The 56,089-nt window shown below is 72.1% G+C and carries 51 protein-coding genes and 6 pseudogenes (1 of these 57 only partly in view); 21 read left to right on the forward strand and 36 right to left on the reverse strand.

The features are described from left to right. The 4 genes from adhE to ACFYZR_RS30430 form a co-directional block, all read right to left on the reverse strand. Nucleotides 1-582, reverse strand: the beginning of a protein-coding gene (gene adhE / locus ACFYZR_RS30415) for a bifunctional acetaldehyde-CoA/alcohol dehydrogenase (protein WP_391916174.1). Its footprint begins 2,079 nt before the window's first position; only the first 582 of its 2,661 coding nucleotides appear in the window; its start codon is at nucleotides 580-582; its stop codon lies beyond the left edge, outside the window. A 209-nt stretch (nucleotides 583-791) separates the two neighbouring features. Beyond that, nucleotides 792-1,574 (reverse strand): pyruvate formate-lyase-activating protein, encoded by a 783-nt coding sequence (gene pflA, locus ACFYZR_RS30420; RefSeq protein WP_391916177.1) that lies wholly within the window; start codon nucleotides 1,572-1,574, stop codon nucleotides 792-794. Then, a complete protein-coding gene (gene pflB, locus ACFYZR_RS30425) occupies nucleotides 1,571-3,832 on the reverse strand; it encodes a formate C-acetyltransferase (protein WP_391916179.1) in 2,262 nt (753 codons plus the stop codon). The genes pflA and pflB overlap by 4 nt, the downstream gene beginning before the upstream one ends. A gap of 207 nt (nucleotides 3,833-4,039) precedes the next feature. Beyond that, the gene (locus ACFYZR_RS30430) at nucleotides 4,040-4,642 is read right to left on the reverse strand and encodes a hypothetical protein (RefSeq protein WP_391916181.1); all 603 of its coding nucleotides are present in this window, start codon (nucleotides 4,640-4,642) and stop codon (nucleotides 4,040-4,042) included. A gap of 251 nt (nucleotides 4,643-4,893) precedes the next feature. Here ACFYZR_RS30430 and ACFYZR_RS30435 point away from each other — a divergent pair, with 251 nt between their 5' ends. The 9 genes from ACFYZR_RS30435 to ACFYZR_RS30475 all read left to right on the forward strand — a co-directional run bounded on the left by ACFYZR_RS30435 (nucleotide 4,894) and on the right by ACFYZR_RS30475 (nucleotide 13,121). Further along, nucleotides 4,894-5,664 (forward strand): DUF6544 family protein, encoded by a 771-nt coding sequence (locus ACFYZR_RS30435; protein WP_391916183.1) that lies wholly within the window; start codon nucleotides 4,894-4,896, stop codon nucleotides 5,662-5,664. Nucleotides 5,665-5,829: 165 nt separating this feature from the next. Continuing rightward, entirely contained in the window at nucleotides 5,830-6,411 is a 582-nt protein-coding gene (locus ACFYZR_RS30440) for a CBS domain-containing protein (RefSeq protein WP_391916186.1), read from the forward strand. 59 nt (nucleotides 6,412-6,470) lie between these two features. Continuing rightward, nucleotides 6,471-7,271: an HAD family hydrolase gene (locus ACFYZR_RS30445; RefSeq protein WP_391916188.1), complete on the forward strand. Its 801-nt coding sequence runs from the start codon at nucleotides 6,471-6,473 to the stop codon at nucleotides 7,269-7,271. Nucleotides 7,272-7,430: 159 nt separating this feature from the next. Then, nucleotides 7,431-8,354 (forward strand): universal stress protein, encoded by a 924-nt coding sequence (locus ACFYZR_RS30450; RefSeq protein ID WP_391916191.1) that lies wholly within the window; start codon nucleotides 7,431-7,433, stop codon nucleotides 8,352-8,354. A gap of 52 nt (nucleotides 8,355-8,406) precedes the next feature. Continuing rightward, nucleotides 8,407-9,291 carry a universal stress protein gene (locus ACFYZR_RS30455; protein ID WP_391916194.1) on the forward strand — a complete coding sequence of 295 codons (885 nt, stop codon included), beginning with the start codon at nucleotides 8,407-8,409 and terminating at the stop codon, nucleotides 9,289-9,291. A 291-nt stretch (nucleotides 9,292-9,582) separates the two neighbouring features. Further along, nucleotides 9,583-10,257 carry a CBS domain-containing protein gene (locus ACFYZR_RS30460; RefSeq protein ID WP_391916312.1) on the forward strand — a complete coding sequence of 225 codons (675 nt, stop codon included), beginning with the start codon at nucleotides 9,583-9,585 and terminating at the stop codon, nucleotides 10,255-10,257. 46 nt (nucleotides 10,258-10,303) lie between these two features. Beyond that, the gene (locus tag ACFYZR_RS30465; protein ID WP_391916197.1) at nucleotides 10,304-10,993 is read left to right on the forward strand and encodes a CBS domain-containing protein; all 690 of its coding nucleotides are present in this window, start codon (nucleotides 10,304-10,306) and stop codon (nucleotides 10,991-10,993) included. Nucleotides 10,994-11,143: 150 nt separating this feature from the next. Then, nucleotides 11,144-12,106 (forward strand): Acg family FMN-binding oxidoreductase, encoded by a 963-nt coding sequence (locus tag ACFYZR_RS30470; protein ID WP_391916314.1) that lies wholly within the window; start codon nucleotides 11,144-11,146, stop codon nucleotides 12,104-12,106. A 139-nt stretch (nucleotides 12,107-12,245) separates the two neighbouring features. After that, the gene (locus ACFYZR_RS30475) at nucleotides 12,246-13,121 is read left to right on the forward strand and encodes a universal stress protein (protein WP_391916199.1); all 876 of its coding nucleotides are present in this window, start codon (nucleotides 12,246-12,248) and stop codon (nucleotides 13,119-13,121) included. Between the two features lie 157 nt (nucleotides 13,122-13,278). Here ACFYZR_RS30475 and ACFYZR_RS30480 read toward each other — a convergent pair whose 3' ends face one another. The 4 genes and pseudogenes from ACFYZR_RS30480 to ACFYZR_RS30495 all read right to left on the reverse strand — a co-directional run. Then, nucleotides 13,279-13,902: a pyridoxamine 5'-phosphate oxidase family protein gene (locus ACFYZR_RS30480; protein ID WP_391916201.1), complete on the reverse strand. Its 624-nt coding sequence runs from the start codon at nucleotides 13,900-13,902 to the stop codon at nucleotides 13,279-13,281. A gap of 227 nt (nucleotides 13,903-14,129) precedes the next feature. Further along, nucleotides 14,130-14,780, reverse strand: a complete 651-nt coding sequence (locus tag ACFYZR_RS30485; protein WP_391916204.1) for a CBS domain-containing protein — start codon at nucleotides 14,778-14,780, stop codon at nucleotides 14,130-14,132. A gap of 32 nt (nucleotides 14,781-14,812) precedes the next feature. Continuing rightward, complete coding sequence (locus tag ACFYZR_RS30490; RefSeq protein WP_391916316.1) at nucleotides 14,813-15,487, reverse strand: CBS domain-containing protein; 675 nt, start codon at nucleotides 15,485-15,487, stop codon at nucleotides 14,813-14,815. A 277-nt stretch (nucleotides 15,488-15,764) separates the two neighbouring features. Further along, a pseudogene (locus ACFYZR_RS30495) lies at nucleotides 15,765-16,073 on the reverse strand (universal stress protein); the annotation flags it as partial. Between ACFYZR_RS30495 and ACFYZR_RS30500 the strand changes: the two are divergent. Next, a pseudogene (locus tag ACFYZR_RS30500) lies at nucleotides 16,039-16,768 on the forward strand (maleylpyruvate isomerase family mycothiol-dependent enzyme). The pseudogenes ACFYZR_RS30495 and ACFYZR_RS30500 overlap by 35 nt on opposite strands. A gap of 121 nt (nucleotides 16,769-16,889) precedes the next feature. Here ACFYZR_RS30500 and ACFYZR_RS30505 read toward each other — a convergent pair. The 12 genes from ACFYZR_RS30505 to ACFYZR_RS30560 form a co-directional block, all read right to left on the reverse strand. Continuing rightward, a complete protein-coding gene (locus ACFYZR_RS30505) occupies nucleotides 16,890-17,174 on the reverse strand; it encodes an SHOCT domain-containing protein (protein WP_391916207.1) in 285 nt (94 codons plus the stop codon). Nucleotides 17,175-17,266: 92 nt separating this feature from the next. Further along, complete coding sequence (hypE, locus tag ACFYZR_RS30510) at nucleotides 17,267-18,304, reverse strand: hydrogenase expression/formation protein HypE (protein ID WP_391916209.1); 1,038 nt, start codon at nucleotides 18,302-18,304, stop codon at nucleotides 17,267-17,269. After that, nucleotides 18,301-19,419, reverse strand: a complete 1,119-nt coding sequence (gene hypD, locus ACFYZR_RS30515; RefSeq protein ID WP_391916211.1) for a hydrogenase formation protein HypD — start codon at nucleotides 19,417-19,419, stop codon at nucleotides 18,301-18,303. The genes hypE and hypD overlap by 4 nt, the downstream gene beginning before the upstream one ends. Before the next feature lie 10 nt (nucleotides 19,420-19,429). Continuing rightward, complete coding sequence (locus tag ACFYZR_RS30520) at nucleotides 19,430-20,752, reverse strand: Ni/Fe hydrogenase subunit alpha (RefSeq protein WP_391916214.1); 1,323 nt, start codon at nucleotides 20,750-20,752, stop codon at nucleotides 19,430-19,432. Beyond that, nucleotides 20,749-21,534, reverse strand: a complete 786-nt coding sequence (locus ACFYZR_RS30525) for an oxidoreductase (protein WP_391916217.1) — start codon at nucleotides 21,532-21,534, stop codon at nucleotides 20,749-20,751. Before ACFYZR_RS30525 ends, ACFYZR_RS30520 begins: the two co-directional genes overlap by 4 nt. A gap of 1 nt (nucleotide 21,535) precedes the next feature. Next, complete coding sequence (locus ACFYZR_RS30530) at nucleotides 21,536-22,330, reverse strand: FAD/NAD(P)-binding protein (RefSeq protein ID WP_391916221.1); 795 nt, start codon at nucleotides 22,328-22,330, stop codon at nucleotides 21,536-21,538. Further along, the gene (locus tag ACFYZR_RS30535) at nucleotides 22,327-22,782 is read right to left on the reverse strand and encodes a cyclic nucleotide-binding domain-containing protein (RefSeq protein ID WP_391916224.1); all 456 of its coding nucleotides are present in this window, start codon (nucleotides 22,780-22,782) and stop codon (nucleotides 22,327-22,329) included. The genes ACFYZR_RS30530 and ACFYZR_RS30535 overlap by 4 nt, the downstream gene beginning before the upstream one ends. Continuing rightward, the gene (locus ACFYZR_RS30540; protein WP_391916227.1) at nucleotides 22,779-23,957 is read right to left on the reverse strand and encodes a 4Fe-4S dicluster domain-containing protein; all 1,179 of its coding nucleotides are present in this window, start codon (nucleotides 23,955-23,957) and stop codon (nucleotides 22,779-22,781) included. Before ACFYZR_RS30540 ends, ACFYZR_RS30535 begins: the two co-directional genes overlap by 4 nt. Nucleotides 23,958-24,064: 107 nt before the next feature. After that, nucleotides 24,065-26,779, reverse strand: a complete 2,715-nt coding sequence (locus ACFYZR_RS30545) for a GNAT family N-acetyltransferase (protein WP_391916229.1) — start codon at nucleotides 26,777-26,779, stop codon at nucleotides 24,065-24,067. Nucleotides 26,780-26,875: 96 nt separating this feature from the next. Beyond that, complete coding sequence (locus ACFYZR_RS30550) at nucleotides 26,876-27,142, reverse strand: HypC/HybG/HupF family hydrogenase formation chaperone (RefSeq protein WP_391916231.1); 267 nt, start codon at nucleotides 27,140-27,142, stop codon at nucleotides 26,876-26,878. 5 nt (nucleotides 27,143-27,147) lie between these two features. After that, entirely contained in the window at nucleotides 27,148-29,487 is a 2,340-nt protein-coding gene (hypF, locus tag ACFYZR_RS30555) for a carbamoyltransferase HypF (RefSeq protein ID WP_391916234.1), read from the reverse strand. Further along, nucleotides 29,484-30,008 (reverse strand): hydrogenase maturation protease, encoded by a 525-nt coding sequence (locus ACFYZR_RS30560; protein WP_391916237.1) that lies wholly within the window; start codon nucleotides 30,006-30,008, stop codon nucleotides 29,484-29,486. The genes hypF and ACFYZR_RS30560 overlap by 4 nt, the downstream gene beginning before the upstream one ends. Nucleotides 30,009-30,254: 246 nt before the next feature. Here ACFYZR_RS30560 and ACFYZR_RS30565 point away from each other — a divergent pair. Together ACFYZR_RS30565 and ACFYZR_RS30570 are read left to right on the forward strand one after the other, a co-directional pair. Then, nucleotides 30,255-30,443 (forward strand): annotated as a pseudogene (locus ACFYZR_RS30565) (DUF1918 domain-containing protein); the annotation flags it as partial. 44 nt (nucleotides 30,444-30,487) lie between these two features. Beyond that, a pseudogene (locus ACFYZR_RS30570) lies at nucleotides 30,488-31,483 on the forward strand (nicotinate phosphoribosyltransferase); the annotation flags it as partial. A 63-nt stretch (nucleotides 31,484-31,546) separates the two neighbouring features. Here the strand turns inward: ACFYZR_RS30570 and ACFYZR_RS30575 are convergent. The 3 genes and pseudogenes from ACFYZR_RS30575 to ACFYZR_RS30585 all read right to left on the reverse strand — a co-directional run. After that, nucleotides 31,547-32,098 (reverse strand): annotated as a pseudogene (locus ACFYZR_RS30575) (universal stress protein); the annotation flags it as partial. 514 nt (nucleotides 32,099-32,612) lie between these two features. Then, nucleotides 32,613-33,056, reverse strand: coding sequence for a DUF397 domain-containing protein (locus ACFYZR_RS30580; protein WP_391916239.1), 444 nt, complete (start codon nucleotides 33,054-33,056; stop codon nucleotides 32,613-32,615). Between the two features lie 11 nt (nucleotides 33,057-33,067). Continuing rightward, entirely contained in the window at nucleotides 33,068-33,322 is a 255-nt protein-coding gene (locus ACFYZR_RS30585) for a hypothetical protein (RefSeq protein WP_391916242.1), read from the reverse strand. Between the two features lie 41 nt (nucleotides 33,323-33,363). Here ACFYZR_RS30585 and ACFYZR_RS30590 point away from each other — a divergent pair, with 41 nt between their 5' ends. Next, on the forward strand, nucleotides 33,364-33,558 hold the full coding sequence (locus ACFYZR_RS30590; protein WP_391916244.1) for a hypothetical protein: 195 nt from the start codon (nucleotides 33,364-33,366) through the stop codon (nucleotides 33,556-33,558). 70 nt (nucleotides 33,559-33,628) lie between these two features. On the opposite strand, the gene ACFYZR_RS30595 is transcribed toward ACFYZR_RS30590, so the two are convergent. From ACFYZR_RS30595 to ACFYZR_RS30605, 3 genes are read right to left on the reverse strand one after another with little or no spacing between them, the layout of a single operon-like run. Next, the gene (locus ACFYZR_RS30595; protein ID WP_391916246.1) at nucleotides 33,629-34,813 is read right to left on the reverse strand and encodes a cytochrome P450; all 1,185 of its coding nucleotides are present in this window, start codon (nucleotides 34,811-34,813) and stop codon (nucleotides 33,629-33,631) included. 44 nt (nucleotides 34,814-34,857) lie between these two features. Further along, entirely contained in the window at nucleotides 34,858-36,219 is a 1,362-nt protein-coding gene (locus ACFYZR_RS30600; protein WP_391916248.1) for an NAD(P)/FAD-dependent oxidoreductase, read from the reverse strand. Next, complete coding sequence (locus tag ACFYZR_RS30605; protein WP_391916250.1) at nucleotides 36,209-36,418, reverse strand: ferredoxin; 210 nt, start codon at nucleotides 36,416-36,418, stop codon at nucleotides 36,209-36,211. The genes ACFYZR_RS30600 and ACFYZR_RS30605 overlap by 11 nt, the downstream gene beginning before the upstream one ends. Nucleotides 36,419-36,593: 175 nt before the next feature. Here ACFYZR_RS30605 and ACFYZR_RS30610 point away from each other — a divergent pair, with 175 nt between their 5' ends. The 5 genes from ACFYZR_RS30610 (at nucleotide 36,594) to ACFYZR_RS30630 (ending at nucleotide 43,086) form a co-directional block, all read left to right on the forward strand. Next, nucleotides 36,594-36,956: a DUF1304 domain-containing protein gene (locus ACFYZR_RS30610; RefSeq protein ID WP_391916252.1), complete on the forward strand. Its 363-nt coding sequence runs from the start codon at nucleotides 36,594-36,596 to the stop codon at nucleotides 36,954-36,956. Beyond that, nucleotides 36,953-37,495, forward strand: coding sequence for a TetR/AcrR family transcriptional regulator (locus tag ACFYZR_RS30615; protein WP_391916254.1), 543 nt, complete (start codon nucleotides 36,953-36,955; stop codon nucleotides 37,493-37,495). Before ACFYZR_RS30610 ends, ACFYZR_RS30615 begins: the two co-directional genes overlap by 4 nt. Before the next feature lie 691 nt (nucleotides 37,496-38,186). Continuing rightward, nucleotides 38,187-40,934, forward strand: a complete 2,748-nt coding sequence (locus tag ACFYZR_RS30620; RefSeq protein WP_391916257.1) for a BREX system ATP-binding domain-containing protein — start codon at nucleotides 38,187-38,189, stop codon at nucleotides 40,932-40,934. A 122-nt stretch (nucleotides 40,935-41,056) separates the two neighbouring features. Next, nucleotides 41,057-42,049, forward strand: a complete 993-nt coding sequence (locus tag ACFYZR_RS30625) for a helix-turn-helix domain-containing protein (RefSeq protein WP_391916260.1) — start codon at nucleotides 41,057-41,059, stop codon at nucleotides 42,047-42,049. Further along, on the forward strand, nucleotides 42,049-43,086 hold the full coding sequence (locus ACFYZR_RS30630; RefSeq protein ID WP_391916263.1) for a helix-turn-helix domain-containing protein: 1,038 nt from the start codon (nucleotides 42,049-42,051) through the stop codon (nucleotides 43,084-43,086). The genes ACFYZR_RS30625 and ACFYZR_RS30630 overlap by 1 nt, the downstream gene beginning before the upstream one ends. A gap of 71 nt (nucleotides 43,087-43,157) precedes the next feature. On the opposite strand, the gene ACFYZR_RS30635 is transcribed toward ACFYZR_RS30630, so the two are convergent. The 9 genes from ACFYZR_RS30635 to ACFYZR_RS30675 all read right to left on the reverse strand — a co-directional run bounded on the left by ACFYZR_RS30635 (nucleotide 43,158) and on the right by ACFYZR_RS30675 (nucleotide 51,713). After that, on the reverse strand, nucleotides 43,158-44,078 hold the full coding sequence (locus ACFYZR_RS30635) for a VOC family protein (RefSeq protein ID WP_391916265.1): 921 nt from the start codon (nucleotides 44,076-44,078) through the stop codon (nucleotides 43,158-43,160). A 145-nt stretch (nucleotides 44,079-44,223) separates the two neighbouring features. Then, the gene (locus ACFYZR_RS30640) at nucleotides 44,224-44,949 is read right to left on the reverse strand and encodes a YoaK family protein (protein ID WP_391916267.1); all 726 of its coding nucleotides are present in this window, start codon (nucleotides 44,947-44,949) and stop codon (nucleotides 44,224-44,226) included. Beyond that, nucleotides 44,930-45,454: a DoxX family protein gene (locus tag ACFYZR_RS30645; protein WP_391916269.1), complete on the reverse strand. Its 525-nt coding sequence runs from the start codon at nucleotides 45,452-45,454 to the stop codon at nucleotides 44,930-44,932. Before ACFYZR_RS30645 ends, ACFYZR_RS30640 begins: the two co-directional genes overlap by 20 nt. 86 nt (nucleotides 45,455-45,540) lie before the next feature. Then, nucleotides 45,541-46,203 carry a hydrolase gene (locus ACFYZR_RS30650; RefSeq protein WP_391916272.1) on the reverse strand — a complete coding sequence of 221 codons (663 nt, stop codon included), beginning with the start codon at nucleotides 46,201-46,203 and terminating at the stop codon, nucleotides 45,541-45,543. A gap of 53 nt (nucleotides 46,204-46,256) precedes the next feature. After that, nucleotides 46,257-48,152, reverse strand: a complete 1,896-nt coding sequence (locus ACFYZR_RS30655) for an amidohydrolase (protein WP_391916275.1) — start codon at nucleotides 48,150-48,152, stop codon at nucleotides 46,257-46,259. A 617-nt stretch (nucleotides 48,153-48,769) separates the two neighbouring features. Further along, nucleotides 48,770-50,092: an RICIN domain-containing protein gene (locus tag ACFYZR_RS30660; protein ID WP_391916278.1), complete on the reverse strand. Its 1,323-nt coding sequence runs from the start codon at nucleotides 50,090-50,092 to the stop codon at nucleotides 48,770-48,772. A gap of 390 nt (nucleotides 50,093-50,482) precedes the next feature. Next, entirely contained in the window at nucleotides 50,483-50,812 is a 330-nt protein-coding gene (locus ACFYZR_RS30665) for a histidine phosphatase family protein (protein WP_391916281.1), read from the reverse strand. Further along, a complete protein-coding gene (locus tag ACFYZR_RS30670) occupies nucleotides 50,740-51,072 on the reverse strand; it encodes a histidine phosphatase family protein (RefSeq protein WP_391916284.1) in 333 nt (110 codons plus the stop codon). Before ACFYZR_RS30670 ends, ACFYZR_RS30665 begins: the two co-directional genes overlap by 73 nt. A gap of 29 nt (nucleotides 51,073-51,101) precedes the next feature. Further along, nucleotides 51,102-51,713 (reverse strand): PEP-utilizing enzyme, encoded by a 612-nt coding sequence (locus ACFYZR_RS30675; protein WP_391916286.1) that lies wholly within the window; start codon nucleotides 51,711-51,713, stop codon nucleotides 51,102-51,104. A 996-nt stretch (nucleotides 51,714-52,709) separates the two neighbouring features. On the opposite strand from ACFYZR_RS30675, the gene ACFYZR_RS30680 reads away from it, so the two are divergent. Further along, nucleotides 52,710-53,177: a hypothetical protein gene (locus ACFYZR_RS30680; protein ID WP_391916288.1), complete on the forward strand. Its 468-nt coding sequence runs from the start codon at nucleotides 52,710-52,712 to the stop codon at nucleotides 53,175-53,177. 250 nt (nucleotides 53,178-53,427) lie between these two features. Beyond that, nucleotides 53,428-54,810 (forward strand): hypothetical protein, encoded by a 1,383-nt coding sequence (locus ACFYZR_RS30685; RefSeq protein WP_391916290.1) that lies wholly within the window; start codon nucleotides 53,428-53,430, stop codon nucleotides 54,808-54,810. 133 nt (nucleotides 54,811-54,943) lie between these two features. Here ACFYZR_RS30685 and ACFYZR_RS30690 read toward each other — a convergent pair. Next, a pseudogene (locus ACFYZR_RS30690) lies at nucleotides 54,944-55,288 on the reverse strand (transposase family protein); the annotation flags it as partial. Between the two features lie 115 nt (nucleotides 55,289-55,403). Here ACFYZR_RS30690 and ACFYZR_RS30695 point away from each other — a divergent pair. Next, nucleotides 55,404-56,000: a hypothetical protein gene (locus tag ACFYZR_RS30695; protein WP_391916293.1), complete on the forward strand. Its 597-nt coding sequence runs from the start codon at nucleotides 55,404-55,406 to the stop codon at nucleotides 55,998-56,000. Nucleotides 56,001-56,089 lie beyond the last annotated feature (89 nt).

A 56,089-nucleotide genomic window follows, 5' to 3' on the forward strand; every position in this document is an offset into this window, starting at 1 on the left:
CAGACGGGTGGCCTCCAGCGAGGGCGCCTCGATCCACTGGACGCAGTGTTCCGGGGCGCCCGCCGCGACGGCCGCGTCGCGGACGACGCGCGCCGCCTCCGCGCTGGAGCGCTGGGCGGACGGGTGGAAGGCGAAGACCACCGGGTTACGGGTCTTGAGCGCCAGCAGCGCCTTGAAGACGGTGGTGGACGTGGGGTTGGTGACCGGGGTGATCGCGCAGACGACCCCCACCGGCTCGGCGATCTCGACCATGCCGTCGGTGTCGTCCCGCGCGATCACGCCGACCGTCCGCATCCGGGACATGCTGTCCGTGACGTGCTCGCAGGCGAACATGTTCTTCGCCGCCTTGTCCTCGAAGACACCCCGGCCGGTCTCCTCCACGGCCAGCCGCGCCAGGTGGGTGTGCCGGTCCAGGGCGGCCACCGACGCCTTGGCCACGATGTGGTCGACCTGTTCCTGGGTCAGGAAGGCGTAGCCGTCGAGTGCCTTCAGCCCGTTCCTGACCAGCCGGTCGACCGCCACGGCGGTGTCGGAGGGCGCGTCGGTGGCGGCGGTTCGGGGTCCGGCGTCGTGTCGGTTCATCAGGGGGACTCCGTCATCGAAAAGGTGCGGCCGGGGATGCCGGCGGCCTTACCGGGGGCACCGAGCGGGGTGCCGCCCGCACTTCACAGCCTTGCCCACCGACCCCGCCGGACCGGTGGTCCGAAGGTCCCGGGAGAAAGCCCGATGGTCCGCGGTCCCGCCCGGCCGGCGGACCGATCGGCGGACCGGCCGGCGGACCGACCGGCCCGTCAGTCCGCGCGCAGCCCGTGCGCCCGGAACCGCTCCTTCACGCGCTCCACCGTCCGGGCGTCCGGGGCCGGGGTGTCCCGCAGCGGGAAGGGAATGCCCAGGGCCTCGTACTTGACGGTGCCCAGCTTGTGGAACGGCAGGACGTCCACGCGCTCCACGCACGCCAGTCCCGCGACGAAGGCCGCCGGCCCCGCGACGTCGTCCTCCCCGTCGGTCCAGCCCGGTACGAGGACGTAGCGCACCCACACCGGCACGCCCAGCGCGTCGAGCCGGCGGGCGAAGCGCAGGGTCGGGGCGAGCTCGCCGCCGGTCAGCGCCCGGTAGCGGTACGGGTCGAAGGACTTGATGTCCAGCAGCACCAGATCGGTGGCGCCCAGCAGCGCGTCCCCGGCGCGGGAGCCCAGGTTTCCCGAGGTGTCCAGCGCCGTGTGCAGGCCGAGTTCCCCGCACCGGCGCAGGACCTCGCCGGTGAAGGCCGGCTGGAGCAGGGGTTCGCCGCCGCTGAGCGTCACGCCGCCACCGGCGGCGGCCAGGAAGCCGGCGAACGTGCTGATCCGGGCCATGACCTCGTCCACCGTGACGGCCCGGCCGTCGCGCATGTGCCAGGTGTCGGGGTTCTGGCAGTACAGGCAGCGCAGCGGACAGCCGCTGGTGAACAGCGTGAACCTGGTCCCGGGGCCGTCGACACCCGTGGACAGGTCCCAGGAGTGGATCCGGCCCGTGATACGTCCCGTACGGCTCCCCGCCCGAGCGGGGAGCCCGTCCCGCGCACCGGTGCTCACACCGCTCCGTGGAAGGTACGGCTGATGACGTCACGCTGCTGTTCCTTCGTCAGCCGGACGAAGTTGACGGCGTAGCCGGAGACACGGATCGTCAGGTCCGGGTACTTCCCGGGGTGAGCCATGGCGTCCTCCAGGACGGCCCGGTCGAGGACGTTGACGTTCATGTGGAAGCCCCCCGAGGTCATGTACGCGTCCAGCAGCCCGACGAGGTGGGTGACCCGGTCCGTACGGCCGCGCCCCAGCCCGTCGGGGGTGACGGTGGACGTCAGCGAGATCCCGTCGAGCGCCTGGTCGTAGGGCAGCCTGGCGACCGAGAGGGCGGACGCGGCCATGCCGTGCCGGTCACGGCCGTTCATGGGGTTGGCGCCGGGGGCGAAGGGCGCGCCCGCGCGGCGTCCGTCGGGCGTGTTGCCGGTGTGTTTGCCGTACACCACGTTGGAGGTGATGGTCAGCACCGACTGGGTGTGCTCCGCACCGCGGTGGGTGGGGTGCTTGCGGAGCTTCGCCATGAACGAGGTGACCAGGCCGGCGGCGAGCGAGTCCGCCCGTTCGTCGTTGTTGCCGTAGGCCGGGTACTCCCCCTCCACCTCGTAGTCGACTGCCAGGCCCGTGGCGTCGCGGATCACTTTCACCCGGGCGTGCTTGACGGCCGAGAGGCTGTCGGCCGCCACCGACAGGCCGGCGACGCCGCAGGCCATCGTGCGTCGCACGGGATAGTCGTGCAGGGCCATCTCCAGCCGCTCGTAGGCGTACTTGTCGTGCATGTAGTGGATGACGTTGAGCGCGTTGACGTACGTGGCGGCCAGCCACTCGAGCGTCCGGTCGTAGGCGGCGCGCAGCTCCTCGTAGTCCAGGTACTCGCCCGTCAGCGGCGTCGTGGCGGGGGCGATCTGCTCGCCGGTCATCTCGTCCCGGCCTCCGTTGATCGCGTACAGCAGCGCCTTGGCGAGGTTGACGCGGGCGCCGAAGAACTGCATCTGCCGGCCCACCGCCATGGCCGATACACAGCAGGCGATGGCGGTGTCGTCGCCCGTGCGGGGCCGCGTGAGGTCGTCGGACTCGTACTGGATGGAGCTGGTGTCGAGGGAGACCTCGGCGCAGTACCGCTTGAACCCCTCGGGCAGCCTCGGCGACCACAGCACGGTGAGGTTCGGCTCCGGAGCCGGGCCGAGGTTGTAGAGGGTGCGCAGGAAACGGAAGGACGTACGGGTGACCAGCGGCCGGCCGTCGGAGGACATGCCGCCGAGGGACTCCGTCACCCACGTGGGATCGCCGGAGAACAGCTCGTCGTACTCCGGGGTGCGCAGGAAGCGCACGATCCGCAGCTTGATGACGAAGTCGTCGATCAGCTCCTGGGCGCGCGTCTCGTCGATCCGGCCCTCGGCCAGGTCACGCTCGAAGTAGACGTCGAGGAAGGTCGACGTCCGGCCCAGGGACATGGCGGCGCCGTTCTGCTCCTTGACCGCCGCCAGGTAGCCCAGGTAGAGCCACTGCACGGCCTCGTGGGCGGTGGCGGCGGGCCGGGAGACGTCACAGCCGTAGCCGGCCGCCATGCGCGTGAGCTCCTCCAGTGCCCGCACCTGCTCGGCCAGTTCCTCGCGGTCGCGGATCACGGTGTCGTCCGAGGGGACCCCGTCCAGCCGGGCGCGTTCGGCCCGCTTGGCCTCGATCAGCCGGTCCACGCCGTACAGCGCCACCCGCCGGTAGTCCCCGATGATCCGGCCGCGGCCGTACGCGTCGGGCAGCCCGGTGATGATCCCGGCCTTGCGGGCGCGGCGCATCTCGGGCGTGTAGGCGTCGAAGACCCCGTCGTTGTGGGTCTTGCGGTACGTGCCGAAGACCTCGGAGACGAACGGGTCGGGCTTGTAACCGTAGGCGCGCAGGCTGTTCTCCACCATGCGCAGACCGCCGTTGGGCATGATCGCGCGCCGGAGCGGGGCGTCGGTCTGGAGACCCACGATCAGCTCCCGGTCGCGGTCGATGTATCCGGGCCGGTGCGAGGTGATCGTCGAGGGCGTGGTGGCGTCGACGTCCAGGACGCCCTTGCGCCGCTCCTCCGGCAGCAGTGCCGTGATCCTGCCCCATACGGCGCGCGTCCGGTCGGTCGGGCCCGCGAGGAAGGCGGCGTCGCCCTCGTACGGGGTGACGTTGGCGAGGATGAAGTCGCGCACGTCGACCCGCTCGCGCCAGTCCTGTCCGGCGAAGCCCCGCCACGGGCGGGCGGTCGCCTCCGTGTCCGTCCCGGTCACCACGGTCATCACTGCCTCCGTTCGTTCGCGACACCACTCGCCGTCGGTCCGGTGGGGGCGTCCTGACCCGATGCTCGCCGCGACCGCCCCGGCCGGGCCAGGGACGGGGGGCGCGGGCCGCGCCGCCGTCCGGCCCCGATCCGCCCGCGCCCCCGGGGCCCGCGGTCCCGGACGGCGCGGGACCTTCGGCCCCTCCGGGGGCGTCAACCGGGGGCGTCAGGTGGGCAGCCTCTTCGACCACTGGGGTTCCACGACCTCCCACTCCGCCGCCCAGTGCGCGTACCGCCTGCGGTCGAACACGGTGGTGACGCCCGTCCGGGCCCCCAGGAAGCCCAGGATCAGCGTCACGGCCGTCATGGCCCCGGTGAACCCGGCGGTCTCCAGGGCGTCCTGGCGCCGCATGGGAGCCCGGGTCGGTTCCCCCTCGGCGTCGACCCAGATCCCCACCGGCTCGCCCCGGGCCGTGCCCGTGGGAACGTCGGCGAAGCCCGTGCGGGGGGTACCCCGGTCGCCGGTCCAGTGGACCGGAGACCACCGGGTGCCGGACCCGGACCCGGCCTCGGACACGTCCCCGGCAGACCACGCCGTGACCCGGTGCCTGGCCGCGGACTCCTCCCGCACGGTCCGCATCTCCGCCTCGTACACGGTCCGGGCGGCCAGGCACGGCACACAGACCAGTGCGGGGACGAGGAGCAGCAGCAGGACCACCCGGACCCGGCTCTCGTGGCGGTCGCAGGGGCGCCGCGGCGGAAGGACCGCTCTCCGGCGGGCTATGGGGAGGAACGCCCTTCGCGGGCTCGGAGTGCGGTCCGTGGTCATGATCTGCCTCCCGGACGAAGAGCCGCTCCGGCTCGACTCGAATGCCCCCACCATCGGCTTCCCGCCGGGCGGCGGTCACGGGGCCGAACGTCCCGCGGTGCGGGACCGGCCGGCGGCGGGGCGCGCCGCGGCGGCGGCCTCGGGACCACCGTCCGTCCCGCCCGTGCCGTTCGGTCCTGGCGCGGGCCGCCGTTCCCGCGCAGTGTCGGAGCCATCGGCTCCGTCCGGGGGCCCGGCGGCCGGAGGCGGCGGTGACAGGACTCCGACGAAACGATCACGACGGCGCGGCGCGGCGCGAGTGGGCGGACCTGACCGCTCCCACCGCGTCCCCGGGCCGGTTCTCCCCGGAGCTGACGGCCGGGCTCCCCGCGCCCGTACGACGCTGGCTCGGGCGCGCCGTCGCCCCGGGGGCCGCCCTGCTGGAATCGGCCGAGCTGACCATGCACGGCCGGATCCGGGTGGGCGCCTGGCGGCGCTTCTCCGCCCGCCAGGTCATCGCACCGCCGCGCGGGTTCGTCTGGTCGGCCCGGACGCGCATGGCGGGGTTTCCCGTCACCGGGTACGACCGTTACGGCGGTGGGACGGGCGAGTCGCGCTGGCGGCTGCTGGGCGTGGTTCCCGTCGTGTCGGGCTCCGGCCCGGACGTGACCCGCAGCGCGGCCGGGCGGCTGGCGTGCGAGATCCCCCTGGTGCCCGCGGCGGCCCTGGGCCCCTCGGTCACATGGGAACCCGGTGACGAGCGGCACGCGGTGGCGCGCGTCCGCGTCGACGGGGAGGTGTTTCCCGTGACGTTCACGGTCTCCCTTTCGGGGGTGCTGGAATCGGTGTGCCTGGCTCGGTGGGGCGACCCGGACCATCACGGCTACCGCGCGCACGCCTTCGGAGCGGCGTTCGAGGGGGAGGTGCGCTGTGGCGCGTTCACCCTGCCCCGTACGGTCCGCGCCGGCTGGTGGTACGGCTCCGGCCGGTGGCGGGAAGGGGAGTTCATCCATTTCATCGTCGAAGCGGCCGTACACCGGTGAGCCGTGGTGGCCGCCCGGAGAGGGCCGATCGGCCCCCGTGAAGAGGGGCCCGCCCGCGGGACCGTCGGCCCCTGCGCCCGCCCGTCCCGTGGGGGAGGGTGGAGGACACGAAGGCCGCGACGCCGGCCGCGTACACCCGCTCACAGTGGAGTAAGGAGTGCCGCCGTGCAGCCCCGCACCGTAGGTGAGGTCATGACGCGCGAGGTCGCGTACGCGCGCCCCGGCACGTCGGTCCGGGACCTGGCGCGGCTGCTGGACCGGCGCCGGATCAGCGGCGTGCCCGTCGTCGACCGGGACGACAAGGTCGTCGGGGTCGTGTCCCGGAAGGACCTGTCCGCGCGGGTGGCGGAACGGGCGTCCGGGCTGATGTCCACGCCCGCCGTCACCGTGCACCCCGAAAAGCGCGTGCCCGACGCGGCACGCGTGATGGAACGTCACCGCGTCAACCGGCTCCCCGTGGTGGACGAGGAGGACCGGCTGATCGGCATCGTCACCCGCAGCGATCTGCTGCGCGTCTTCATGCGGACTGACGAGGAGATCCACGCGGAGATCACCGACGAACTGCTCCCGCGCCTGATCGGCCCGGCGGCCGGCGCCGTGGCCGTCTCCGTCGGTGACGGGGTGGTCACGCTCACGGGCCGGGTGCCGGACGGCGATGTCGTCCCGGCCCTGATCCGGGAGGCATGGCAGGTGGACGGCGTCGTGGGCGTGGTGAACCGCCTGAGCCACGGCGGCCGGGCGGCCTGACCGCCGCCCGCGCCTTCCGTCCTGTGTTGAAACCCTGACGTCCACTCAGGAGGCAGAAGATGCGCCCGCTCACCCATGTGCCCGAACAAGCCCACGACAGCCGCCCGGCACTGCCTTCGCACATCCATGCGGTCGTCTTCGACATCGACTCGGTCATCACCGACCTGTCCCACGCACAAGCGGTGACCTGGACCCAGGTCCTTGACGACTACCTGGAGGCGTACGAGCCGGGAGCGGGGCTGCGGGGGCCCGAGCCGGAGACGGAGCTGCCCCGGTTCCTGGACGGCACCCCTGTCGTGGGCGCGCTGACGTCGTTCCTCGAAGCACGGGGGCTGGAGACCGGCGACTTCGGCCAGGCCATGAGGACCGCGCACGCGCTCGCCGTCCGTCAGCAGACCCTGCTCCAGCGGTACCTGCACCACTACGGCGTCGGCATCAGGCGGGGCACGGCCGCACTGCTGTCGGACCTCCGTCGCCAGGGCATCGCCCGCGCCGCCGTCTCCGGCACGGCCAGGGCACGCGGCCTGCTCGCCGCGCGCGGACTGCTGCCGCTGCTCGACGTGGTCCTCGACGGGGACGACCGCGTACACCCGCACGCGCCGGCCCGGCCGGACCCGGCACGGCTGTACCGCGCGACCGGGCTGCTGGGCGTCGGCCTGGGGGAGACGGCCGTGGTGGACGCCACCCCGGACGGCGTGGAGGCCGCCGCCCGTGGCGAGTTCGGCCTGGTCGTCGGGCTCACGCGGGCCGGGGACCTGCACGGTATGACCGAGATGTTCCACCGCGGTGCCGACGTGGTGGTGCACGACCTCGGCGAGCTGGCAGCCGCGCCCCGCACGACGACGGCCGCGGTGGCTTGACGCCCGGGCCATCCTGCGTGCGGGGGGCGTTATGCCGTCGTTGACGGTCGTGGGCACCCGGGGGCTCGGCGGGTTCGCCGGTCCCGGCGCGCCCGGCCCCATCGGCCCCCGGACCAGGGACCTTCAGCCCCTCGGCCGTGTACCGCCGCACGCCGGACAGTGGGTACGCACACGCACACGCCCGTCACCCCGGAGGTGCCCATGCTCACCACCCTCACCGTCGGACTCGAAGGCACTGACCACAGCCTCGCCGCTGCCGACTGGGCGGCGGCCGAGGCGGCGCGCCGCGGGGCGGCGCTGCGCCTGGTGCACGCCTGGGCGCCGCGGCCTCTGGACGTCCCGGTCGCCGCCGACGCGGAGGTTCAGCGGAAGTGGGCCGAGGACGTGCTGAAGGAAGGGGAGCGGCGGGTGACCGCCGCCCATCCGGGGCTGGAGGTCGGCACCCGGCTGTTGTCCGACGATCCGGTGTCCGCTCTGGTGGCCGAGTCGGCCCGGGCCGGCTTGCTCGTCCTGGGCTCACGCGGTCACGGCACGCTCGTCGGCCACCTGATCGGCTCCGTCGCCCTGCGCGTCCTGCGGCAGGCCACCGGCCCGGTCGTCCTCGTGCGCAGGCCGCGCGAGGACGACGCCGAACGGCCGGCCGCCACGGGTGAGGTTGTCGTGGGTGTGCCGGACGCGGACGAGGCGGTCGTCGCGCCCGCACTGGACCTCGCCTTCGAGGCCGCGGCGGTGCGCGGGGCACGACTGCGGGTCGTACGGGCCTGGACGATTCCACCGGTGTTCGCGTGGAGCGCCGGCTCCTCCTACCTCGCCGCCGAGGCGGGGGGCTTGGAGGAGCTGCAGGAGCAGCGTCTGGCCGACGTCGTGCGCCCTTGGCGGGAGCGGTACCCGCGGGTGGAGGTCGTCGAGGACGTCGAGCTGGGCAGCGCCGCGGAGGTGCTGCTGGCCCGGAGCGGGTCCGCCTGCCTGCTGGTGGTCGGCAGGCACGCCGCGGGCGAGCACGGCGTCCGCCGCATCGGCTCGGTGACGCACGCGGCCCTGCACCACGCGCCCTGCCCGGTGGCCGTGGCAGCCCGCCCCTGACCGCGCCACCGATCGCCCCGGCCGACGCGTGCCGACCCGGAAGGAGACGGTGATGGCCCGCATGCGCGTCCCCCGGCAGGGCCGGGTGCTCGCCGGTTTCAACGGATCGGCATCCGCGCTGCCGGTGCTGGACCGGGCGGCGGACGAGGCCGTGCGTCGCGGAACCGATCTGGAGATCCTGTGCGGCTGGCCCTGGGACCGCCAACGGGTGACCGAGCCGGTGCTGACCCGGGAGAGCCGGACCCGCTACGAGACGGCCCGGCGGCGCATGGACCGGGCCGTGGCCCGAGCGCACGCCCGCGCCGGGGACTTGCGGGTGATCCCGACGCTGACCACGGAGGTCGCCGCCGAGGCATTGGTGCGCTCCGGGCGCACCTCCGCGTTGACCGTTCTGGGCACCCGTGGCCACGGCGGACCGCCGGCGATGCCGACGGGGTCGTTGACAGCGCGGGTGGCGGCCCGCAGCACGAACCCGGTGCTCGTCGTGCGCGGTGAGCCGGAGCCCGAACGAGGGTGCGTGCTGGTCGGTTTCGCGTCGGACGCCGACCTCGACGCGCTGCGTTTCGGATTCCAGGAGGCGGCTCGCCGTGGAGCGAGACTGCGTGTGCTCCACGCCTGGAGCCATCCCTCACCCCCGGGCGCACGGCCTCCCGCGCGACAGCGCCGGGACGACCTGTGCCTGCTGGCGAAGGCCGCGGAAGCCGTCCCGGAATGCGCCGTCACCATGCTCCGGGCCGATCACCCGGAGATCGCCGTGGACACGGTGGCGGTCCGTCTGGGGGCAGGCCGGGCGCTTGTCGAGGAGAGCCGGTCGGCGGCCGTGGTGGTGATCGCCGCACACCGTGCCGGAAGGCGGTTCGGCCCATGGCTGGGAACGGTCGCACACGCCCTGCTGAACCACGCGCACTGCCCGTTCGTGCTCGTACCCGCCCTCTGACACGGACGCACCAGGCCCCGCTCAGCGGTCGTCCGGGGCTGCCGCCCCAGGGCGTCCTCGAGCGGGAACCCGCGATCGATCACGATGACGGCGGTGCCCGTCCCGTACCGGGTGACGGACCGTCGCCCGGAGACAGCCGGAACGTTCCTTCCATGGTCGCTCCGCCGTCCGGGCACGGCAGCGGCCGAGTGTCCCTGCTTCTCTGGGCCGACCGGCTCATTCCCGGCCGGCCCGGGCCTGGCAGGCTGGAATCGCGAGGCCCAGGACTTCGGGTGAAGGAGCGGGAAGATGCTGCAGCACCGAACGGTCGACGAGCTCATGACCCGGACCGTGATCAAGGTGCGCCCGGACACCCCGTTCAAGGAGATCGTCAGGGAGCTCGCGGAGAACGACGTCACGGCCGTACCGGTCGTGGACGGCGACGGACGCGTGATCGGCGTGGTGTCCGAGGCGGATCTGATGCGCAAATCGGCCGACCAGCCCGATCCCTTCGGACGCGTCCCCGTACCGAACCTCGAGGAGTGGGAACGCGCCAAGGCCGAGGGCGCCCGGGCGGAGGAGCTGATGTCCGCGCCCGCCGTCTGCGCCAGGCCCGAGTGGAACGTCGTCGAGACGGCCCGTCTCATGACGGTCCAGGGCGTGAAGCGACTGCCGGTGGTGGACGAGACCGACAAGCTCCTGGGCATCGTCAGCCGCGCCGACGTCTTGCGCGTCTTCCTCCGCGACGACGCCGCCATCCGCGCCGAGATCCACCACGACCTGCTGGAGCGGACCCTGGGCCTGGCCCCGTCGGCCGTGACCGCCGAGGTTTCCGAAGGACAGGTCACGCTCACCGGCCGGGTGGAGGCCAGGAGCCTGATCCCGGTTGTCGAGCGGCTCTGCCGCTCCGTCGACGGCGTGGTCTCGGTCCACCAGCGCATCACGTACGGGGGAGACGACACGGACGGTGGTTTCCCCACGCAATGACCCATCGGCCATGATCCGTCGGCCGGCATCGAGGAGGAGCCCGGAGATGAAGGACACGCGACGCGGCGTCAGCGACGTCATGACCCAGACGGTCGTGGCTGTCAGCCGCAGTGCTCCGTACAAGGAGATCGTGAAGACCCTCGCGGAGTGGGGGGTCAGCGCCGTGCCCGTCCTGGCGGGCGACGGCCGGGTCATCGGGGTCGTCTCGGAGGCGGACCTGCTGCCGAAGGAGGAGTTCAAGGGCCGGGACCCGTCGCGGTTCGAGCAGCTCCGCCACCTCGAGGACCGGGCGAAGGCCGGAGCGGGTACGGCCGGGGAGCTCATGAGCACACCGCCGATCACCGTGCACGGACACGCGACCCTCGCGGAGGCCGCGCGTGTGATGGCGCGCCAAGGAGTGAAACGCCTGCCGGTCGTGGATCCGGAAGGGAAGCTCGCCGGCATCGTGAGCCGCAGCGATCTGCTCAAGGTGTATCTCCGTGACGACGAGGACATCGCGCGGGAGGTCCGGGAGGAGGTGATCGTGCGGCTCTTCCCGAACCGGCGGCCGACCGTGGAAGTCCATGTGGCCGAGGGGGTCGTCACCCTTTCCGGCCGGCTGGCCGACGGGGAGCTGGTACCGCTGGTGACACGGCTCGTACGGGCGGTGGAGGGCGTCGTCAACGTCGACCTCCGGATCACCGCCCCCGGAACGTCCGGGCCCCCGGAACCACCGGTCGTCGGCCCGCTGTTCTGAAGAGTTTTCCGAAGTGGTTGTCGAGCGGGCAGCCCCTGTGCCACATCCGAGCCGAAGAGGGAAGATGGGAGTGAGCCGGTGTCGCCGCCGGCCCCTGCCGGAAGGGAGTGCCCGGTGTCAGCATCATCCGCCCTGGACGATGCCCACGTGATGGGGCTCGTAGGCGAGGCAGTGGCCGCCCCCTCGATGCACAACGCACAACCGTGGCGTTTCCGGTACTCGCGGGCAAGCGGGACGTTCCACTTGTATGCCGACCTTGAGCGGAGCATGCCGCACTCCGACCCGGACGGCCGGGCCCTGCGTCTCGGGTGCGGAGCCGCCTTGTTCAACCTTCGCGTGGCCCTCGCGAAGGCCGGTTTCCACGCGGACGTCGTGCTGCTGCCCGACTCCGACGACACCACCTTGCTGGCCCAGGTGCGCACGGCACCCTCCGACACCACTGAGGACACCGGGCTGACGCTGCTGGAGCCCGCGATCCGCCGTCGGCACACCAGCCGGTACCCATTCGCCGACAAGGCGATACCCGAGAACGTGCGCACTGCTCTGGTCGACGCGGCTCAACGGGAGGGGGCCGCTCTGTCCTTCCCCGAGTCCTGGCAAACACGCTGGGTGGCGGAACTGGCCGAGGAAGCCGAGGCCCGCAATCTCACCGACCGCGGCAGCGAGCAGGACCTCGCCCGGTGGACACGGATCGGCTCCGACGAAGCGGATACGGCGACCGACGGCGTTCCCGAGTACGCCTTCGGGCCGCGCAAGCACGGCGGCAGGGCCCCGATGAGGGACTTCTCGGGCGGTCGATCGGTCGCCGATCGTGGCACGACCCCCTTCGAGGACACCCCGCACCTCGCCGTCCTGAGCACGGACGGTGATCAGCCGGTGCACTGGCTGCGCGCCGGCCAGGCCATGCAGCGCGTTCTGCTCCTGGCCACCCTCAACGACCTGGCCACCTCGTTCTCCACCCAGGCCCTGGAGTGGCCCGACCTGCGCTGGCCCCTGCGAGATCCCCGCACCGGCAGCGGGCAGGTACAGATGATCCTGCGCCTCGGTTACGGTCCGCAAGGACCCGCCACGCCACGTCGCCCGGTCTCCGAGGTCCTCGTCATGGAGGACTGACCGGCACGGAGAACCGACCGGCCCGGGGCCAGGAGCGGTGTGCGGCCCCGGTGGCCGTTCCGTCCGGCCGCGTTCAGGCTGGAGGGGACGAGTCACACGGTGGGCCCGCGGATACGTCGATCGCACGGAGGTGACCGTCATGGAGCCTGCACCCATCACTGTCGGGCTGGACGGGTCCCCGGAGAGCATGGAGGCTGCCCTCTGGGCGGCGGACGAGGCGGACCGGCGCGGGCTGGGGCTGCGTCTGCTGCACGCGTGGGTCCTGCTGGCCGGTGAACCGGCCACCGGCCTTCCGGCCGACCGGGACCAGAACTATTGGGCGAAGCGCATCGTGCGGGCGGCTGCGACGGCCGTTCGCGAGCGCCACCTCGACCTCTCCGTCACCGAGGACCTGGTGGCGGAAGATCCCGAGACCGCGCTGCTGAAAGCTGCTGAGAGTTCAACGATGGTCGTCCTGGGTTCGCGGGGTCTGGACCGCGTGGAGAGCTTCTTCCTGGGCGACATCGGTCTCCAAGTCGCGGGCAGGGCCGAACGGCCGGTGGTACTCGTACGGGCCGCAGCCGGGGCCCGACGTCCCGCCGGTGCCGACGAAGGCGGTGTGGCCGCCGGCGTCAGTCTGCACGGTCCGTGCGACAGCGTGCTGGAGTTCGCCTTCGAGACGGCTGCGGCCCGCGATATGCCGCTGCGCGTCGTGCATGGCTGCCCGTTGCCGGTGCAGGCGTACGCGCCCTGGGGCGTCGACCCCGACGTGGCGCAAGAGATCGGCAAGGAAGCCGAGGAGAAGCTGTCCCGTGCCGTACAGCCGTGGCGCGAGCGCAACCCGGGCGTCACGGTGACCAGCACCGTCCGGCTGGGCAGCGCTGCCCGCGCCGCCCTCGAAGCTGCCGCCGGAGCCGGCCTCTTGGTGATCGGCAGGCGTAGGCACCACCCGGCAGTGGCGCCACGCCTGGGGAATGTCGCTCAGGCGTGCGTGCACCATGCCCGGTGCCCGGTCGCCGTGGTGCCTCACGACTGAGGCATGGAGTGGATCGGCTCCGGCTTCCGGACCGCGGACCGCTTCCGCGTCCGGTCCTCTGAACGCGGCGGTCATCGGACCGGCGCCGCTGTCGGCCGCACTGACCACGGCGGGGCATCCGGCCGTCCACCGTTTCGAGCTCGCGACGTCACCGGGTTCACCCGGTGCGAATGGTCCGTCCGGTTACTTGGCCGGGCCGGACACGAATCCACAGGTCGCGCTTCCCGCCGGCCCAAGGCTCCGCTCCCGGGCGGGTGGCGAGGGACTCGATCGCGCCGGGATCTCTGATGTGTTCGGCCGTTCCGGTGACGAGGACGCTCCAGCCGCGGCTGAGGTGTTCGTCGATATGGTCGGCTTCGAACGCGAGCTGGCCCCCGTCGGCCACCGTCGCCGTGCCTCCCGTGTCGGTGCGGTAGACGATGGTGCGGCCGTCGACCAGGAAGTTCACGGGCAGCACGACGGGCTCGGGCCCGGCGGTCAGGCCGATCCTGCCGATGCCGTGGGTGCCGAGCCTGCGCCAGCAGTCGTCCTCGGAGAGCTGCGCGAGCTGAGGGCTGGCGGCCGCGGGTCGCTGGCCGGGGGCCGCTTCGCGCGGGCCTTTGGTGAGTTCGTCGTAGGGCATCTCCAGGGCGGCGGCGAGGCGCATGAGGGCGGCGGGGTCGAAGTCGCCGCTGAAGGTCTCCAGCTGGCTCAGATAGGGGACCGACATGCCGGCCCGGCGCGCCACTTGCTCCCGGGTCAGTCCCAGCTGCTCGCGGCGTACGGCACAGCGGGTCGCCACCGTGTCCTTGCGCTGATTCCCGGAGTCCGTTTCGGGGCTACCGGATCGTGGCCCGTCGTCATGCATCGTCCTTGCCTCCGGGTGGCCGTCTTGAGCGGCGTGCCGTCGCCGTCGGTTCGCTGCTCGTGAGCTGCCCTTGTCCCAGGGGATCAGAGCATGGGAGGTCGTGCCAGCGTTGCGCCGCCGATCGGGAACCCGGAAAGCGGCATACCGGCCCGGGGGGGCAGTCAGCTCTCCGGGCCGTCCAGCCGGAGGTCGACGTTGACGACGCCTTCCACGGCCCTGACCATTCGTGCCACGAGCGGGCTCATCGTCGCGTCGGGCAGCCGGCCCGAGAGGGTGACCACACCCTCGTCCACCTGGACCTCGACGGTGGGTCGCCGGTGGGGGAAGAGTCGGGCGACGACCTCGTCGCGGACCTCTCGGGCGATGTCCTCGTCGCTGCGCAGGTAGACCTTGAGCAGATCGCTGCGGCTGACGATGCCGACGAGCTTGCCCTCGCTGTCGACGACGGGCAGTCGTTTGACGTGTTTGAGCGCCATCGCCCGTGCGGCTTCGGCGAGGGTGGCGTCCGCGTGCACGGTGATCGCCGGGGTGCTCATCAGGTCCTCCGCCGTCCCCGCGGTGGCCTTCGCCAGGTCGCCGAGCTGCTCGGGTCTGGCGAGATCGGCCGGTTCGCGGCCCTTGTACTCCTCCTTCGGCAGGAGGTCGGCCTCGGAGACGACCCCGATGACGCGGCCTTCGCCCGCCAGGACGGGCATGGCGCTGACCTTCCACCGGGAGAGTGTCCTGGCGATCTCCTTGTACGGTGCGGTCCGGCTGACCGCCACGACGGTCCGCGTCATCACGTCGCTGACGGTGCGCCGCGTGCCATGCATCCCCGGCTCCTCGTCAAGGTGCCCGCGCCCGGTCATGGGGCGGGGAAGCCGCCGCCGGTGTCGTCCGTCGTGTACGCCAGGCGCTGGTGGACGGAGACGACGCCGTCGACCGACCGGCACAGGCGTTCGATGAGCGGGATCGTGCTTCGGGCCTCGACGGAGCCCGTGAGAGTGACCTGTCCTTCGGACACCTCGGCCCGCACCGCCGAGGGCGCCAGGCCCAGGGTCTGTTCCAGCAGGTCGCGCTCGATCTCGGCGCGGATGGCGGCGTCCTCACGGAGGAAGACCCGCAGGATGTCGGCCCGGCTGATGATCCCTACGAGCTTGTCGGTCTCGTCGACCACCGGCAGGCGCTTGACGTTCTGCGCCGTCATCAGCCGGGCGGTCTCCACGACGTTCCACTCCGGCCGGGCGCAGACCGCGGGAGCGGACATGATCTCCTCGGCCCGCGCGCCTTCCGCCTTGGCCCGCTCCCACGATTCCAGACTCGGCACGGGTACGCGGCCGAAGGGGTCGGGCTGGTCGGCCGACTTGCGCATCAGGTCGGCCTCGGAGACCACGCCGATCACCCGGCCGCCGGTGTCGACGACCGGCACGGCCGTGACGTCGTTCTCCGCGAGCTCCCTGACGATCTCCTTGAACGGCGTGTCCGGGCCCACCCGCACCACGTTGCGGGTCATGAGCTCGTCGACCGTGCGGTGCTGCAACATGATGTTCGGGTCCCTTCCGGAAGATCCCAGATATTCCGTTTATGTCAGCTGTGCGGTACGACCGCCACCGGACAGCCCGGCTCTGCTTCGCCCCGTCTCCGGCGGCGGCTTCCCGCTGCCGGGCGTGGACGACCCGCGGCCCGGTCCGCCTGGCCGCCGCGGCCCGGAAGGCGAAGTCCGGCAACGGTCCGTACGAACCGTCCCGCCCGATCCCCACCACGACCGGGCCGTCCCCTCCGCGCACGGGCGGCTCCGCCCCGGCGCGGACCAGTACCACCGGTACGGTCGCGTGGGCGATGACGGCGGGACTCACCGAGCCCAGCGGCCACCCCTCGAAGCCGCCGAGCCCACGCGACCCCAGCGTGAGCAGCTGCGACTCCCGGGTCACGTCGAGAAGCGCCTTCGCCGGCAGTCCGGAGATCTCGTCCACGCCGACCCGCAGGCCAGGATGCCCCGCGATACGGTCGTCCCAGGCATCCGTTCGCAGGCGTCGCGGTAGGCGTCGGCGGTGGTGGCGAAGCCGTCGGGAACCCAGGAGTGCCCGCTCCCTGTTCGCCCCGGAGCAGGCCGCGCTGATGGCCACGCTGCGCGGCCTCTCACCCGCCGACTGGGGCGAGGAGGCGGTGCCGGGCTGGACCGTCCGTGATCTCGCCGCGCACGTCCTGGGCGACTTCTACGGGCGCCTCGCCCGGGACCGCGACGGTCACCAGGACGGGCCCGCCTTCGCGCCGGGTGAGCCCGGCCGCGCTCACCGACACCCTTGACCTGGTCGGCGGGCAGGTCGCCCGGTTCTTCGAGGCCACCGCCCCCGGCACGCCGTCGCTGGGCGTTTCCTGGGCCGGGGTCGATCCGGCGCCGATGTGGCTGGACAGCGCCCGCGACTTCACCGAGTTCTGGACCCACCGCCAGCAGATCCGCCACGCCATCGGCCAGGACACCGATCCCGATCCGCGATTCCTGTCCGTGGTCCTGGACACGTTCATGCGGGCCCTGCCCCATACCCTGCGCGAGGTCGTCGCGTCGGCCGGTACACAGGTCCAGGTGCGGATCGACGGCCCGGCCGGCGGCACCTGGACGGTGACGGCCACCGGGCCCCGCTGGTCGCTCGCCGAGCCGGATGCCGCACGCCCCGCCGCGGTCGTCGGCCTGGACGCGGAGACCGCCTGGCGCCTGTGCGCCCGCGGCATTCAGCCGGACACCGCCCTGGCCCGCGCCCGTATCGACGGCGACCGCCAACTGGCCGAAGCGGCTTGCCGGATCGTGTCAATCGTCCATTGACACCAACCAGTTCGGCGACAGGTGCACGCGGTGACATCGGCCGCTCCACCACCTTGTCCGGTTTCTCCCCCTCGTGCTGGTCAGTCGGAGTCCGACCTGCTGAGCCTGCACGCGCCGCGGGTCACCGTCCAGCAGGGCCGGGCGGTGAGCCTCTGAGGGTGGCCAGGCGTCGCGCGTACTCCTCCTCGTCGATCTCGCCACGGGCGTACCGCTCGGCGAGGATCTGCTCGGCGTGGCCGGGTGCCGGGCCCTTCTGCCAGCCGGTGTACTGACCACCGTACGGCGGGCGGGCGAGCGCGCGGAAAAGCAGGATGGCCACGGTGATGATCAATGCCCAGAACAGGACCATGCTCACCGTCATCGCGAACAGACCCCAGCCGCCACCATGGTCGTACCAGAACATCATCGATTCACTTCCCCAGGTCATCCGGGGTTCGGGGCGTGTTCGCCCTGGTGTCCCACCTCCATGGTCCCTCGGTGCGGCGGATCAGCGGCGGGTCAGCAGATGCGGGGCAGTTGCTCGCCGAGCGGCATGTCCACCACGTGGCGGGCGCCCACGACTGTGCGCATGACGACACGGCCGGGGTGCCCGTCGGCGGGCAGGACCTCCCCGATGCGCACCGCGCCACTGCCCTCCGGTAGGGAGCGCAGCGCCGCCAGGGCCGCATCGGCGGCGTCCGGTGCGACGAAGGCGACCATGCAGCCTTCGTTGGCCACGTGGAGGGGGTCGAGCCCGAGGATGTCGCAGGCCGCGGCCACCGGTTCCGGCACCGGTACGGTGCCTTCGTCGATGTCGACGGCCACGGCCGAATCGCGTGCGACCTCGTTGAGCGCGGCGGCCAGCCCGCCCCGGGTGGGGTCGCGCAGGACGTGCAGCCGGTCGCCGAGCGGGGCGAGGGCCGCCACCAGGCGGTGGAGGGGACGGGTGTCGGAGGCGATGTCGGCCTCGAAGCCCAGACCCTCCCGGGTGCTCAGCACGGCCGTGCCGTGCAGGCCGATGGGGCCCGACAGCAGCACGGCGTCGCCCGGGCGGGCGTCGGCGGCGGAAGGGGAGAGGCCGGGGAGGCGCCTGCCGATGCCGGTCGTGGTGATGAACACCTGGTCGGCCGCGCCGCGGCCCACCACTTTGGTGTCTCCGGTGATCACGGGGACGCCCGCCTCCTGTGCCGCCTTGCCGAGGGAGCGCAGTACGGTTTCCAGCCGCTCCAGTTCGAGTCCTTCCTCGATGATCAGGGCCACTGACAGGGCGATGGGCTCGGCGCCGCGCATCGCCAGGTCGTTGACGGTGCCGTGGACGGCGAGGGAGCCGATGTCGCCGCCGGGGAAGAACAGCGGGCTGACGACGAAGCCGTCCGTGGTCATCACGAGTTCGCCGGGCCCGGGCAGGACCGAGGCGTCCTCCAGCGGGCCGTCCTGCCCGCCGAAGGCGGGAAGGACCGTGCGTTCCAGAAGTTCCGCGGTGAGTCGGCCGCCGGCGCCGTGACCGAGGAGGACGCGCTCGTTCTCCGGGTGGGGCACAGGACATTCTGCGATCACGAGGACGCCCCTTCCGCGGTGGCGATGGTGGCGACGCGCCCCGCCGCGTGGAACGCCGCGCAGGTGCCCTCGGCCGACACCATGGGCGCGCCGAGCGGGTGGCGGGGTGTGCAGCGGGTCCCGTAGGCGGTGCAGTCGGTGGGCAGCCGCGCGCCGGTGAGGATGCCGCCGGCGATGCACTCGGGGTGCTCCGCCGAGTGCAGGCCGTCGACGTCGTACCGCCGCGCGGCGTCGAACGCGGCGAACTCCGGGCGGAGTTCCAGGCCGCTTCGGGGGAGGTCACCGATGCCGCGCCAGGCACGGTCGGTGACCTGGAAGACGCGGGCGACGGCGGACTGCGCCTCGCCGTTGCCCTGGCGGCGTACGGCCCGGACGTACTGGTTCTCGATCTCGGCCCTGCCGTCCTCGAGCTGCCGTGTGGCCATCAGGATGCCTTCGAGCAGGTCGAGGGGTTCGAAGCCGGTGACGACGACGGGGACCCGGTAGCGGGCGACGATGGGTTCGTACTCGGTCCAGCCCATGACCGCGCACACGTGCCCGGCGGCCAGGAACGCCTGGACCTCGCACTCGGGCGAGTCCAGCAGCGCCGTCATGGCGGGCGGTACGAGGACGTGGCTGACCAGCATGCTGAAGTTGCGCAGCCCCAGGCGGGAGGCGTGCAGTACGGCCATGGCGTTGGCGGGCGCCGTGGTCTCGAAGCCGACGGCGAGGAAGACGACCTCCCGGCCGGGATGCTCCTGGGCGAGCTTGACGGCGTCCATAGGCGTGTAGACGACGCGTACGTCCGCTCCCCGTGCCCGCAGGGCGAGCAGGTCGGTGTGCGAACCGGGGACGCGGAGCATGTCGCCGAAGCTGGTGAGGACCACGCCCGGCCGGGCCGCGATGGCCATGGCCCGGTCGAGGGTCTCCAGCGGGGTGACACAGACCGGGCAGCCGGGGCCGTGGATCATGCGCATGCCCGCGGGCAGGAGTTCGTCGATGCCCTGGCGGACGAGGGTGTGGGTCTGACCGCCGCAGACCTCCATGATCTGCCAGGAGCGGGTGGCGGTGCGGTGGAGCTCGTCCAGCAGCCGGCGGGCGAGCGCCGGGTCGCGGTATTCGTCGAGATATTTCACACGGCTTTCCTCACGCTCGCTCGACGGTCAGATCGAGGAAATGGGCCGAGCAGGAGATACAGGGGTCGTGATTGCGGATGGCCCGTTCGCACAGCCGGGTCAGCTCGGCGTCGGTGGCGTCGCCGCGTCGCAGCCGGTCCTGGACGATGCGGCGCAGGTCCTCCTCGATGGCGCCCTGGTTCTGGGACGTGGGCGGGACGAGGCGGGCGTCGGTGACGAGTCCTTCGGCGTCGAGGGCGTAGCGGTGGTAGAGGGTGCCGCGCGGGGCCTCGGTGGCGCCGTGGCCGGTGCCGGCTCGCGGGGGCACGTCCACTGCGGGGCGCGGTGGCGGCTCGTAGGTGTCGATCAGTCGCAGGGCTTCCTCGACCGCGTACAGGACTTCGACGGCCCGGACGACGATGCTGCGGAAGGGATTGCGGCACACGCCGTCGAGACCGGCGGCGCGGGCGGCCTCCTGGACGGAGGGCGGGAGCAGGTGGCCGCTGATGGCGTACCGGGCGAGCGAGCCGGTCAGGTGCCGACGCCCGTCGAGCCGGGCCTGGAGCGCGGTGGAGTACGGCACCTGCTCCTCCACCACATGGGCCGTGAAGTCCCGTACCGGAAAGGCGCGCGGCTTCCGCCCGTCCCCGTACGGGAGGGCGGTGGGGGTGCCGCCGTCGATGGCGTACGTGCCGGGTTCGGCGAGCGCGAGCAGGTCGGCGTCGCATTCGGCGTCGGGGAAGTCGAAGCCCGCCACCCAGCGGACGGTTTCCTCGGCGTCGTCACGGGCCCGTCGCAGCCGCTCGGCCAGCGGGCGCAGTTCAGCACGGGTGGGAGTGCGGTGGAAGCCGCCGACGCGGACGTTGACGGGGTGGATGGAGCGGCCGCCGAGGAGCTCCAGGATGGCGTTTCCCGCCTGTTTGAGCCGCAGGCCCCGTTCGACGTCCGCTCGTCGGTCGCGGGCGAGGTGGATGGCGCTGTCGTAGCCGAGGAAGTCGGGGGCGTGGAGGAGATAAATGTGCAGGGTCTGACTTTCGATCCATTCACCGCAGTACAACAGGCGGCGTAGCGCGGCCAGCTGACCGTCGACAGTGACGCCGCAGACGTCCTCGATCGCGCGGCAAGCGCTCGTCTGGTAGGCGACCGGGCAGATCCCGCAGACCCGGGAGGTGATGTCGGGCGGTTCGGTGTGCCGGCGCCCGCGCAGGAATGCCTCGAAGAACCGGGGCGGTTCGTAGATCTTCAACTGGGCGGCGGCGACCGTGCCGTCGTCGATGCGCAGGTGCAGTGCCCCTTCGCCCTCGACGCGGGCGAGGGAGCCGACGTGCAGGACGCGCGAGCCGCGGTGCGTCATGGTTCCTCCCTCTCCGGCTCGATCGCCGCGAACTTCGCGACGTTGAAGGTGTGCAGGAAGCGGAGGATGTCCTCGTCGCTCATGCCGTCACCGCGCAGCAGCGGGATCATCGCGGGCATGTTGGTCGAACCGGAGGGTCCGAAGCAGCCGTAGCAGCCCCGCCCGTAGGCCGGGCACAGGGCCCCGCATCCCGCGTGCGTCACCGGTCCCAGGCAGGGGATGCCGTGTGCGACGGGGAGGCAGGTGGTGCCGCGCCGTTTGCAGGCGAAGCAGACGCTGTGGTTGGGGATGTCGGGGCGGCGGTCGGCGAGGAAGGCGGTGATGACTTCGATGAGCTGTCCGCGGTCGATGGGGCAGCCGCGCAGTTCGAAGTCGACGGGGACGTGGGCGGAGATGGGGGTGGAGGTGGCGAGGGTCTCGATGTAGTCGGGTTTCGCGTAGACGGTCGCGCGGAATTCGGCGACGTCGGCGAAGTTGCGCAGGGCCTGGACGCCACCCGCTGTGGCGCAGGCGCCGATGGTCACCAGGTGGCGGGATTCGGCGCGGATGCGGCGGACGCGTTCGAGGTGTTCGGGGGTGGAGACCGAGCCCTCGACGAGGGAGAGGTCGTACGGGCCCGGCCGGATGTCGCTCGACGCCTCGACGAAGTGGGCGATCTCGATCTCGGCGGCCAGCGGCAGCAGCTCGTCCTCGCAGTCCAGCAGCGTCAGCTGGCAGCCGTCGCAGGAGGCGAATTTGAACACGCCGAGCCGTGGGCGGGGGCGTTCGGGCGGCTCGGTCATCTCAGAGCTCCCGGATGGCGAGCAGGGGCTCGGCGCGTTCGTAGTCGACTACGGGCCCGTCCCGGCACAGGAGCAGGGGACCGAGCTGGCAGTGGCCGCAGTGGCCGGTGGCGCAGTGCATGTTGCGTTCGAGGGAGATGCGGATGTGCTGGGCCGGGACGCCTCGGTGCAGCAGTTCGCGGGCGGTGGCGCGGATCATGACCTCGGGGCCGCAGATGAAGGCCGTGGTCTCGTGCGGGGTGAAGGCCGCCTGGTCCAGCAGGGTGGTCACCACGCCGATGTGGCCGGTCCAGCCTGGACCTGCGCGGTCCACCGTCACTCCGCAGTACGGTCGCCCCCAGCCGTCCAGTTCGTCCCGGTACAGCAGGTCTTCGGGTGTGCGGGCGCCGATGAGGACGTTCAGTCTGTTGTGGGCCGATGCCGCGGCCTGGATGAGGGGCCGCAGCGGAGCCAGGCCGATGCCGCCCGCCACCACGACCAGGTCGCGTCCGGCGGTGGCCGGCAGGTCCCAGCCGGTGCCGAAGGGGCCCCGCACACCGACCTGCGCGCCCGGGCGGACGGCGCACAGGGCGCGCGAGACCGCGCCCACCCCGCGGATGGTGTGGGTCAGGGTGCCGTTCCGAAGACCGGCGACGGAGACGGGGATCTCGCCGACCCCGAAGGCGTAGAGCATGGCGAACCGGCCCGGTGCGAACGCGGGAAGAGCCTCGTCCACCGGTCGCAGTTCGATTGTGCGGGTGTCGGTGCTCTCGGGCCGATTGCTCACCACCCGGTAGGGGAGGGGGACGGCGGTCACCGCTCCGGTCCGCTCCCGTACGGGCCGTACAGGTCGAGCAGCCGGGTGCGGGCGGCCCGCAGGCGTTCGCCGATGACCTCCACGACGCAGGTGAGCAGCGCGCGGTCGAGTTCGGGGTCGTGTTCGCGCAGGGCGTGGACCTCGGCCGCGTCGAATTCCCAGGCTTCCACCGGGGTCGTCGTCTCGGCGCCCAGGTGCCACTGGTGCGGCGGGCACAGCCATGACCACCCGACCAGCCGCCCGGCGCCAAGAGTTTCGACGACCGCGGCCTGGCGGCCCGGTACGTGGATGTCGAGGTTGACCGTACCGGTGCGGATCACCCAGAACCGGTCCGCCCTGCCGCCCTCCTCGAAGATCCTCGTGCCCGCGTCGAACGCCACCTCGCGGCCCAGCTCCATCAGCCGTTCGCGGGGGCCCTCGGGGATGGCGTCGAGCACACCGGTGCGCTTCACGGCGCTCCGTCCTTCCTCCCGGCCTCGCGGCCGAGAGCCTCCTGATGGAGAGCGTGGGCTTCTTCGGTGATGTCGATGGCGACCGGGCACCAGACGATGCAGCGGCCGCAGCCTACGCAGCCGGAGCTGTCGAACTGGTCCCACCAGGTGCCCAGTTTGTGGGTGAGCCACTGGCGGTAGCGGCTGCGCCCGGTGCTCCGGACGGAGCCGCCGGGCAGGTGGGTGAAGTCCAGGTCGTAGCAGGACTCCCAGCGGCGCCAGCGCTCGGCGTGGTCGCCGGTGAGGTCGGTGATGTCCTCGGTGGTGGTGCAGAAGCACGTGGGGCAGGCCATGGTGCAGTTGCCGCAGGTCAGGCAGCGGGCGGCGACGTCGTTCCAGCGTTCGGCGTCCAGCGTGCCGGCGAGCAGTGTGCGGAGGTCGACGTCCGGCATGGTGCGGCCCATCCGCCCGGCGGCGGCCTCGACGTCCTCGCGGGCCCGGGTGCGCGTCAGGTCGTCGGCGGGCCGGCGCGGCAGGCTCGCCAGGATCTCCGCGCCTTCCTCGGTGCCGGCGCGGGCCAGGAACCGGTGCCCGGCCTCGTCCAGCACCTCGGTCAGTGCCAGGTCGTAGCCCGGCTGCGCGGCGGGGCCGGTGCCCATGGAGACGCAGAAGCAGGTGGCACCCGGTTCGACGCATTCGACCACGATGAGGAACGCGCCGGTACGGCGTTCCTCGTAGGCGTCGTCCCGGTGCCGGCCACCGGTCATGACGCGGTCCTGGATCTGGATGGCCCGCAGGTCGCAGGGCCGTACGCCCAGGAAGGCGAACGAGGTGGGGGCGGGGCGTTCGGGACGGACCGTCATCCCGCCGTCGGGAGCGCGGTCGGCGGTCCACTGCCGGACCCGCTCGGGGTGCAGGAAGTTCTTCCAGGACTGGGGGCCGGCGCTGTGGGCGAAGGCCGCGGCGTCGGCCCGCCGCTTGATCCGGTAGTGGCCGCCTTCCAGCTCCACCCCCCAGCCGTAGGGCAGCTCGTCGGCGGACTCCAGCTCGGCCAGCACGATGGCGCCGTCCCGCTCGGTCGGGCCGACGACCGTCCGGCCCCGAGCGCGCAGTTCCCGCACGAGCGCTCCGATGCCTTCCAGGTCCAGCACACAGGCCGTACTGTCGGCGTCCGGCGGTGCCGTCGCGGAGGGCATGACGTCTCCTGCTCGCTGGGTGCTGGTGCTCCCCTCAGCCTGAGCACACCCCCGGTGGGTCGCACGCCGAGCGAGCCGGGTGGGTGCGGGCCATCCGGGTACCGGTCTCAGCGCAGACGTCGCAGGTACGGGTCGTACGCCTGATGGGGTTCCAGCCGTACGCGGGCGTCCAACGCCATGACGCCGTCCGGGCAGGCCACCACCGGGTTGAGGTCGGCCTCGGCGAGCTGGGGCAGGTCGCAGGCCATCCGGGACAGGCACAGCAGCAGGCGTTCGAGGGCGCCGAGGTCGACGGGCAGGCCGCCGTGGCGGCCCGACAGGAGGGCGGAGCAGCGCGGCGAGGTGATGAGGTCGTCGAGATCGTAGGTGGTGAGCGGGGCGAGGCGGGCGGCGTGGTCGGCCAGCACGTCGGTGGCCGTGCCGCCCTGGCCGAAGAGCACGAGCGGGCCGAAGACCGGGTCCTGGACGGCGCCCGCCACCAGCTCCAGGACGTGCGGGGCCTGCGGTTGCACCACCACGCCGGAGAGCCGGCCGCCGAAACGGTCCACGAGGTCGCGATAGGCGGCACGTACCTGTCCTTCGCCCTGGAGGTCGAGGCGGACGGCGCCCTCGTCGGTCTTGTGCACCAGCCCCGGCCAGTGGGCCTTGAGGACCACCCGGCCGTCGGGCCCGGCCAGCCGCCCGGCCGCCGCCACGGCGGTCTCCTCGTCGCACACCCACTCCCAGGCGACCTGTGGAATGCCGTAGCGCGCGAGGAGCCGCGCACACCGGCCCGGATCGAGCCAGCCGCCCTCCGGACGCTCGGCGAGCCACCCGGCCACATCGGCGCGAGCCCCCTCGACGTCGATGCCGGACGGCTCCGGCGGCAGGCTCTGCGGACGGCTCCGGCGCCGGGAGTAGGCCGCCGCGTACGCCAGGGCCCGGGCCGCGTCCTGCGCGTCGGCGTACGCGGGCACGGCACCGCCACGCTCGGCCGGCAGCAACTCCACGCGCGCGGACCGGTCCACCAGGACGAGAGCCGTCGTGCACGGTGCCCGTGCCGGGGCGTGGGTGAACGCCCGCACCAGATCGTCGCCGGTGGCCGCGGCCAGGGCCGTGGGGACCAGGACGCCCAGCACGGCGTCGACGTCCCGGTGCGCCGCCAGCAGGTCCACGCAGGCACGCAGCCGGTCCTCCGGGACGGCGGCGGTCGCGTCGACCGGATTGCCGACCGCCGCGCCCTCGGGCAGGGCGGCCGCGACCTCCGCCGCCAGGGCGGGCTCCAGCGGACGTACGCTCAGCCCGGCCTCGCTGCACGCGTCGGCGGCCAGCACGCCCACCCCGCCGGCGTTGGTGACCACCACCACGCGATCACCGTCGGGCAGGGGCTGGGCGTGCAGCATCGCCGTCGTGTCCAGGAGTTCGCCGATGGTCCGGGTGGCGATGACACCCGCCTGGTGGAAGAGCGCCTGCCGGGTCATCGTCGGAGTGGCGGCGGCGGCCGTGTGCGAGGCCGCCGCCCTTCGCCCGGCCTCCGAACGACCGGCGTCCACCGTGAGCACGGGCATGCGCGTGCTCACCCGCCGTGCGGTACGGGAGAACGCACGAGGGTTGCCGAACGACTCCAGGTGCAACACCGCCAGATCGGTGCGCCCGTCCTCCTCCCACCACTGCAGCAGGTCGTTGCCGCTGACGTCGTACTTGTCGCCGAGCGAGACGAACGTGGACACGCCGATCCCCAGCCGGGACAGCCCGTCCAGCAGGGCGATGCCCACGCCGCCCGACTGGGTGGCGACCCCGGCCGTGCCCGGGAGCGGGAAGCGGGCGGCGAACGTCGCGTCCAGCCGGATGTCCTTCTCCGTATTGGCCAGCCCGAGGCAGTTGGGCCCGACGACGCGCATGCCGTGCCGACGGCAGGCTGCCCGCAGTCCTGTCGCCTGCTCTGCGTCGAGTCCGGACGTCACCACGGCCAGTGCCCGCACTCCGCGCGCACCGCACTCCTCGGCGACGGGCGGCACCGCGTGCGCGGGGACGGCCAGCACGGCCAGGTCGGGAACGTCCGGCAGGCCGGAGACGGCGGGGTGGCAGGGCAGGCCGTCGAGCGCCGGCCCGTGCGGGTTGACGACGTACACCGGGCCGGTGAAACCGTTGGCCCGCAGGTTGCGCAGGATCGCCCGCCCCACGGAGGCGGGGCGGTGGCCCGCGCCCACCACGGCGACCGACCCGGGACGCAGCAATGGCCGGAGGCTGGCGATATCGGCGGTGCGTCCTCGCGTGTCGAGGGCCGTCAGATAGTGCTCGTCCGGCGTCAACGCCACCCGGACGTGGACTTCCGGCCCGTCGAAACGCCGTCGTACGGGGAGCCCGAGGTCGGCGAAGACCTTGATGACGCGCATGTTCGCGCTCAGCGCGTCGGCCGTCAGTTCCTGGATCCCCTCGGCTCGTGCGAGGTCGACGAGGTGTTCCAGCAGGAGCGTTCCGACGCCATGGTGGTGCCACTCGTCGGCCACGGCGAGGGCGACCTCGGCGGCGGTCGGCCTGCCTCCGGGCGGATCGGTGGGTGTCGCGTGATATTCGGCCAGTCCCACCACGGTGCCGTCAGTCTCGGCCAGCAGGGCACGGTCTCCCGGCCCGGTCCCCTGACACAGCATGTCCGCTGCCTGCTGCGCGATGAGGGGACCGGCGGCGAAGAAGCGCAGCCGCAGATTCTCGGCGGACATGTGCTCGTACAGCCGGAGAACCGTCGTGCGGTCCTCCGGCACGACGGGCCGGACGCGCACGGTCGTCCCGTCGGCCAGCAGCGCGTACACCGCGGTGGCCGGTGACTCCGGGGTACTGGGCATGGCGCGGTCGCCTCCTCGCTTCCAGCATGGCCCGTGGCGTGCGGAGGCCGCATGGGCAGGGTGTCGTCGAGGGCCGGGCCGGTCGTCCCGCGTGTGTCAGCGGGAGCCGGGAAGCGGCTCCCCGAGTTCCCCCTCCACGGCGTCGGCCATGGCCCGCAGCACGTCCAGGGTCCGCTCCGCCTCGGCCTCGTCGACCGTGGTGATGGCGAACCCCACGTGGATGACGACATACGTACCCACGTCGGCCTCGGGCGTGTAGGCCAGGCACGCCTCGCGGCGGACACCGCCGAAGTCGACCGTGGCCATCCGCAGCCCGGCACGGTCGTGGATCTCCACCACCCGGCCCGGAATGCCCAGACACATCGTCGTCATCCTTCCCGCAGGCGGGCTGCGGCCACCGCCGCCTGCCCGTAGCTGATTCCGCCGTCGTTGACCGGCACGGCACTGCCCACCAGTACTCGCAATCCCTGGTCCTCGAGCAGTGACCGCGTCTCTGCGAGCAGGCGGGCGTTCTGGAAGCAACCACCCGACAGGCATACGGTCGTCGGTGCCCCGGCTGCCACGGCCCGCTGGACCAGGCCGGAGGTCACCTCGGCCAGAGTGCGGTGGAAAGCCGCCGCGAGCGTGCCCGTCCGCTCGCCGGCCACGGCGTGGTCGAGCAGGGCGGTCAGGGTGGGTACGGGGTCGTACACCCACAACCCGTCGGCCCACGTGAGGCGCCGGGGGAGGGCTTCGGCGCGTTCGTCCCCCGCCGCTGCCTCCAGGGCGACGGCCGCCTGTCCTTCGTACGTGGCGTCGTCGCACAGACCGAGCAGGGCGGCTGCAGCGTCGAAGAGGCGCCCGGCACTGGACGCTCGTGGGCAGTTGACGCCCCGTTCGACCATCGTCCGGACCACCCGGGCCTCCTTCGGCGGGAGCCGTCGGACGAACGATTCGGCGAGGGAGAGCGGGACACACGGCCCACCGAGTGCCTCGGCCCCGTACAGATACCCCAGGGCCATACGAGCGGGCCTGCGCACGGCCGCCACCCCGCCGGGCAGGGGAGCGGTGGCGAAACGTGCCACCCGGCGGTAGCGGGCGAGGTCCGCGACCAGGAACTCGCCGCCCCACAGCGTGCCGTCGTCGCCGAGTCCCAGCCCGTCGTAGGCCACCCCGAGGAAAGGACGGTCCAGCCCGTATTCGGCGGCGCAGGCGGCGACGTGCGCGTGGTGGTGCTGCACGGCGATCCGCCGCTCGGCGGGCAGGGCCCGCGCCCATTGGGTGGACAGGTAGCCGGGGTGCAGGTCGTGGGCGACGACGCGGGGTTCGATCCCGGTCAGCCGGACCAGGTCGGCGTGGGCGGCTTCGAAGGCGTCCAGCGTCAGTGCGTCCTCCAGGTCGCCGGTGTGCGGCCCGAGGACGGCGAGGGACCCTTCGGCGAGCGCGAAGGTGTGCTTCAGCTGCGCACCGGCCGCCACGACCGGACGGGTGGCCGCGACGGGGATCGTGAGCGGGGCAGGGGCCAGACCCCGGGCCCGGCGCACGGTGAGGACCGTGCGGCCCACCGGGCGTACCACGGAGTCGTCGTAGCGGGCCCGGACGGGCCGGTCGTGGACGAGGAAGCCGTCGGCCACGCCCGCCAGCGCCTCCCGAGCCGGTGATTCGGCGGTGGTGATGGGCTCGCCCGAGCGGTTGCCGCTGGTCACGACCAGGGGCTTGCCGAGGTCACGCAGCAGTAGGTGGTGGAGGGGCGTGGTGGGCAGGAACACGCCGATGTGGTCGGTCCCCGGGTGTACGCCGGGTGCGATGCCGGAAGTCTGGCGGGCCGGCGCCAGCGCCACAGGTGCGGCCTGGGACGTCAACGCCGCCAACCCTGCGGAGGACAGCCGTGCCAGGCGCCGGGCGGCCGCGACGTCGGCGACCATGATGGCGAACGGTTTGGCCGGGCGCCGCTTGCGGGCGCGCAGCCGGGCCACAGCCCGTACGTCGGTGGCGTCACACACCAGTTGGAAGCCGCCCAGCCCCTTGACCGCCGCGATGCCGCCGCTGTCGACCACCGATTCCGCGGCGCGCAGGGCCGCCTCGCCGGTGAGGTCTTCCCACGCCAGGCGAGGTCCGCAGCCGGGGCACGCCACCGGTTCGGCATGGAAGCGCCGGTCGGCTGGATCGGCGTATTCGGCGGCGCACGCGGCGCACAGCGGGAAGTGCCGCATGACGGTGCGCTCACGGTCGTACGGGAGGTCTTCGATGACGGTGGCGCGCGGTCCGCAATCGACGCAGTTGACGAACGGGTAGCGGTAACGCCGGTCGGCAGGGTCGAACAGTTCGCGCAGGCACGCTTCGCAAGTGGCGACGTCCGGCGGGATGTCGCGGGTGCCCGGCTTGCCGCCGTCGCTCCGTGCACTGACCCGGACGGTGAAGCCCGAACCCGGCGGCGGGGGAGAGCCGGACAGGTCCGCCACGGCTACCCGTCGGACGTCGGCCAATGGTGGCGCCTCCGCGCGCAGCCGTTCGGCCAGGGTCCGCACCGCTGCCGACGGCCCGGCCACGGTCAGCTCGACACGACCGTCGGTGTTGAGGACCCACCCGTCGAGCTTCAACCGGGTCGCCAGGCGGTGGACGAAGGGGCGGAAGCCCACGCCTTGGACCCTGCCGCAGACCGTGATCGCCCGGGCCACCCGGCCCGAGACCTCTGAGGCTGCCGTAGCGCCCCCGGGCGCCTTCCTCACAGCCGTACGCTCCGGGACGGTACCTCGCGGCGAGATCCGGCGAGGTACCGGGTGATCTCCCGCTCGACGCGTTCCGTGAGGGGACCGACCGCGGCGGCGACCGCGCGGGTCAGCCCCGTGCCCAACGCACCGTCAGCCCCCTCGACCGCGTAGACGACCAGGCGCCGGGGCAACCTGTCGAGCGCACGGGCCAGCTCGACCGCCTCACCCAGGCCGAGCCCGTGGCTGCTCGCCGTGCCCGCCTGCCACGCCTGGTACCCGTCCAGCTCCAGCCGGTGGATCCGGCCCGGACACCCCGGATGGGCATGGGCGGCGTCCACGACCACGGCCAGCCCGGTGCCCTCCCACAAGCCCATTAGCCGGCCCGGTTCCCCGTCGCAGCACACCATCCGGATTCCGGCCGGCAGGCCGCCGTGGGCCGCGCGTTCCCGCAGCCGGGCGACGACCACGGGTCCCACGCCGTCGTCCCGCCGGAACTCATTGCCGACCCCGATGACCGTGATGCGGTGGGAGACCGCCATGGTCCGCTCCCTGTGCTCGAGCCTCTCCTCCGTGCTGCCCTCACCTTCACCCAGAGGCCTTGTGCCTGCTCGGCAGCACATGTCGTCCATTCGGAGCGATGCGCCGCCCGGTCATGGCTTCCTTTGCCTATGGGATATCGAGGAGCTCCGCTGAACGGGGTTGCCCTGGTCCGTCCGGGCAGCGTGCGTCTTGGGCCGGAGGGGCGGAGTCTGGTCTTGGAGGCACGGCAAGGAAGCGGTGACGACATGCATGCGCAACTCGGTGACCACTTGATCGTCGAGAGCCCGACCACGGGTGCGACCAAGCGCGACGGGGAGATCGTCGGCCTCCATCACGCCGATGGCACACCGCCGTACGACGTGCGCTGGTCGGACACCGAAAGGGTGACCCTGGTCTACCCCGGTCCGGACGCCCACGTGCACCACCCGGAACACAACCCGAAGGCGGCACGCTCCCGCTGAGGGAGGAGGCGTCGGTGATGTCGGACGCCACGACTACCGACCTCTACGAGGTCACCATGGCCCTGTCGTACCTGCGTGAGGGGCTGACCCGACCGGCGACGTTCAGCCTGTTCGTACGGGACGTCCCGCCCGATCGCGGGTTCCTCGTGGCCGCCGGCCTGGAGTCCGTTCTGGGCCATCTCACCGGATTCCGTGTGGACGCCGGCGACGTCGAGGTCTTCGCCTCCGTGCTGGACCGGCCCCCGGACGACATGGAGCCGTTGCTCGGCCTCACGTTCACCGGTGACGTGCGGGCCGTGCCCGAAGGGCGCGTCGTTCTGGCCGGCGAACCCCTGATGGAGATCACCGCACCCCTGCCACAGGCCCAGCTGCTGGAGAGCTACGTCCTCAACCAGGTCAACCACCAGACCACCGTCGCCTCCAAGTGCGCCCGCTGCGTGCTGGCCGCCGCGGGGCACCCGGTGGTGGACTTCTCACTGCGCCGTACACAGGGCACGGAAGCCGCCTATCAGGCGGCCCGGCTGGGCGCTGTGGTCGGATTCGCCGGGACCAGCAACGTGGCGGCTGCCCACGCCGAGGGCGTGCCCGCGGTCGGGACGATGGCCCACTCCTACATCGAGGTCTTCGGGACCGAGGAGGAGGCCTTCCGCGCCTTCGCCCGCGCCCACCCGGGCCCGGTGACCTTCCTGGTGGACACCTACGACACCGAGAACGGTGTCGCGACCGCCGCACGCGTACTGAAGGATCTGGGGCTCGGGCCGGGGTGTGCGATCCGGTTGGACAGCGGTGATCTTGGCGCGCTGGCTGTGCGCTCCCGGCGGATCCTCGATGCCGCCGGGCTCCACGAGGTGCGCATCGTCGCCAGCGGTGGCCTCGACGAATTCGCCGTGGACCGGCTCGTCCGCTCCGGGGCGTCCATCGACACGTATGCGGTCGGCACCAAGATCGGCGTTTCCGCCGACGCCCCCTACCTGGATTCCGCCTACAAACTGGTCGAGTACGACGGACGGCCCGAGCAGCATCCGGTGCGCGGGTCCTTCCAGCACGGTGCGTGTGACGGACACTTTCGGGTGCTCGGCCACGGCCTCTTCCAGCACTTCGTCCAGGACGGCGGTTGCCTGGTCCGCGTAGGCCTGGGCGGCCATGTCGACCTCGGCCAAGAGCTCCGTCGGCTGCTGGGGGCTGCGCCAGGCCCGTACGGCCTGGAGCTCACATCCACGGGCCTCGGCCTCGCGCAGGGCGAACCGCACAGCGGTGGCGGCCTCGTCCGCCTCGCCCACACCGACGACGACCCGGTTGCTCATGCCCTTGATGTTGCGCTCCTCGCCGCGAACCACGACGACCGGGCAGTCGGCACGTCCCGCCACCGCGAGGCTCACGGAGCCCAGCAGGAATTCCTTGACGGCTCCTCGTCCGGACGAGCCGGTCACCAGGACGGCCGCGCCGCGCGACTCCTCCACCAGCGCGTCCACCGCGTCGTCCGGCACGGTCACGGCAGTCGCCTTCGTGTCCGGGGAGAGCTGCCGGGCCCGCTGCTCGCACGAGGCGACGATGTGCTGGGCCGCCACCTCCTCCGCCGGTCGTTGACCGGTGAACGATGGCACCGACCCCTCATAGCGCTCCCACATCGACGCGTAGATCACGCGCAAGGGGAGCCCGAGGCGCGCCGCCTCCTCCACCTCAACGGCACTCAGGCCGGCGAGATCCAGCAGGAGCTGCTCACCGCTCCGGGCCACCGTGTCACGGTCAAACTCCGGGCCGGCCACAACACGGCCGGGATGTACGACACGGACGCGCTGTTCTGGATCCAGGTCAACGAAGACCCCACCACCCGTGTCACCTACAACCTCGGCGCGCTCTCCAACCTCGTCGACCAGCCCGGCAAACAGAACTACTGGCACGAGGTGACGTACCAGTTCATCGCCGAAGGGCACGACGTCCTGCAGCTCCACGGCGACCCCGAAGGCGGAGCCTACGGGGCGATCATCACGGAGATCCGCGCCTACCAGGCAGCCGCCTGAGACGGTTCCTCGGCAGCCGGGCGCCTGGGCCCCGCCCAGCGACCGAGCACCGCCCGCGGGCGCAGTTCCCGGAAATTGATTCCGCGCCTCATGCCGTGATCGCCGTAACTGCCGGTCCTGCTCACAGGCCGTGCTGGGCGACGAGCGCGGCCCACGTCGCGACGGGGGACGTCAGGGCTGGGCCGTGGGGGTGCTCGGAGTCCCGGACAGGGACGCTGCCGGGTATGCGCCGGCCTGGGGAAGAGTGTGGTGTCGCAGATCCCGGTCCGGCTTGCTGGGCTGGGCTGGGCTGGGTCACGTTTCGCAAGGAGGTGGGGCCGCATTCCGACCCGGCCGGCTCGGATGTTCTGCGTCCTGTCGCCGGAGAGGCGTCGACAGGCCGAGGTGGCGCTGGCTGCACGCAGTTCGCGCGGTCGGCTGCACGGCCCGCGCCCAGGACGCACCGATCGATTCGCTTCCCGGGCCCGAGGCGCTGTGTGCTTCCCCGGCCGCCGCTGCGACCGGGCAGCTGGCCCTGGACGGCAGCGACGTACTCGAGCACCTGGCTGCGCTCGCGGAAGCGCACGCCACGCTGAGTTAAGCCTCTTCAGCGGTGACGGAGAGTATCGGAGGGGAAGCGCCTACAGCCTCGGCGATGGCCCTCGTCAGGGCCGCTTCGTGACGCGTCCACATGCGGTGGGCGTAGTCGCGCAGCGCGGGGGTCTCCTGCACCAGGCGCGTGAAGTCGGCGAACCGTGGGTCCGTGGCACGGACGGCGAACTGGGTCTGCTTCAGCAGGAGATGCTCGCGCAACGCCTGCGGGATCGACTGACCCGGGGTGCGCTCGCGCACGGCGGCGACGAGTGCCGCTTCCAGGTCGTCGTCCTGATCGAATGCGTTGGGACACCGGAGTCCCGCGCACCTCACTGGTCGACTCCCGACTCGTCGCTCCCTCCGCGGTGGGGGCGAGCACCGTCTTCCATCTCCCCTGGCCCGCGCCCGGCACGATCCGGGCCGGCTACGCCGTCGGTCGTGCCGACGGCCGGTGGAGCGTCTCCGAGCATGTGACCGTCACCGTCACGGAATGAGCGCGGGGTGGAGGTCTCGTGCCCGGAACCGAGTGCGCCGGCTGTCGCCGGTGTGGTGGTTGCCGTGGCCTCATAGTTGGACGGGGAGGTGGCGGGGTCCGCGGAGCATGGCGTTCTGGCGGTAGGGGGGCGGGTCCTGGACCAGGTGGGCCGTGCCGAGGTGGGGGATCAGCGCGCCGAGTGCGGCCTGGGCTTCGATGCGGGCGAGGGGGGCGCCGTAGCACAGGTGGATGCCGCTGCCGAAGCCGAGGTGCTGGTTGTCCGGGCGGGTGGGGTCGAACCTGTCGGGCTCGGGGAACCGCATGGGGTCGCGGTTGCCCGAGGCCAGCACCAGTACGACGGACGTGCCCGCGGGAATCGTGGTGCCGGCCACGTCGATGTCAGCGAGGGGGACGCGCTCGCGCATGTGGACCGGGGGTTCGTAGCGCAGCAGTTCCTCCACCGCTCGTGGCAGCAGGTCGGGCTCGCGGCGTAGGCGGTCCAGCTGTTCGGGGTGGCGCAGCAGGGTGAGCACGCCGTTGGTGATCAGGTTGACCGTGGTCTCGTGCCCCGCGATGAACAACAGGATCGCGGTCTCCGCGAGCTCCTCCCGGGTGAGCCGCAGGGCGGGATCCGGCTCGTTGACGAAGGCGGAGAGCATGTCGTCGGTCGGGTGGTCACGACGCCGCTCGGCGAGGTCCAGCAGGTAACGGCCCATCTCGGTCCGCGCCCGATCACCCGCGCTCCTCCGCTCGGTGGCGTCCTCGCCCGGCCTCACGTCGGCGGATGTGACCAGGGCGTCGGACCATTCCCGGAGCAGCGGCTCGTCCTCGCGCGGTACGCCGAGGAGTCGGCAGATCACCGTGACGGGCAGGGGGTAGGCGAAGTCGTCGACGATGTCGATCTGCCGGCCCGCCTGAACGGTGCCCGCCAGCTCCTTGGTGATCCGGGCGATCTCGTCGCGCATGGCATCGACCCGGCCCGGGCTGTGCGGCGGGCCGAACGGCCGCATGGCCAGGGTGCGCAGCCTGTGGTGCTCGGGGTCGTCGAGCCGCAGGAACGGCAGATGCGGTGCCGTCTCGCCACGGCTGCGGGGATCGGCACTCATGCGCGGGTCGTGGAGGAGGGCGGCGATCTCGTGGTAGGTGCCGATCAGGTGGCTGCCGTCCGTCTGCCGCACCACGGGACCGGCCTCGCGGAGTTCCGCGTACAGCGGGTAGGGGTCGGGGCGGCTGGCGTAGTCGGTGATCCGTGCCAGCAAGGTGTCGGAGGCCATGGTGGCTCCTCGTCGTCGGGCGGGACGCGGTCGGTGGGCGGGCTTTACACCACGGTCAGCCGGCGGTCCGGCAGATAGCCGGTGAGCGCCACGGTGGGGCCGTGGGTGAGCCCCTTCGGGTCCGGCACGTCGGAGGGAATCGTGATGTCGGCCGCGATCGCGCGGTCCGCTGCGCCGGGTGGGGGCGGGAACGGAGCGGCGGTCTCGATCAGGTGCCGGTAGTAGCCGAGCGACTTGGCCATGTCGACGGTGACGGCGGCCGTGACCCGCCCTTGGTAGCCGTAGACCATCGCCAGGCGGCGCGCCTCCAATGAGCCCTGGGCGATCACCACGTGGTCGGAGAAGGCGGGCACGCCCACCGACTTGATGTTGAGCCCGAACTGGTTCGACCAGAACTCGGGGACGGCGAGGTGCGGGCGCCGCAGGGGCCCGGGGCTGACCATGTTGTGGGCCGCCACCTCGGCCTGCGCGACCGCGTTGCCCCAGTGCTCCAAGGAGAGCATCTGATACCCGAACAGCGGATGGGGGAAGCGGGAGACGTCGCCGGCCACGAAGACGTCGTCGGTGACGATCCCGTACATGTTGAAGGCCCGGCAGCCGGCGTCGCAGGCGATGCCGCGCGGGCCCGCCGCCAGTCCGGAATCCGCCAGCCACTCCACGTTGCGGACCGCTCCCAGCGCCACGACGCACACGTCCGCGTCGACGCGGCTGCCGTCGGACAGCTCCGCACCGCTGAAGCGGCCGTTCCCGTCCCCGCGCAGGGCGGTGACCGTCACCCCGCAGCGCAGGTCCACCCCGTGGTTGCGCTGCATGACGGCCGCGAGTTTCGACAGGGTGCCGCCCAGCGCGCCCACCAGGGGTGCGGGGCCGCGCTCGGCGACCGTGACCTCCAGCCCCCGTTCGCGGCAGACCGAGGCGATCTCCGAGCCGGTGAATCCGCCACCGATGACCAGCACCCGCCGTGGCCCGGCGGCCAGCCGCTCCGCCAGCCCTCCGGCGTCGTCACGGGTGCGCAGGGTGAAGACCCCGTCCAGGGCGGCTTCCTTCGGGTCGGGCCAGGGCCGTGCGCGGGTCCCGGTGGCGATCAGCAGCCGGTCGAACGGCAGCGACTCGCCGGTGTCCAGCGCCACCCGTTTCGCGAGCGGGTCCAGGCCCGTGGCACGTACGCCCAGCCGCCAGTCGGCGTCCGGGTCCCGTCGCATCGGCAGCTCGGTGGTGTCCGCCGCCGCATGACCGAGGAGCACCTGTTTGGACAGTGGTGGCCGGTCGTAGGGAGGATGGGGCTCGTCCCCGACCACGGTCAGTGAGCCGGTGAAGCCCTCGTCGCGCAATGCCTCCGCGGCCCTCAGCCCGGCCAGCGACGCGCCGACGATGACGAAGCGGCCGTCCTTGGGGTCACCGGGCACCGGCGTTCACCTCCTCACCGAGGAGGATGGCCTGGACGGGGCACGCCGCCGCGGCCTGGCGTACGCGTTCGACCTGGTCGTCGGGGACTGCCGGGGTGTACAGCAGCCCCTCCTGCCCGTGCAGCTGGAACACCTCCGGCGCGAGGAACACGCACTGCGCGTAGCCCTGGCAGCGCGTGAGGTCCACAACGGTCCGCATCCTCACCACTTCCTCCGTCGCCTCACCCCCTCATTTCCAGCATGGAGGGAAACGTGGACGCCCGCACGACCACGTCGGCCGCCGTACTCCTGGCGACCACGTCGCTGATCGCTTCCCCACCGGGCGGGCCGTCTTCTGGACAGCCGTCCATGAGATGTGAGGGGTGGATACGCCGATGGAGACGACCGCGCGGGTCTTGGTCGGTTTGGTGGCCGCGTTGCATGTGTACTTCCTGGTCCTGGAGATGTCCCTGTGGGAGAGGAGGCCGGGCCGTGAGCTTTCCGCCTTCGACGCGGCCATGGCCCGTGCCACCGCTCCGCTCGCCGCGAACCAGGGCCTCTACAACGGGTTCCTCGCGGCCGGGCCGGTCTGGGGGCTGGTCACCGGGAACCCGACCGGGTTCCGGGCCCAGGTCTTCTTCCTCGCCTGCGTCATCGTCGCCGGGCTGTACAGGGGCCTCACCGCGAACCGGCGCATCCTGACCGCCCAGGCACTGCCCGGTGCGTTGGCGCTCGGCTCAGTCCTGGCGGCCCGATGACCGCCGTGCGCGAAGACCCCCGCGCGGCACGGACCCGGGCCAAGCTGGGCAGGGCCCTGCTGGAGGAGTGCGCCGGCCACCCGCCGACGCAGGTCAGCGTCGCCGCGCTGGTGCGCAGGGCCGAGGTCGGCCGCGCCACGTTCTACCTCCACTACGCCGACCTGGAAGCACTCGCCGCCGCCGTCTGCGCCGACATCGTCCGCGAGGCCGTGGACGCCCTGCACACCTGGCGCGGCACGCCCGCCCCCGCGACCCCGCCGCCCGCCCTGCTCGACTTCTTCGAAGATCTCGCCCCGCATGCCGGGCTCTACCGGGAACTGCTGGGCCCGGACGGCGGTGGCCCGCTCGGCCGCGTACTCCACCAGGACCGGGCGGTGGAGGCACTGTGCGCCCAAGGCGCATCGGCGGTTTGGCCACAGTGCCCGGCACACCCGGACGCGCATCCGCTGACAGCAGCAGTCCGCACGGATACGGCTGTGTGGGTATGCCCGAGGAGCGGAACGGCGGTGGCACGGATCGGGGAACTGCCGACCCGGTAGATGGGGCGGGGCCTGGCGCCGACGAACGGCTGGGGCCAGCTGTGCAGCGGCTGTGGGCCCGATCGCCGTACGTGGGTTGCGCCCGCTCGGCCCGGACACCGCACAGGTGATGCGGCGGCCCGTCCAGGTCCACCGGACCCTTCGGTGAGCCCGAAGAAGGAACGTGCCCCTGCCCCGGCAGCCCGACGGGCCGCTCGGCATTCCGGCCGAGGCGTTTCCCGTGACGGCGGGGCGGTTCGGCTATCAACCGCGGTGCGGCCGGCGACGGTGGCCGGGCGATCAAGTGGCACGATCAGCACGGACATCGCTCGATGTGTAACGAAGCCCCTACTGAGGGCGCTCAACCCTGGAGTACCGCTGGGCGCAGGCCAGGAAACGTGCTGGCACCCACAAGGAAGTTGCCCCCGTACCCGATGCGTCACTGTTCCCCTCGGGCGGCCGGGCGTCGCCGGGCCGTCGTCGTACGGGGAACGCGGCGATGACGAGGTGTGCGCTGAGGGTGGCCTTGGGGTTGTCACCTTCTGTGTCCATGGGGATCGACCGCTAAAGCACGCACGGCACCGGTGCGTCGCCACCCCGTCCGCGTTGCCCTATGTGTTCGGAGCCATACCCGGCGTGGCACTGGTGTTCTGACGGGCAGTAGCCTTAGGCGCCCGGGGAGCGGGCCGATCGGCCCGAGAGGGGACGAGGGGTGGCGGAGGACGGGCAGGTTCCGGTCCTGGTCGGGCGGCGGCGGGAGACGGAGCTGCTGACCGCGGCGCTGGTCCAGGCGGTGGACGGCGCGAGCGGCTCCACGGTGCTGCTGCGCGGTGATGCCGGGGTCGGCAAGAGCACGCTGCTGGCCTGGGCGGAACGCGCGGCCCGCGAGCGTGGATTCACCGTCCTGCGCGCGGCCGGAACGGAGGCGGAGACGGATCTCTCGTTCGGAGCCCTTCACCAGGCATTCTGGGCGCAGCTCTCGCGGTCCGGCACCCTGTCCGCGCACCAGCGGGACGCCCTGGAGAGCGCGCTCGGCGTCCGCTCCGGGACTCCCAGCGGCTTCGCGGTCGGCACTGCGGCCCTGGCGCTGCTGGAGGAGGCGGTGCGGACCGCACCCGTGCTGCTGCTCCTGGACGATCTGCACTGGATCGACTCGTCGAGCGCGACCGTCTTCGCCTTCCTCCACCGGCGCTGTGCCGAACTGCCGGTGGTGATCGCCGGCGCGACCCGCCCCGACGGGCCGGCCGCTCAGACGTGGTCGGCCGAAGCCGTCGACGTGCAGGCCCTGCCCCGGACGGACGCGGCCCTGCTGCTGGGCCACCGCTACCCCGAACTCGCGGCGCCCGCCAGGGACCGGGTCCTGACCGAGGCGGCCGGGAACCCCCTGGCGCTGGTGGAACTGCCGCGCCAGCTCGCGGCCGGCCAGCAGCGGGGAACCGTTCCGCTGCCGGAGCGACTGCCCCTGGGCCGGAAGCTGGAGCGGATGTTCGCCGAGCGGCTGGGAGAGGTGACACCGGAGGTCGGCCGCCTCCTCCTGCTCGGAGCGCTGGCCACCGGCCCGGACTTCAGCGACGGCGGCTGGCTGCGCGCCATCGCGGACGACAACGCGCGGGAGGTCCTGGAACGCGTCGAGGCCGGCGGACTGGCCCGGCTCGACCCGGCCGGACACCTGGTGTTCCGGCACCCTCTGGTCCGCACCGCCGTCGTCTCCGCGGCCTCCGACACCGCACGCCGCGAGGCCCACCGCGCCCTGTCCGAAGCCCTCGCGCCGGACGACCCCCGACGGCTGGTCCACGAGGCGGCCGCCGCGCTGCTGCCCGACGAGGAACTCGCACACCGCCTCCAGGAGGCGGGCCGCGACCTCACCCGCCGCGGCGGGGGCGCGGAGGGCGCGCTCCTGCTCGAACGCGCCGCCGCCCTCAGCCCCAGCTCCTGCGACCGCGCCCGAAGACTCACCTGGGCGGCGGTGATGTCGGCCCACGGCGGGCAACTGCGCCACACCGCCGCCCTGGTGGAAGAGCTGAAGACCAGCACGGTCCCGCAGGACGTCGCCCCGCTGTTCGCGTACGCGGTGGTCTACGCCGACCAGAGCCACCACGTCGACTTCGCGTCCTCCGCCGCACTGCTGCCCACGGCCCTCGACACGCTGACCGCACCGGGCGCCGACACCTTCGGCGGGCTGGTCGAACAGGCCTACTTCAAACTGCTCCTGGCCGCGAGCTACACGGACGACCCCTGGGCCTGGCGGGCCCTGGAACGGCACCGCGAGAAGGTCTCCGAGGCGGGCCGGCTGTGTCTGCGGGCCTGGTCCGACCCGGGCCCGGACACGGCCACCGCGCTCCGGGAGGTGGCCGGGCGACTGACCGAGGAACAGGAGGCCGGCGCGGCCTGGCTCCTGCTGTGGACCGCCTCCGCGCTCGACTGCCCCGAGGGCGACCTGTGGCAGCGCTTCACCGGGCCGCACGGCTATGCCACCCAGGGCTCGGTCGCGAAGGCCAAGTGCCACCAGGACTTCCTGCTCGGACACTGGGACCAGGCGGCCGTCTGCCTGCGCGAGGCCGAGATCGCGGACGAACTCGGCTACCGCACCAATGCCCTGATGTTCCGCCAGTACTACGCCCACTTCCTGGCCGGCCGGGGCGACGAGGCCGGACTGCGGGAGATCGAGCAGGCGATCAGGTCGGCCGCCACCCGCGCCCGGATGCGGTACGTCCTCGACCGCCTGACCCACTTGCGCGGCCTGGCCGCGCTCGCCCACCAGCGCTACGAGGAGGCGTACGCGCACTTCTGCGAGATCACCCCGCCGGGGCGGCTGCCGGGCGGCCCGCCCTGGCACCACGCGCTGGTCTTCGACCTGGTGACAGCTGCTGTGCACACCGGCCGGCACGAGGAGGCACGGGCCCACCTCGCGGCCGGGCGCACGGCACGCTCCGCGGAGATCTCCGGCCGGCACGCCTTCCTGTACGCGGCCGCCACCGCCCTGGCCACCGCCGCGACCGCCGCCACCGACGAAGCGGCCGAAGCCGACGACGCCTACCGTGCCGCGTACGCCGTCCCGGGCGCCGAACGGTGGGCGTTCGACCTCGCCCGGCTGCGGCTCGCCCACGGCTCGTGGCTGCGCCGCCGCCACCGGCCCGGAGCCCGGGAGCCGCTGCGCGCGGCCCACCACGCCTTCCGCCGCCTCCAGGCCGCCCCTTGGGCCCGGCGCTGCGAGGAGGAACTGCGGGCCGCCGGCGAGTCCGTGACCCTGCCGCCGGACGGACCGGCCGAGGGACCGTCCGGCCTGACCGGCCAGGAACTGCGCATCGCCCGGCTGGCCGCGACCGGTCTGACCAACAAGGAGATCGGCCGGCGGCTCCAGCTGTCGCCCCGCACCGTCGGGGCCCACCTCTACAAGGTCTTCCCCAAGCTCGGCATCACCTCGCGCGCCGCCCTCGCCCACGCCCTCGACGGCACATGACCTGCCGCGCCGCCCGCCGCCCGAACGCGACAGTCAGATGACCTAATGTCGCGCGGCGTCCGAGCCACAGGCTGAGAGCACGGGGACTTCGGCTGAAGGACGGTCAGGGGAAGGGCGGTCAGATGGGCGTGCGGTTGACGACCACGTCGGTCGCGGACGACGAGAAGGCGGGCTTCTGGAGCGGGGCAGTGTCGCGGACACTGGTACCGGTGGAGGTGCGCCCGCTCACCTGCCGGCCGTTCGACGGGCTGGTGGAGTCGCACCGGCTCGGGTACGTGCGGATCTCCACGCTGGAGGCGGACGCCGCCCGGCTCTCCCGCACGGCGGCGCTGATCGCCCGGGCACCGCTGGGCGAACCGCAGGTCGGCGTAGGCGTCCAGGTGTTGGGCCGGGCCGTCCTGGCGCAGGACGGGCGCCGTGCGGAGGTGCCGCCGGGCGGGCTCGTCCTGTACGACACGGCGCGCCCGTACACCGTCGACCATCCGCAGCGGTTCCGCACTCACCTGTTCCACCTGCCTCGCCGGCTGCTCGGCGTGCCGGAACGCGACCTGCGGCAAGCGTCGGCGACGGCCGTCGGCCCCGAGGAGGGGTGCGGACCGGTGCTCCTGCCGTTCCTCGGCGTCCTGGCCGCCTCCGCGCACTCCTACCCGGCCCCGGTCGGCGACCGGCTGGCCGGCAGCGTCGCCGACCTGTTCGGCGCACTGATCGCCCAGCTGTCCCCCGCCCGGGCGGCGCACGAGCTGGGCAGCCCGAACGAACACCTGGTCCGCAGGGTGCGGCAGTACATCGACCAGCACCTCGGCGACCCGGAACTGTCGCTCCAGAGGATCGCACGCGCCCACCACATCTCCGTGCGCTACCTGCACCGGCTGTTCGAGGGCGAGGGGGTGACGGTGAGCCGGTTGATCCAGCGGCTCCGGCTGGACGCGTGCGCCCGCGAGCTGGCCCGGCGCGGCCGCACCGCGCCGACGGTGTCGGCCGTCGCCCAGCGGTGGGGTTTCGTCGATCCGGCACACTTCAGCCGGACCTTCCGCGCCGCGTACGGCGTCCCGCCGCGTGAATGGCGCTCGCTCCGGAGTGCCGATGCCGGCCGACAGCCGTTCGGGGAGCACTGATGTCCGTCGTCCTCGACACCGCCCAGGTGCCGTCCGCCGACCGCGCCGAGTACTGGCACGAAGCCGTCTCCCGCACGTTCATCCCGCTGGACGTGGCCCTGCTGGAAAGCGCGCCCGCCCCCGCGACGATCACCAGCCACCGGCTGGGCGCCTTACAGGTCTCTCTGGTGCGGGCCGGACCGCAGCGGGTCGAGCGCGGCGCGGGCCTGATCACCCGCGGCGGGGAGGACCACCTCACGCTGGCGCTCCAGCACCGCGGCACCGCCCGGCTGGTCCAGGACGGCCACCAGGTGGAGCTGCGGCCGGGCACCTTCGCGATCTCCGACGCAGGGCGGCCGTTCGCCAAGGAACTGCCGGAGCCCTTCGTCTTCACGGCCTTCCACTGGCCGCGGTCGGCTGCGGGGGTCTCCGAGGAGGACCTGCGGGTGCTCACCGCCACGGCCTTCGACACGGGCGACGAGACGGGCGACAGCACCGCCCGACTGGTGGCCACCTACCTGGAGTGCCTCTCCCGATCGGTCGGCTCGATGGAGCCGCGACAGGCTTCCCGGCTCGCCACCACGGCGCTCGACCTGCTCGCGGTGCTCGCCCACGAGCGCCGAGGCCGCTCCCGCCCGGAGGCACCCGAGGCCGCCCTGGCGACCCTGGCCCGGGTGAAGGACCACATCCTGCGCCACCTCGGGGACCCGGACCTCTCGCCGGAGCGGATCGCCGCGGCCCACCATGTGTCGGTGCGGTACCTGCACAAGCTCTTCCGCTTCGAGGGGGTGACGGTGGCCCGCTGGATCCAGCGCCAGCGGCTGGACGTGTGCCGCCGCGACCTCGCCCGCCCGACGGCGGGCCGGGCGACCGTGGCGGCGGTCGCGGGCCGCTGGGGGTTCGTGAGCGCCAGTCACTTCAGCAGAGCGTTCCGTGCCGCGTACGGCGTCTCTCCTCGTGAGTGGCAGGCCCGCGCCGGAACGGGCCTGACGCCGGGCGCGGTACAGCTGCCGCTACCGGCCGCCGTACCGGGTTCGGGGTACGGCGTCGCGGTGTGAGCGCGGCGGCGGGCCGTCGACCACGACGGCCCGCCATCGGGTACCCGTCACTGATGACCGGTCACCGGTCGTCAGCCGGTGTGGATCTCCGCGATGTAGCCGCCCGGGAAGCGCACCATCGCGCTGTCCCGGCCACCCGCCGAAACAGGACCCCACAGCACCGACGCTCCGGCATCCTTCGCCCGCTTCAGGGTGGCGCCGAGGTCCGGCACGCCGTAGCCGGTGAGCTCCCGGCCGAAGGGGTGCGGTAGGTGACCGTCCGTCACGGCGACCGTCGTGGTGCCGAAACCGGAAGTGAGCCGCAGCAGCCGGTACGTCGTGCCGGGCCGCCCGATCGCGGCGCCGTCGGCCCGGCGGTCGTCGGAGACGACGCGGCCCTGGGTGAAGGCGAGGTAGCTGCGCAGGAAGGCGCCCACCGCGTCGGGTGACAGGTAGAGCCGGTTCTCGGGGACACTCGCCAGGCCGGGGTAGGACGGCGGGGCGGTGTGCACATAGAGCTGGGCGTTGATCCCGCCGGGGAACTGCACGACGGCGTCCCGCCCGATCGGGTCGGCGAACGGCGCCACGGTCACGGCCGTGCCGTCGGCCCGGGCGGCGCGGACCGCCTGGTCGAGGTCGGTCACCAGCCAGCCGGTGCGCTCGGTGCCGAACGGGTGGGGGACGGGCGTGGTGTAGTCGAACACCGACAGCGTGCCCACCGGGGAGAGGATCAGCTCGGAGAGTGTCCGGCTGGGCGTGGGCGTCACCTGGGTGGCGTTCGGCCCGATCGTGGTCCCGCCGAAGGTGGCCACCCAACTGGCCGCGAACGCCTGCTCCGTGCCCGGTTCGACATAGACGTGGGTGGAGTCGTACTGGGGCCCGACGGCGAACTGCCGGTGCGAGCCCGGTGGTCGTGGCTGGGTGCCCTGGGCCACCGAGGCGGTGGGGAGCGCCGTCAGGGCGGCGATCGCCGTCACCAACGGGACCAGCCGTCGGACGAAGCGTCGTTTCATCGGGGGACCTTCCGGTCGTCGTGTGCGCCTCGGCGGCGTCCGCCTGTACGGGCTGTACGGAGACGCGGGGCGCCTGGTTGTCGTCGGTGCGGCTCAAGGCGCCGGTACTGCGGATCAGCGGTGCGGCTCACGCCGTCGGTGCCGCTCAGGTCGTCGGCGGGGCCCAGTGGGCGTCCGGGGCCGAGACCCGGCGGGCGGTCAGCGCGGTGGCCAGCAGCAGCGTCGCGGTCAGGGCGAGGGCGGTGGCGAGCCGGCCGTGCAGGATCAGCGTCGCGCCCGCGAGGCCGCCGAGCAGCATCGCCAGCGCGGAGAGGATCCGGCGCCCTGGGCGCGGTGCCGTGCCCCCGGCCGCCGTCGAGTCGGCGGCGAGGCCGGTCAGGGTGAGGGTGAGCACGGTGGTGGTCAGGTCGGGCACGCCGAGCCGCCGGGCCACGGCGTTCTGGAGGCCCATGCCCAGGCCCAGCAGGACGATCAGGGGGTAGCGGGCGCCGCCGCCCGCGGCCGCGGCGGTGACGGCCGCCGCGGCCAGCAGGACCGTCTGGACGCCGGCGGCCAGGGCCAGCAGACGCCCGCGGTGGGCCGCCGTCCGGCTGCCGAACCGCCCGCCCGCCAGCGCGCCGGCCAGGAAGGATGCCAGCGAGACGAGCGAGGCCACGGCCGACAGCCCCGGGGCCCCGGCCAGAGCGAATCCCAGGAAGACCACGTTGCCGGTCATGTTCGCCACGAACACGTGCCCGAGGCCGAGGTAGCTCACCGCGTCCACCACGCCGGTGGCCACCGTCAGCAGCAGCATCAGCGGCGGCAGCGGGCCGTGCCGGTCCGTGCGCCGGGGGACCAGGGTCCGCAGGGCGTCAGTCAGCAGGGCGCGCACCGTCCGCCGCCTCCCCCCGCGCAGGTGGGCGGTGGAGGACCGCCCGGGTGAGCAGCCCGCTGGCCGGGCCGAGCACGGCGGCCGCGACCGACAGCCCGAGCGGCCGGGCGGCCAGGCCGACGACGTGGTCGACGGACCACCGGCCCGGGCCGGTGAGGGCGAGCGCCCCCGCGACGACGACCAGCACCAGCGGGTACTCGTAGCCGTCGTCCTGCACCCAGAGCCCGTGCGGCAGCTTGACGGTGATCGCCACCGTCATCACACCCATGGCGACCATGGCCGCCGCCGGTGTGAGCGCGCCCAGGGCCAGGAACAGCCCGGACCCGACCTGCCCGGCGCCCGCGGCGAGGGCGGTGAGCGGCCCGCCACGGAAGCCGTCGCGCCGGAACTCCTCCGTCCCGCCGGCGAGGCCGTCGCCCCCGAGACGGTGGCTCACCTTCTGCACCCCGTGGCCGGCGATGAGCAGGCCCACCACCACCCGGAGGATCAGCAGCCCGGTATCCATCGTGTCCTGTCCTTGTTCCTGTCCCTGTCCATGCCCCTGGTCCCTGTTCTGACAACGGCGTTCCGGTACGGCGCCGGTGGCGGGGCTCAGCCCGCGGCGTGTTTGCCGATGACCGCCTGGGCGTAGACGACCCCCAGGCCGTACGCGTCGGCGTGCTCCTTGACGATCTCCGTGACGGCGGCGTAGGTCTCCGTGCGCGCCCAGTCGCGCTGGAGCTCCAGCAGCACCTGGAGCCAGGTGACCGGGACCGCGCCGGCCTGCGTCATCCGCTGGACGGCGTGCTCGTGGGCCTTGGGGGAGACGCCGCCGGAGGCGTCGGCGACGACGTAGACCTCGTAGCCCTGGCTGATCATGGAGAGGACCGGCAGGACCAGGCAGACCTCGGTCCACAGGCCGGCTATGACGATCTTGCCGCGTCCGGTGGCCGTGATCGCCTCGACGACCGCCTCGTCCTCCCAGGCGTTCATCGAGGTGCGGTCGAGGATCTCGGCCTTCGGGAAGACCGCCGCCAGCTGCGGCAGCAGCGGGCCGGAGAAGGACTCGGAAGCCACGGTGGTCAGCACCGTGGGCACGTCGAAGGCCCTGGCGGCCTTGGCGAGGCCGACGGTGGCGTTGATGATCGCGGTGCGGTCGCCGCTGCCGGTGCCGAAGAACATCTGCGGCTGGTGGTCCACGAACAGCATCACGGCGTTGTCGGGCGTGAGCAGGTCCGGGCTCGGGGTGGCGCTGACCTGGGTGAAGTCGACCATGACGGGTTCCTTTCGGTTCTTTTGGGTTCTCATCGGTTCTCGTTGGAAGGGGGTCAGAGGAGGAAGCAGGGGTCGAACGGCTGCTGGTGCTCCGTCGCCAGACCGCGTCCGACTCGCCACCGGTGGTGCAGCTCCGATTCGGCGACGACCTGTCCGAGCAACTCCGCCTGCCGGGCGCCCGCGCCCGCGCCCTGTGCCAGGGTCGGGCCGGAGGCCTGGTAGCCGCCGAAATGGGCGACCGGGCTCCAGGCGGGGCTGACCGCCGGGAGCTCCTCGTCCATGCCCTCGTACTCCGCCGCGGCGTGGACGATCCGGCCGCCGACGACTGTCAGCACGGACTCGATGTGCGGGATCTCCTGCTCGGGCACGGTGAAGTAGTCGTGGGACAGGACGGCCAGGTCGCCGTAGCAGCCCGGTCGCAGTACGCCCTTGACGTCCTGCTCGCCGGTGAGCGCCGCGCCCGCCGTGGTGTACATCGCGAGCGCGGTCGCCCGGTCCACCCGGTTCCCCGGTGGCCGGATCGTCAGGCCGCCGACGGTGCGGCCGGAGACCAGCCAGTGGAGGGCGACCCAGGGGTTGTAGGAGGACACCCGGGTGGCGTCCGTGCCGGCGGCCACGGTCAGCCCGCGCTCCAGCATCGCGCGGACCGGCGGGGCGTCGGCGGCGACGCCGGGACCGTACCGGCGGGTGAACACCTCGTCCTGGAAGGAGAGACGATTCTGCACGGAGAGCGAGCCGCCGAGCGAGGCGATCCGGTCGAGGCTGTCCGGGGAGACGGTCTCGGCGTGGTCGAAGAGCCACCGGTTCCCGGAGGGGAACAGCCCCTCGGCGGCGAGCTTCTCGAACACCGCGAGGTCGCGCCGGATCGTCTCGTCGTAGGTCGCGTGCAGCCGGAAGCCCCAGCCGTGCTCCATGAGTAGCCGTACGGCCTTCTCGAACTCTCCCTCGTATGGGGTGAGTTCGGGGCGCGGCTCGGCGAAGTTCTCGAAGTCGGCGGCGGCCCAGGTGAGGTTCTCGCCGGCGCCGTTCAGCCGGAGCCATTCGTCGCCGTCGCCGGGGCGGACCGTCTCGATCCAGCGGGTGAGGTCGTCGAGTTCCTGACCGGGGGTCTGCGGGAACAGGTGGTAGGCGATGCGCAGCGAGAGCAGCCCCTCGCGGGCGAGTTCGGTGACCGTGGCGTAGTTCTCGGGAAAGCTCTGGAACCCGCCGGCGGCGTCGATCGCGGAGGTCAGCCCGAAGCGGTTCAGCTCGCGCAGGAAGTGCCGGGTGGAGGTCCTGCGGTCCTCGCCCTCCAGCGCCGGGGCCTTGGCGAGCGTGGAGTAGAGGATCAAGGCGCTGGGGGCGGCCAGCAGCATGCCGTTGGGCTCGCCGCCACGGCCCCGGACGATCTGCCCGCCCGCCGGATCCGGGGTGTCCTTGGTGTAACCGACGGCCTTCAGCGCCGCGCGGTTGAGGATCGCCGACTGGTAGAGGTGGAGGACGAACACCGGGGTGTCCGGCGCCGCCTCGTTCAGCTCGGAGGGCGTCGGGAGCCGCCGCTCGGCGAACTGCTCGGCCGACCAGCCACCGACGACCCGCACCCACTGCCCCTTGGGGGTGCGGGCGGCCTGGTCCCGCAGCATCGCGAGGGCGTGGCGCAGTGAGGTCACGCCGTCCCAGCGCAGCTCCAGGACGTAGTTGAGGCCGCCCCGGATCACGTGCAGGTGCGAGTCGTTGAGACCGGGCACCACACGCCGGCCGAGGGCGTCCACCACGGTGGTGGACGGTCCGACGAGCGGGGCCACGTCCGCTTCGTCCCCCACGGCCGTGATCAGGCCGTCGCGGATGGCGAGGGCACCGGCCCGGGGGCGACGGGCGTCCCCGGTATGGATCTTCGCGTTGCGGACGACGACGTCAGCGGCGTTCTCGACGGCGCGGGGGACCAGCCCGCCGACCGGCATCGCAGACATCTCGACAGCCTCCTGTCATGGGATCGGGCCGCCGCCCGGTGCGGGCGGCGGGGAGTGGGACGTCCTCACGGACCGGGCCACTGCCCCGACCGCGGATTCCTGACGGAACGTTAGGCGGGTGAGCGGTGCCGCACTTGGCCCACAGTGCACCGACTCCGGTCCGGGAGCGCACCGGCCGACCAGCTCGATGCCGTGCACACCTCCCCGCACCCGCGTTCCTGCGCCGTGAAGCCCCCGGGTGTGCGCCGCGCGAACGATGGCGTAGCTCCCGACCGGCGTTGCTACCTCATATCGGAGGAGTATCGGGACGACGGCACCCTCCAGGTCATGGTCGGGGGCTGGCCCGTCCACCGCGTCAGCAAGGACACCAAGCCCGCCGCCTCAGCACGCCGGCAGTGTCGTCCTCTTCGACGACCGGAATTTCGGTGAGACATGGGCCCGCCCGTTCCGCCATTGCGCGTCGCGCCGGCGGTGGGATCGTGCGGTCGTCGGTCGCCACCGGGTGCCAGCGCGGTTGCACCCGCCAGGCGGGCGCCGTCACGGCGCCCTTGAGGGCGTCGACGCCCCACGGGACCTGGGAGTCGGCCATGAAGGCCGCCTGCTCGGCAGGGCGTGTGTCAGAACTGCGGGTGGAGGTAGAAGGTCTCGTTGATGGCCGGGGTGCCGTTGGGGTTGGTCTGGTAGGGCCACTGGATGACCCAGGTGCCGTCCCCGGTGCCGTTGCCGCGGACGTTGGCGAAGCGGTGGGTGGCGTTGTCGCGCAGCACGGTGAGGTTCGGGAAACGGGGCTCGGGGTGTTCGAGCGTGAAGTTCTGGGTGTCGCGCGTGTAGCCGCCCGGCAGTGGGGCGCCATCCCAGTTGTGGCAGTCCCAGATATTCAGCCAGTCGCCGTCGCCGCTGGCCTGTCCCCGGTTGACGTCGAGGCACTTGCCGCTCTGGACGCCGACCAGCTTGTAGAGCGGCCGCCCGGATTCGCCGTTGCGGCCGACCGCGCGGAGCGTCCAGCGCTGGTTGGCGGCGCCGTTGGCGTGGTAGGTGATCACGTGGGTGCCATTGACGGTGTTGCCGCGGTAGACGTCGAGCAGGCGGTCGCTGTTGTCGGCGTGGATGGTGAACTGCCGTGGGCCGGCACCGGCCCGCAGGGCGCTGAAGCCGACGGGCCAGTGGTCGCTGCCGTAGTTGGGGTTGACCGTCGCCTGCCAGTTCTCGGTGTCGACGTTGGAGACCAGGTAATCCAGCTCGTTGTTGTTCTGTTGGGTGGCCTGACCGCTGTTGTAGATCAGTCCGTTGCCGGGCATGTAGCGGTCGCCCTGCAGGTCGCCCGGGGCGCGGTTGTAGTCGCCGAGCACCGCCCAGTTGCCGACGTTCTGCTGGAAGGCGGTGTCGGAGACACGGCGTACCAGGTAGGCGGCGTCGTTTGGCCTGCCGCCGTTGGAGGCGGCGTGGATGGAGGCGAACATGATGTTGTCGCCCGTGTGCGTCACGGCCAGCGCGGAGCGGTAGGCGCCGCCGATCTCCTGCACGCGGTTGGGCACCCACGAGGTGACGATGCCCAGGTTCCGTGACTGCTGGCGCAGGATGTACAGGTAACGGTAGGCGCCGCCGCCGATGGGCCACAGGTACGAGGTGACGTTGCCCGTCTGCCCGTCCTGGAGGGCTCCGGCCGGTGGTCTGTCGGGCACCTCCTGGAGGGCCACCACGTCGAAGCTACGGGCCAGGGTGCGTACCCCGTCCCAGCGGGTGGTGCCGACCTGCATGTTCCAGGTGGCCATGCGGTGGGTGTCCGGCGGAGCGGCGGACGCGGTGCCGCTGCCCGCGACCAGCAGGCCGAGGGCGAGCAGCCCGGCGGCGAGCAGTGTATTCAGTCGGCGTAACGCGTTCCCTGTAGCCCCTGAGGCGGGTGTGGAAGTCCGGCTTCTTCGGGCGAATCCGAAAATCATGTCCGGCAGTATTCCATTCAACTCCCGAGTAAACATGGGTTGGTTGAGGAATGAGTCGTCCCCTTCCGTTTCGCGCCGCATGGCTGCCGCTGTCGAGAGGCCGGCTTTCAGCGTGACCTGCCTGGGGCGCGTGAGGGTGCGGGCCGACGTACGGGGATCACACAGGCGCGTCGGAGGCGCCTCAGCGGCACCGCCCCACGGGCGTCTAGGACAGTACTGACGCTGACTCTACTGATGGTGTGTCGGCTCGGCGGGGCTTCTGCAGGGCGGCGACGAACTCCTCGGCGGGCTCTTCGGCGGTCTCGGCGGGGACGAAGTTGCCTTCGTGGCCGTGTTCGTCGATGAGCGACCGGGCAACAGCCCGGGCATGCTCGCACACGGCGCTGTGGTTCAGGGGCGGGTGCCGGCTCCGAACCCCGTCCAACGCAGCTCGGCCGGGAGGTGGCCCATGTCGTTGTACAGCAGAACCGTCGGTTCCGTGCCGTCGCGGTGCTCGATCACGGTGAGCGCCGCGTTCCCGCAGTTCAGGCCGAGCCATCGCACCGGCGGCGCGTCCAGGGCGTCTCGGACCAGCCAGGCCACCTGGTAGGCGTGGGTGACCAGGACTTCATGTGTCTCGGTCTCGGCGGGGCACGCGAACCTGCCGGTCAGGGCGTCGGCACGGCGGCGCGCGTCCTCGGCTTCCTCGGTGCAACGTAGCCGTCGAAGAGCGCCGCCCACGACGGCGGCACGTCGACCGGTACGTGCGGGATGTGATCGCCCAGCTCCGGTGCCTCCCGCACGACGGCGCCCGGGAGAGCGGCGCCCACGATCCGCGCGGAGTGCGCCGCCCTGGGCAGCGGCGAGTGCCGGACCGAGTCGATCGGAAGGCCGGCCAGGCGCTTCCCGACGAGCTCCGACTGCCTCTCCCCGACGTCGGTCAGTGTGCCGAAGGGGTCGGCCGCCCCGTGTCGTACCAGGTACACATGCCGGGTCGCCATGGTGGATCTCCTGTCGGGAAGGGGTCGGTTCAGCGGTCGCGCAGGGCCCTGTGGGCCGCTTCGAGGCGTTGGGTCTCGTCGCGGGCGGAGTGGTCGCCCGAGACGTCGTCGGCCCAGGCGAGCAGTCGGTGGACGTGTTCGTCGGCGGCGTCGGTGACGATGCGGGGGCTGCCCAGGGCCACGTCGCCGCTGGTGCCGTCGATGGTGATGAGCGTGCCCTCCGGGACGGTGCGGCCGTCGGCCGTCACCGAAACGCCGTCGCGGTCGACGACGAGGCCTGCGACACCCACGACGGCGGGCTTTCCCATGGCGCGTGCGACGACCGCGGCGTGGCTGGCGGGCCCGCCGCGCGCGGTGACGATTCCGGTGGCGGCGGCGAGGCCGTGCATGTCGTTCGGTGAGGTCTCCGGGCGCACCAGGACGACCGGATCGGTTCGGGCCATGTGTACCGCGCCGTCCGCCGTGGTCGCGATTCTGCCGGTGGCGACACCGGGGCAGGCGCCGATTCCCCGGGCGAGGACGTCGGCTTCCCCGGCGGACGTGATGCGCGGTGTGCGCGCGTGCCGGAGATGGAGCGGTGTGTCCCTGAGCAGCGCTTCCTCCCGTCCGATGAGTCGCTGGTCGACGAGCTCGGTGCCCACGCGGACCGCGGCACCCCCCACGAACCGGCCGGGCCGGACTTGCCGAGGTTGCCCAGCAGCCGCAGCTGGTGGGAGTAGACGGACTGCTCCATGCCGACCAGGCGCGTGCGCGGGACGGCGTTCTTCGCCGGCACGGGAGGGGAGAGAAGGGGTGCTGACGTGCGGTTTTGGTCAGCACGAAATCAGCACGGGACTCAGCACCCCCATCCAGGTTTCCAGCGCCCTACGCCCTCTCCCTCATGGTTCCCCCACCCACACCTCTCTCCCGCACTGTGTAGCCCCACAACATAGGTCTCCGGCCTGCCCCTTCCTACGGTGTGGCGACGCAACGACGCGCCCCTCCCTCACCCGGAAGTGATCACATGGCCACCCCCTCCCCACACACCCCAACTCCCAACTCGCTCCCCAGAATCGTCGTCGCGAGCCTCATCGGGACCACCATCGAGTGGTACGACAACCCATCCGAACAGGGCTAGGACCTGCGGTTTCTCTCATCACGAGCGCAAAAGTCAGCACCAAACCAGCACGGGGTCTCAGCCCACAGTCAGCACGCGCCGTGTGAGTGATGGAACGTGCCTCGGGGGTATTCGACGATGGTGACGGTACGTAGTGTGCAAGGTGGGGTCTACGGATGTTGATGGCCCGGCTGCACAGAAGGGGCAGGGCCGGCGCGTAACAGGGTGAGGAGATTTAAAGATCTCCATCACCCCGCGAGTTGACCCCGAACCCACGGGGCCATCCTCCAGAATCAGGGCACCGCACCCTCGGGTTCGCGCTGAAGAACCTTCAGTTTCCACGAACTCGCGGGGGGCAGCGGCCTTGGGACTGGTAGGCCCGCATGTTCCGGTGTCGCGTATTCGTCTGGCGAGCCGGGATCTAGTCACGCTGAGTGGCCTTCACACCGGCACCGGTTCCTCTGGCAGCGGCTGTCCAGCCCGTTCCCCTGACCACCGGCCGGGGCTATGCGGGCGCTCGTCTGCGTGGTGAGATGTGGACATGGAGGCTGTGCTGGCCAGCTTGATCGCTGTTGCTGGAACCCTGTTGGGGTCAATCATCACATTTACCTTCCAGCGCCGTTCCAGTACACAAGCAGAAGTCTTCGCCCGCTCTCTGCAGCTGCGCCAGGAACGTCTGACGACTTACAGTGCCTACGCAGGGGCTATTACGGCACTCAAGCAAGGGACTGTCGCCCTCTGGTTCCGTCGGCAGGAAGCGGCCGACAGCCCCGAGACGCGACACGCGTTCACAGAGTGCGACCGACTTGGCGCCGCCACAGAGAATGCCCAGTTCCGAGTCCGGCTCCTTGCCGAAGACGCCATGCTCGTCGCCCTTGCCGCGTCGGCCTTCGACGCGATCGGCCCAATCCGTGGTGCATCAACAAGAACCGAGCTGGCTGAACGCGAACAAGAGCTGCAGGATGCACTCAACGCCTTCATCGCCGCCGCTGCTGTCCAGATCCATTGATCCACGATCCACAAGATCTGGGCATGCCTTCCGGTCCACGGGAGGCTTCGCATGTTGGGGCACTGGCGGTGCTTGGTACAGCGGTACAGCGGTTAACGCTAAGCCGGTGATCGTGTGAGCGGGCACTGTCGGGAAACCCGGTGCCCCCGGGGCGTCCGCCGCCTATACATAGGGGGACGAGAACTCAGCGCCCGGCCGGCCGCCGGGCCAGCCCGCACCGCGCGGGCCCCGACGGAACGGAGAGCACCTGGTGCTGAACCTGGAAGAGCGCATCACCCGAGTCTGGCACCAGGAGGTCCGGCCGCTGGTCGCGGACGCCTATCGCTGCCACAGCACTGGCACCCCCCGGGCCGCCATCGTGGCCACCTGGACCGCGGTCTGCGCCGACATCATCCACAAGCTCTACCAGCTCGCCGAGGACGGCGACGGCACGGCCGCTGAGGTCGTCAAGAAGATCGAGGCGGCCCGCAGCAAGGCCGACGCCGAAGCGGTCAAGACGATGCAGCAGGTCGAGAGCAAGCTCCTGCAGAACGCGCTCGACCTGGAACTCATCGACTTCATCGAGCACCGGCAGCTGGAACGCCTGCAGCAGGACCGCCACCTGTGCGCGCACCCTTCCCTGCGCCCGCTCGGGGACGTGTTCGCTCCGAGCGGCGAGTACGCGCGGGCCCACCTTGTGGCCGCGCTGGACGCCCTGCTGGTGCACCCGCCCACCCAGGGCCGCAAGGCATTCGACCGGTACAAGGCTCACGTGAGCGACCCGTCCTTCGTTGGCCACGCTGACTACCTGGTGCAGATGTTCGCCCAGCGGGTGAAGTCCAGCGCTTGGAAGCAGATCCTGGGCATCGCGGCAAAGCACGCCATGCTCGAACTGGAGGTGCCCGAGGACATCGGCATCACCGCGAGCGCGGCTGCCGACCGGCATGCGCTCTGCCTGATCGCCTTCGCCCAGCATGACCGGGACGCCGTGCGGGAGGTCGTCACCAAGGCGATGAGCACGTTCAACGGGTTGCCCATCGAGCAGCAGCTGAAGGCGATCGCACGCCTGGGCGCGTTCGACGTGTTCGTGGACGCCCTGGATGAGACGGTGTGCCAACAGATCGGCACCTACGTCGAGCGCAGGCCAGCCCTCCCCACCGACGCCTCCGTGTTCCTGGAGCCCGCGATGGCATCTGTGCTTGCCCTGGCCGGGGTTGACGCCGTTCGAGCCCGCATCCCTGCCTTGGGTAGCAAGTTCGCACAGCTGTACCCGACCCAGCAGGCCGCCGTCATCGAGCGGCGGCCCTCCGCCTACTTCACCGACTTCCTGGCGCCCATCCTGGCCTCGGCCGGCGGCTGGCGCATCGCCGAGAGCCTCACCGCGATGACGGTGATCCCGTGCGCACGCCTGATCCAGCCTGAGCAGCTGGACGGCATCCTGACCGCATGGGCCGAGAACGCGCAGTGCCGAGAGGCATCAGGGATGACTCAGCTCGCGGTCACCTTCTGGATGCACGCCACTCAGCTCCAGTCCCATCCGGCGTGGATGGCGTTCGTCAAGCGGGTGCGAGAGGTCGCGTCGGATCTGCAGTGGTTCCAGTACGAGGAGCTGGCTGCCGTCATCGACTACAAGGACGGCACCAACGCCTTGTAGGGGTGTGTGCGCCATGGGGAACCTCGTACAGCCGTTGGCGCTGAGAACGATCACGGGCTCTAGCTGTGGGTCTCCGCGTTCGGGTGGGGCCGGGCCTGGAGGCGTTCGCGGAGGTCGATCTCCTCGGGAGTGAGCGGGTCCTCGCCAGGGTGCCGTCCACGAGGAGCACGGTGTCCTTGGCGAACCGCTTGCGGGGCCGGAGCGCGAGGAGGGGGCCGAGGTGATTGCCGACTCGGCCAGCCGTGGATTTCGAGACGCCAAACAGCGGAGCGAGCTGCCTCAACGTCAGATTGGTACGCCAATAGGCGGTGATCAACAACACCCGGTCCTCCAGCGGCAGGCTCCACGGCTGGCCTCGGTGGACCAGATCTGCTCCATCACGCCGTAGCGTGGTCAGCAGCTTGCCGAAGCAGCGCGGGCTCAGCCCCGCGAACGGGGTTATCCAGGACGGCTCCGATGCCGTGATCACACTGGTCACAGCGTGATCATCACTCAGGACGACCCAACGCCGGGACAATCCCTAGGCGAATATCAATTGGCCTACAGCTACGCTGATCAGGGCAGTCCACAGTGAGCAAGACCCGGGGGAAACCGTGAACCAACCGCTGCTGTTCCTCGACGTGGACGGACCGCTCAACCCTTACGCGGCCCAGCCGGAGAGGCGCCCCGCCGGCTACACCACACTCAGAGTTCCCCGGAACGACGCCCATGAGGACGACAGGGGCCTCTTGTCCCGACGACGCCCCCTACGTGTCTGGCTCAACCCGGAGCACGGACGAAGTCTGCTGCGGCTCGGCTTCGAGCTGTGCTGGGCCACCACATGGATGGACGACGCCAACCGGTGGATCGCACCGGCCCTCGGCCTTCCGGAACTACCCTTCGTCGACTTCGGCGACGCCCTGCTCCAAGAACGCCCTGATGGAGTCCACTGGAAGACCGGACCGTTGGTGAACTACGCCAACGGCCGTCCTTTCGCCTGGGTGGACGACGAGCAGAGCGGGCTGGATCAGACGTACATGACCGCCCACCACCAAGGGCCCGGGCTCCTGCACCACGTCAACCCGCGGATCGGCCTACAGGAGAACGACTTCCGCGCACTCGCTGACTTCGCCCACTCCCTGGCCACCTCACCCGCTCTTCAGGCTGCTCCATACTTGGAGCAAAGTTCTTTGCGGGACAGTCCTTACTGAGGTTTTCGTTAGTTCTGTGGTTGTTGGGGGTGGATTGTCAGTCCGGTGTGGGTGAGGAAGGACCAGGGGAGTTGGTCGTCGGAGCAGAC

This window comes from Streptomyces sp. NPDC001678 (assembly GCF_042892945.1).
GTDB lineage: Bacteria > Actinomycetota > Actinomycetes > Streptomycetales > Streptomycetaceae > Streptomyces.

Coding starts and splice junctions, on each gene's coding strand:
- pflB (WP_391916179.1), bottom strand. CDS start 3,832: ATGACCGTGGTGACCGGGACGGACACGGAGGCGACCGCCCGCCCGTGG.
- ACFYZR_RS30430 (WP_391916181.1), bottom strand. CDS start 4,642: ATGACCACGGACCGCACTCCGAGCCCGCGAAGGGCGTTCCTCCCCATA.
- ACFYZR_RS30445 (WP_391916188.1), top strand. CDS start 6,471: ATGCGCCCGCTCACCCATGTGCCCGAACAAGCCCACGACAGCCGCCCG.
- ACFYZR_RS30455 (WP_391916194.1), top strand. CDS start 8,407: ATGGCCCGCATGCGCGTCCCCCGGCAGGGCCGGGTGCTCGCCGGTTTC.
- ACFYZR_RS30465 (WP_391916197.1), top strand. CDS start 10,304: ATGAAGGACACGCGACGCGGCGTCAGCGACGTCATGACCCAGACGGTC.
- ACFYZR_RS30470 (WP_391916314.1), top strand. CDS start 11,144: ATGGGGCTCGTAGGCGAGGCAGTGGCCGCCCCCTCGATGCACAACGCA.
- ACFYZR_RS30475 (WP_391916199.1), top strand. CDS start 12,246: ATGGAGCCTGCACCCATCACTGTCGGGCTGGACGGGTCCCCGGAGAGC.
- ACFYZR_RS30485 (WP_391916204.1), bottom strand. CDS start 14,780: ATGCATGGCACGCGGCGCACCGTCAGCGACGTGATGACGCGGACCGTC.
- ACFYZR_RS30505 (WP_391916207.1), bottom strand. CDS start 17,174: ATGATGTTCTGGTACGACCATGGTGGCGGCTGGGGTCTGTTCGCGATG.
- ACFYZR_RS30520 (WP_391916214.1), bottom strand. CDS start 20,752: ATGACGCACCGCGGCTCGCGCGTCCTGCACGTCGGCTCCCTCGCCCGC.
- ACFYZR_RS30525 (WP_391916217.1), bottom strand. CDS start 21,534: ATGACCGAGCCGCCCGAACGCCCCCGCCCACGGCTCGGCGTGTTCAAA.
- ACFYZR_RS30540 (WP_391916227.1), bottom strand. CDS start 23,957: ATGCCCTCCGCGACGGCACCGCCGGACGCCGACAGTACGGCCTGTGTG.
- ACFYZR_RS30545 (WP_391916229.1), bottom strand. CDS start 26,779: ATGCCCAGTACCCCGGAGTCACCGGCCACCGCGGTGTACGCGCTGCTG.
- ACFYZR_RS30550 (WP_391916231.1), bottom strand. CDS start 27,142: ATGTGTCTGGGCATTCCGGGCCGGGTGGTGGAGATCCACGACCGTGCC.
- ACFYZR_RS30560 (WP_391916237.1), bottom strand. CDS start 30,008: ATGGCGGTCTCCCACCGCATCACGGTCATCGGGGTCGGCAATGAGTTC.
- ACFYZR_RS30590 (WP_391916244.1), top strand. CDS start 33,364: ATGCGTTGGGACACCGGAGTCCCGCGCACCTCACTGGTCGACTCCCGA.
- ACFYZR_RS30595 (WP_391916246.1), bottom strand. CDS start 34,813: ATGGCCTCCGACACCTTGCTGGCACGGATCACCGACTACGCCAGCCGC.
- ACFYZR_RS30605 (WP_391916250.1), bottom strand. CDS start 36,418: ATGCGGACCGTTGTGGACCTCACGCGCTGCCAGGGCTACGCGCAGTGC.
- ACFYZR_RS30610 (WP_391916252.1), top strand. CDS start 36,594: ATGGAGACGACCGCGCGGGTCTTGGTCGGTTTGGTGGCCGCGTTGCAT.
- ACFYZR_RS30615 (WP_391916254.1), top strand. CDS start 36,953: ATGACCGCCGTGCGCGAAGACCCCCGCGCGGCACGGACCCGGGCCAAG.
- ACFYZR_RS30625 (WP_391916260.1), top strand. CDS start 41,057: ATGGGCGTGCGGTTGACGACCACGTCGGTCGCGGACGACGAGAAGGCG.
- ACFYZR_RS30630 (WP_391916263.1), top strand. CDS start 42,049: ATGTCCGTCGTCCTCGACACCGCCCAGGTGCCGTCCGCCGACCGCGCC.
- ACFYZR_RS30635 (WP_391916265.1), bottom strand. CDS start 44,078: ATGAAACGACGCTTCGTCCGACGGCTGGTCCCGTTGGTGACGGCGATC.
- ACFYZR_RS30645 (WP_391916269.1), bottom strand. CDS start 45,454: ATGGATACCGGGCTGCTGATCCTCCGGGTGGTGGTGGGCCTGCTCATC.
- ACFYZR_RS30650 (WP_391916272.1), bottom strand. CDS start 46,203: ATGGTCGACTTCACCCAGGTCAGCGCCACCCCGAGCCCGGACCTGCTC.
- ACFYZR_RS30655 (WP_391916275.1), bottom strand. CDS start 48,152: ATGTCTGCGATGCCGGTCGGCGGGCTGGTCCCCCGCGCCGTCGAGAAC.
- ACFYZR_RS30660 (WP_391916278.1), bottom strand. CDS start 50,092: ATGATTTTCGGATTCGCCCGAAGAAGCCGGACTTCCACACCCGCCTCA.
- ACFYZR_RS30670 (WP_391916284.1), bottom strand. CDS start 51,072: ATGGCGACCCGGCATGTGTACCTGGTACGACACGGGGCGGCCGACCCC.
- ACFYZR_RS30680 (WP_391916288.1), top strand. CDS start 52,710: ATGGAGGCTGTGCTGGCCAGCTTGATCGCTGTTGCTGGAACCCTGTTG.